At 46.7% G+C, this 57,671-nt stretch carries 57 protein-coding genes, 2 pseudogenes, 1 riboswitch and 1 other annotated feature (2 of these 61 cut by a window edge); of the genes and pseudogenes, 41 read left to right on the plus strand and 18 right to left on the minus strand.

Features of this window, described 5'->3' with window-relative positions; all coding sequences use genetic code 11:
* The 8 genes from ACWOEX_RS02765 to ACWOEX_RS02800 all read left to right on the plus strand — a co-directional run.
* A protein-coding gene (locus ACWOEX_RS02765) for a discoidin domain-containing protein (protein WP_455297798.1) crosses the window boundary here: on the plus strand, positions 1-3,668 show its 3' portion. The gene continues 730 nt to the left of window position 1, outside the view; the window shows 3,668 of its 4,398 coding nt (coding positions 731-4,398); its start codon lies beyond the left edge, outside the window; its stop codon occupies positions 3,666-3,668.
* A gap of 243 nt (positions 3,669-3,911) precedes the next feature.
* Positions 3,912-5,408, plus strand: coding sequence for a glycerol kinase GlpK (gene glpK, locus ACWOEX_RS02770; RefSeq protein ID WP_455297800.1), 1,497 nt, complete (start codon positions 3,912-3,914; stop codon positions 5,406-5,408).
* Between the two features lie 10 nt (positions 5,409-5,418).
* Positions 5,419-7,239 (plus strand): type 1 glycerol-3-phosphate oxidase, encoded by a 1,821-nt coding sequence (gene glpO / locus ACWOEX_RS02775; protein ID WP_455297801.1) that lies wholly within the window; start codon positions 5,419-5,421, stop codon positions 7,237-7,239.
* 19 nt (positions 7,240-7,258) lie between these two features.
* Positions 7,259-7,972 carry an MIP/aquaporin family protein gene (locus tag ACWOEX_RS02780; RefSeq protein ID WP_455297802.1) on the plus strand — a complete coding sequence of 238 codons (714 nt, stop codon included), beginning with the start codon at positions 7,259-7,261 and terminating at the stop codon, positions 7,970-7,972.
* 191 nt (positions 7,973-8,163) lie between these two features.
* Positions 8,164-8,577, plus strand: coding sequence for a hypothetical protein (locus ACWOEX_RS02785; protein WP_455297803.1), 414 nt, complete (start codon positions 8,164-8,166; stop codon positions 8,575-8,577).
* Between the two features lie 174 nt (positions 8,578-8,751).
* The gene (locus ACWOEX_RS02790) at positions 8,752-9,231 is read left to right on the plus strand and encodes a PTS sugar transporter subunit IIA (RefSeq protein WP_455297804.1); all 480 of its coding nucleotides are present in this window, start codon (positions 8,752-8,754) and stop codon (positions 9,229-9,231) included.
* A gap of 26 nt (positions 9,232-9,257) precedes the next feature.
* Positions 9,258-9,557, plus strand: coding sequence for a PTS sugar transporter subunit IIB (locus ACWOEX_RS02795; RefSeq protein ID WP_455297805.1), 300 nt, complete (start codon positions 9,258-9,260; stop codon positions 9,555-9,557).
* Positions 9,558-9,588: 31 nt separating this feature from the next.
* Positions 9,589-10,998, plus strand: a complete 1,410-nt coding sequence (locus tag ACWOEX_RS02800; RefSeq protein ID WP_455297806.1) for a PTS galactitol transporter subunit IIC — start codon at positions 9,589-9,591, stop codon at positions 10,996-10,998.
* A gap of 116 nt (positions 10,999-11,114) precedes the next feature.
* Here ACWOEX_RS02800 and ACWOEX_RS02805 read toward each other — a convergent pair.
* Both ACWOEX_RS02805 and ACWOEX_RS02810 read right to left on the minus strand, forming a co-directional pair.
* A pseudogene (locus ACWOEX_RS02805) lies at positions 11,115-11,501 on the minus strand (substrate-binding domain-containing protein); the annotation flags it as partial.
* Between the two features lie 58 nt (positions 11,502-11,559).
* A complete protein-coding gene (locus ACWOEX_RS02810) occupies positions 11,560-12,087 on the minus strand; it encodes a hypothetical protein (protein ID WP_455297807.1) in 528 nt (175 codons plus the stop codon).
* Between ACWOEX_RS02810 and ACWOEX_RS02815 the strand changes: the two genes are divergently transcribed.
* Positions 11,979-12,728 (plus strand): PTS transporter subunit EIIC, encoded by a 750-nt coding sequence (locus ACWOEX_RS02815; protein WP_455297808.1) that lies wholly within the window; start codon positions 11,979-11,981, stop codon positions 12,726-12,728. The two genes, ACWOEX_RS02810 and ACWOEX_RS02815, sit on opposite strands and share 109 nt — an antisense overlap.
* Before the next feature lie 83 nt (positions 12,729-12,811).
* Positions 12,812-13,206: pseudogene (locus tag ACWOEX_RS02820) on the plus strand (PTS sugar transporter subunit IIA).
* 148 nt (positions 13,207-13,354) lie between these two features.
* Here the strand turns inward: ACWOEX_RS02820 and ACWOEX_RS02825 are convergent.
* Both ACWOEX_RS02825 and ACWOEX_RS02830 read right to left on the minus strand, forming a co-directional pair.
* Positions 13,355-14,290, minus strand: coding sequence for a nitronate monooxygenase (locus tag ACWOEX_RS02825; protein ID WP_455297809.1), 936 nt, complete (start codon positions 14,288-14,290; stop codon positions 13,355-13,357).
* Between the two features lie 165 nt (positions 14,291-14,455).
* Positions 14,456-15,439 (minus strand): LacI family DNA-binding transcriptional regulator, encoded by a 984-nt coding sequence (locus tag ACWOEX_RS02830; protein WP_455297810.1) that lies wholly within the window; start codon positions 15,437-15,439, stop codon positions 14,456-14,458.
* A gap of 174 nt (positions 15,440-15,613) precedes the next feature.
* On the opposite strand from ACWOEX_RS02830, the gene ACWOEX_RS02835 reads away from it, so the two are divergent.
* The 9 genes from ACWOEX_RS02835 to ACWOEX_RS02875 all read left to right on the plus strand — a co-directional run bounded on the left by ACWOEX_RS02835 (position 15,614) and on the right by ACWOEX_RS02875 (position 25,089).
* A complete protein-coding gene (locus ACWOEX_RS02835; protein ID WP_455297811.1) occupies positions 15,614-16,438 on the plus strand; it encodes a PTS mannose/fructose/sorbose/N-acetylgalactosamine transporter subunit IIC in 825 nt (274 codons plus the stop codon).
* A complete protein-coding gene (locus ACWOEX_RS02840; RefSeq protein ID WP_455298162.1) occupies positions 16,425-17,255 on the plus strand; it encodes a PTS system mannose/fructose/sorbose family transporter subunit IID in 831 nt (276 codons plus the stop codon). The genes ACWOEX_RS02835 and ACWOEX_RS02840 overlap by 14 nt, the downstream gene beginning before the upstream one ends.
* Before the next feature lie 87 nt (positions 17,256-17,342).
* Entirely contained in the window at positions 17,343-18,803 is a 1,461-nt protein-coding gene (locus tag ACWOEX_RS02845) for an arylsulfatase (RefSeq protein WP_455297812.1), read from the plus strand.
* A complete protein-coding gene (locus ACWOEX_RS02850; RefSeq protein ID WP_455297813.1) occupies positions 18,803-19,648 on the plus strand; it encodes a formylglycine-generating enzyme family protein in 846 nt (281 codons plus the stop codon). The genes ACWOEX_RS02845 and ACWOEX_RS02850 overlap by 1 nt, the downstream gene beginning before the upstream one ends.
* A 51-nt stretch (positions 19,649-19,699) precedes the next feature.
* Positions 19,700-20,479, plus strand: a complete 780-nt coding sequence (locus tag ACWOEX_RS02855) for a sulfite exporter TauE/SafE family protein (RefSeq protein ID WP_455297814.1) — start codon at positions 19,700-19,702, stop codon at positions 20,477-20,479.
* 228 nt (positions 20,480-20,707) lie between these two features.
* Complete coding sequence (locus ACWOEX_RS02860) at positions 20,708-21,016, plus strand: hotdog domain-containing protein (protein WP_455297815.1); 309 nt, start codon at positions 20,708-20,710, stop codon at positions 21,014-21,016.
* A 9-nt stretch (positions 21,017-21,025) separates the two neighbouring features.
* The gene (fabD, locus tag ACWOEX_RS02865; protein WP_455297816.1) at positions 21,026-21,979 is read left to right on the plus strand and encodes an ACP S-malonyltransferase; all 954 of its coding nucleotides are present in this window, start codon (positions 21,026-21,028) and stop codon (positions 21,977-21,979) included.
* Between the two features lie 153 nt (positions 21,980-22,132).
* Entirely contained in the window at positions 22,133-23,869 is a 1,737-nt protein-coding gene (locus ACWOEX_RS02870) for an SDR family NAD(P)-dependent oxidoreductase (RefSeq protein ID WP_455297817.1), read from the plus strand.
* A gap of 32 nt (positions 23,870-23,901) precedes the next feature.
* Complete coding sequence (locus tag ACWOEX_RS02875) at positions 23,902-25,089, plus strand: oxidoreductase (protein ID WP_455297818.1); 1,188 nt, start codon at positions 23,902-23,904, stop codon at positions 25,087-25,089.
* Positions 25,090-25,186: 97 nt separating this feature from the next.
* Here the strand turns inward: ACWOEX_RS02875 and ACWOEX_RS02880 are convergent, their stop codons facing one another.
* From ACWOEX_RS02880 to lacA, 5 genes are all read right to left on the minus strand, one after another.
* Positions 25,187-25,531, minus strand: coding sequence for a hypothetical protein (locus ACWOEX_RS02880; RefSeq protein ID WP_455297820.1), 345 nt, complete (start codon positions 25,529-25,531; stop codon positions 25,187-25,189).
* 102 nt (positions 25,532-25,633) lie between these two features.
* Positions 25,634-26,413, minus strand: a complete 780-nt coding sequence (locus ACWOEX_RS02885; protein WP_455297822.1) for a DeoR/GlpR family DNA-binding transcription regulator — start codon at positions 26,411-26,413, stop codon at positions 25,634-25,636.
* A gap of 88 nt (positions 26,414-26,501) precedes the next feature.
* Positions 26,502-27,437: a hexose kinase gene (locus tag ACWOEX_RS02890; protein WP_455297824.1), complete on the minus strand. Its 936-nt coding sequence runs from the start codon at positions 27,435-27,437 to the stop codon at positions 26,502-26,504.
* Between the two features lie 76 nt (positions 27,438-27,513).
* Positions 27,514-28,029 (minus strand): galactose-6-phosphate isomerase subunit LacB, encoded by a 516-nt coding sequence (gene lacB, locus ACWOEX_RS02895; RefSeq protein WP_455297826.1) that lies wholly within the window; start codon positions 28,027-28,029, stop codon positions 27,514-27,516.
* Between the two features lie 28 nt (positions 28,030-28,057).
* Positions 28,058-28,486, minus strand: coding sequence for a galactose-6-phosphate isomerase subunit LacA (gene lacA, locus ACWOEX_RS02900; protein ID WP_455297828.1), 429 nt, complete (start codon positions 28,484-28,486; stop codon positions 28,058-28,060).
* Positions 28,487-28,803: 317 nt separating this feature from the next.
* Here lacA and ACWOEX_RS02905 point away from each other — a divergent pair, with 317 nt between their 5' ends.
* The 3 genes from ACWOEX_RS02905 (at position 28,804) to ACWOEX_RS02915 (ending at position 31,081) form a co-directional block, all read left to right on the plus strand.
* On the plus strand, positions 28,804-29,505 hold the full coding sequence (locus ACWOEX_RS02905; RefSeq protein WP_455297830.1) for a glucosamine-6-phosphate deaminase: 702 nt from the start codon (positions 28,804-28,806) through the stop codon (positions 29,503-29,505).
* Positions 29,506-29,521: 16 nt separating this feature from the next.
* Complete coding sequence (manA, locus tag ACWOEX_RS02910) at positions 29,522-30,490, plus strand: mannose-6-phosphate isomerase, class I (protein ID WP_455297831.1); 969 nt, start codon at positions 29,522-29,524, stop codon at positions 30,488-30,490.
* 72 nt (positions 30,491-30,562) lie between these two features.
* A complete protein-coding gene (locus ACWOEX_RS02915) occupies positions 30,563-31,081 on the plus strand; it encodes an ECF transporter S component (RefSeq protein WP_455297833.1) in 519 nt (172 codons plus the stop codon).
* Positions 31,082-31,122: 41 nt separating this feature from the next.
* On the opposite strand, the gene ACWOEX_RS02920 is transcribed toward ACWOEX_RS02915, so the two are convergent.
* From ACWOEX_RS02920 to ACWOEX_RS02935, 4 genes are read right to left on the minus strand one after another with little or no spacing between them, the layout of a single operon-like run.
* Complete coding sequence (locus tag ACWOEX_RS02920) at positions 31,123-31,494, minus strand: DUF956 family protein (protein WP_455297835.1); 372 nt, start codon at positions 31,492-31,494, stop codon at positions 31,123-31,125.
* 1 nt (position 31,495) lies between these two features.
* Positions 31,496-32,446, minus strand: a complete 951-nt coding sequence (locus tag ACWOEX_RS02925; protein ID WP_455297837.1) for a PTS system mannose/fructose/sorbose family transporter subunit IID — start codon at positions 32,444-32,446, stop codon at positions 31,496-31,498.
* A gap of 11 nt (positions 32,447-32,457) precedes the next feature.
* On the minus strand, positions 32,458-33,270 hold the full coding sequence (locus tag ACWOEX_RS02930; protein WP_455297838.1) for a PTS mannose/fructose/sorbose transporter subunit IIC: 813 nt from the start codon (positions 33,268-33,270) through the stop codon (positions 32,458-32,460).
* A 15-nt stretch (positions 33,271-33,285) separates the two neighbouring features.
* Positions 33,286-34,296 (minus strand): PTS sugar transporter subunit IIB, encoded by a 1,011-nt coding sequence (locus ACWOEX_RS02935; protein WP_455297840.1) that lies wholly within the window; start codon positions 34,294-34,296, stop codon positions 33,286-33,288.
* 184 nt (positions 34,297-34,480) lie between these two features.
* Between ACWOEX_RS02935 and ACWOEX_RS02940 the strand changes: the two genes are divergently transcribed.
* From ACWOEX_RS02940 to ACWOEX_RS02960, 5 genes are all read left to right on the plus strand, one after another.
* Positions 34,481-35,437 (plus strand): Gfo/Idh/MocA family protein, encoded by a 957-nt coding sequence (locus tag ACWOEX_RS02940; protein ID WP_455298164.1) that lies wholly within the window; start codon positions 34,481-34,483, stop codon positions 35,435-35,437.
* 75 nt (positions 35,438-35,512) lie between these two features.
* Positions 35,513-35,617, plus strand: a riboswitch (TPP riboswitch).
* A gap of 69 nt (positions 35,618-35,686) precedes the next feature.
* On the plus strand, positions 35,687-36,445 hold the full coding sequence (locus tag ACWOEX_RS02945; protein WP_455297842.1) for an ABC transporter permease: 759 nt from the start codon (positions 35,687-35,689) through the stop codon (positions 36,443-36,445).
* A 5-nt stretch (positions 36,446-36,450) separates the two neighbouring features.
* Entirely contained in the window at positions 36,451-37,473 is a 1,023-nt protein-coding gene (locus ACWOEX_RS02950; RefSeq protein ID WP_455297843.1) for an ABC transporter substrate-binding protein, read from the plus strand.
* 17 nt (positions 37,474-37,490) lie between these two features.
* Positions 37,491-38,231, plus strand: a complete 741-nt coding sequence (locus ACWOEX_RS02955) for an ABC transporter ATP-binding protein (protein ID WP_455297845.1) — start codon at positions 37,491-37,493, stop codon at positions 38,229-38,231.
* On the plus strand, positions 38,231-38,959 hold the full coding sequence (locus tag ACWOEX_RS02960) for a TatD family hydrolase (RefSeq protein ID WP_455297847.1): 729 nt from the start codon (positions 38,231-38,233) through the stop codon (positions 38,957-38,959). Before ACWOEX_RS02955 ends, ACWOEX_RS02960 begins: the two co-directional genes overlap by 1 nt.
* A gap of 46 nt (positions 38,960-39,005) precedes the next feature.
* On the opposite strand, the gene ACWOEX_RS02965 is transcribed toward ACWOEX_RS02960, so the two are convergent.
* Together ACWOEX_RS02965 and ACWOEX_RS02970 are read right to left on the minus strand one after the other, a co-directional pair.
* Positions 39,006-40,214, minus strand: a complete 1,209-nt coding sequence (locus ACWOEX_RS02965) for a M20 family metallopeptidase (protein WP_455297849.1) — start codon at positions 40,212-40,214, stop codon at positions 39,006-39,008.
* Between the two features lie 31 nt (positions 40,215-40,245).
* Positions 40,246-41,085, minus strand: a complete 840-nt coding sequence (locus ACWOEX_RS02970; protein ID WP_455297851.1) for a MetQ/NlpA family ABC transporter substrate-binding protein — start codon at positions 41,083-41,085, stop codon at positions 40,246-40,248.
* A gap of 68 nt (positions 41,086-41,153) precedes the next feature.
* Positions 41,154-41,392, minus strand: a binding site (T-box leader).
* 155 nt (positions 41,393-41,547) lie between these two features.
* Here ACWOEX_RS02970 and ACWOEX_RS02975 point away from each other — a divergent pair.
* Complete coding sequence (locus tag ACWOEX_RS02975) at positions 41,548-42,744, plus strand: MalY/PatB family protein (protein ID WP_455297853.1); 1,197 nt, start codon at positions 41,548-41,550, stop codon at positions 42,742-42,744.
* Between the two features lie 53 nt (positions 42,745-42,797).
* Here ACWOEX_RS02975 and ACWOEX_RS02980 read toward each other — a convergent pair whose 3' ends face one another.
* Entirely contained in the window at positions 42,798-43,436 is a 639-nt protein-coding gene (locus tag ACWOEX_RS02980) for a YigZ family protein (RefSeq protein WP_455297855.1), read from the minus strand.
* Positions 43,437-43,768: 332 nt separating this feature from the next.
* On the opposite strand from ACWOEX_RS02980, the gene ACWOEX_RS02985 reads away from it, so the two are divergent.
* The 4 genes from ACWOEX_RS02985 to hpf all read left to right on the plus strand — a co-directional run bounded on the left by ACWOEX_RS02985 (position 43,769) and on the right by hpf (position 46,145).
* A complete protein-coding gene (locus tag ACWOEX_RS02985) occupies positions 43,769-44,410 on the plus strand; it encodes a DEAD/DEAH box helicase family protein (protein WP_455297856.1) in 642 nt (213 codons plus the stop codon).
* The gene (locus tag ACWOEX_RS02990) at positions 44,389-44,802 is read left to right on the plus strand and encodes a helicase-related protein (RefSeq protein WP_455297857.1); all 414 of its coding nucleotides are present in this window, start codon (positions 44,389-44,391) and stop codon (positions 44,800-44,802) included. The genes ACWOEX_RS02985 and ACWOEX_RS02990 overlap by 22 nt, the downstream gene beginning before the upstream one ends.
* Entirely contained in the window at positions 44,799-45,470 is a 672-nt protein-coding gene (locus ACWOEX_RS02995; RefSeq protein ID WP_455297859.1) for a hypothetical protein, read from the plus strand. The genes ACWOEX_RS02990 and ACWOEX_RS02995 overlap by 4 nt, the downstream gene beginning before the upstream one ends.
* Positions 45,471-45,593: 123 nt before the next feature.
* Positions 45,594-46,145 carry a ribosome hibernation-promoting factor, HPF/YfiA family gene (gene hpf, locus ACWOEX_RS03000; protein WP_455297861.1) on the plus strand — a complete coding sequence of 184 codons (552 nt, stop codon included), beginning with the start codon at positions 45,594-45,596 and terminating at the stop codon, positions 46,143-46,145.
* 115 nt (positions 46,146-46,260) lie between these two features.
* Here hpf and ACWOEX_RS03005 read toward each other — a convergent pair whose 3' ends face one another.
* A complete protein-coding gene (locus tag ACWOEX_RS03005) occupies positions 46,261-46,911 on the minus strand; it encodes a nitroreductase family protein (protein WP_455297863.1) in 651 nt (216 codons plus the stop codon).
* Positions 46,912-47,122: 211 nt separating this feature from the next.
* Here ACWOEX_RS03005 and secA point away from each other — a divergent pair, with 211 nt between their 5' ends.
* The 8 genes from secA (at position 47,123) to pstB (ending at position 56,903) form a co-directional block, all read left to right on the plus strand.
* Positions 47,123-49,498, plus strand: a complete 2,376-nt coding sequence (gene secA / locus ACWOEX_RS03010; protein WP_455297865.1) for a preprotein translocase subunit SecA — start codon at positions 47,123-47,125, stop codon at positions 49,496-49,498.
* Between the two features lie 84 nt (positions 49,499-49,582).
* Positions 49,583-50,705, plus strand: a protein-coding gene (gene prfB / locus ACWOEX_RS03015) for a peptide chain release factor 2 (RefSeq protein ID WP_455298166.1) whose coding sequence is annotated in 2 segments (ribosomal slippage) — positions 49,583-49,642 and positions 49,644-50,705 — 1,122 coding nt in all. Because the reading frame shifts where the segments join, the coding sequence is not laid out codon by codon here.
* Positions 50,706-50,717: 12 nt separating this feature from the next.
* Positions 50,718-51,458 carry a response regulator transcription factor gene (locus ACWOEX_RS03020; RefSeq protein WP_455297867.1) on the plus strand — a complete coding sequence of 247 codons (741 nt, stop codon included), beginning with the start codon at positions 50,718-50,720 and terminating at the stop codon, positions 51,456-51,458.
* On the plus strand, positions 51,458-53,308 hold the full coding sequence (gene pnpS, locus ACWOEX_RS03025) for a two-component system histidine kinase PnpS (protein WP_455297869.1): 1,851 nt from the start codon (positions 51,458-51,460) through the stop codon (positions 53,306-53,308). The genes ACWOEX_RS03020 and pnpS overlap by 1 nt, the downstream gene beginning before the upstream one ends.
* Positions 53,309-53,465: 157 nt before the next feature.
* Positions 53,466-54,314 carry a substrate-binding domain-containing protein gene (locus tag ACWOEX_RS03030; protein ID WP_455297870.1) on the plus strand — a complete coding sequence of 283 codons (849 nt, stop codon included), beginning with the start codon at positions 53,466-53,468 and terminating at the stop codon, positions 54,312-54,314.
* 104 nt (positions 54,315-54,418) lie between these two features.
* Positions 54,419-55,291, plus strand: a complete 873-nt coding sequence (gene pstC, locus ACWOEX_RS03035) for a phosphate ABC transporter permease subunit PstC (protein WP_455297872.1) — start codon at positions 54,419-54,421, stop codon at positions 55,289-55,291.
* Entirely contained in the window at positions 55,288-56,109 is an 822-nt protein-coding gene (gene pstA, locus ACWOEX_RS03040; RefSeq protein WP_455297874.1) for a phosphate ABC transporter permease PstA, read from the plus strand. The genes pstC and pstA overlap by 4 nt, the downstream gene beginning before the upstream one ends.
* The gene (gene pstB, locus ACWOEX_RS03045) at positions 56,109-56,903 is read left to right on the plus strand and encodes a phosphate ABC transporter ATP-binding protein PstB (protein ID WP_455297875.1); all 795 of its coding nucleotides are present in this window, start codon (positions 56,109-56,111) and stop codon (positions 56,901-56,903) included. Before pstA ends, pstB begins: the two co-directional genes overlap by 1 nt.
* A gap of 65 nt (positions 56,904-56,968) precedes the next feature.
* On the opposite strand, the gene ACWOEX_RS03050 is transcribed toward pstB, so the two are convergent.
* Positions 56,969-57,259 (minus strand): hypothetical protein, encoded by a 291-nt coding sequence (locus ACWOEX_RS03050; protein ID WP_455297877.1) that lies wholly within the window; start codon positions 57,257-57,259, stop codon positions 56,969-56,971.
* 193 nt (positions 57,260-57,452) lie between these two features.
* On the opposite strand from ACWOEX_RS03050, the gene uvrA reads away from it, so the two are divergent.
* A protein-coding gene (gene uvrA, locus ACWOEX_RS03055) for an excinuclease ABC subunit UvrA (protein WP_455297879.1) crosses the window boundary here: on the plus strand, positions 57,453-57,671 show its start. It continues 2,601 nt past the right edge of the window; 219 of the gene's 2,820 nt are visible here — the first part of the coding sequence; it begins with the start codon at positions 57,453-57,455; its stop codon lies beyond the right edge, outside the window.

The following is a 57,671-nucleotide window of genomic DNA, read 5'->3' on the forward strand; positions in this document are numbered from 1 at the left end:
GCGATGTCCAGACGATCATGTACATCGGGCGTCAGGACGTGGGTGTCAACGGTTTGATCAAGGATTACGAGGTTGAAGTCCAAAAAGCGGGCAGCGATGAATTCACGAAGATCAAATCGGGCGTGTTAGAAAACACGAAGCAAATCCAATTTATCGACCTCGGTCAACAGGTGGATGTGAAATCATTGCGTTTGATCATCAAGTCTGACGTCAATAACTATGCCTTTGCCTCGGCTGCTGAGATCGATGTGAGCGATAAGGATGTTGCTGCGATCACCAAGCAACTCCAGGACTACGCACAGAACGTGGCAGCACCGCTCGCTGCTGAATTGCAGGCGCTCCAAGAAGAATATGCAAAAGCCCAAGAAAAAGAAGGCTTAGCCGATCCGAACCGTCAGATCAGTACTGATCGTTTGACTGTGAAGAAGGATGGCGTCCACCAAGAGACGCAGGACGGCATGACGCGCACGACATTTACGTTCAACCCGATTCAATACAACAACACAACGATTGAAATTCGCTACAACATCGTGAGCCACGAAGACGAAGATTTTGTACAGAAGTTTCTCGAATTCAAGACGCTCGACGGCAACCCGGCGGATGCGGTGATCGACTACATCGATTTGATGAGCTACAGCTTACCGGATGGCACGAAAGAGTGGCACTTGCCAGCACAGCAGAATATCAATGAGATGGCTGGCTTTAACGGCTATTACGCTGGTCTGGGGCAGCCAGTTTACCTTTCTAGTTTCTACACAGGATCGGAATTTCCGGCGACTGAGAACACCGTCAAGGATGGCGTGGCGTACGCCCGTTACTTCTCTGGAAAATCACTCGCACAGTGGGCAACGAATGACGACGGCTATGCGCAAGCGTGGAATACCGTTATCGGTGCGGCACACTCTGACCAGTACGAAGTCATTCAACAGGACTTCTATAATTATATTCGTCGTATTGGTACTGGTACGAAGTTCCGTAAACAGTACAATTCCTGGTTCGACCACATGACGAATATCAATGCCGACAATATCCAAGAGAGCTTCAACGAGATTGAGCGTGGCTTTACGGCTAATGGGGTGTCCCCGATCGATTCTTTCGTTGTCGACGATGGCTGGCAGGATATGAAGACGCTGTGGGACTTCAATGAGAAATTCCCGAATAAACTTTATGGTCCAAGTAAGCAGGTGCAGCGTTTAGGGTCTAATTTTGGACTTTGGATGGGGCCACAGGGTGGTTACAGTAATCCAGGAGCGATGGCTGATGCGCTGGTTGCACAGAACTTAGCCTCCAAGAATGCCGGTGTCATCTACATCGGTGACAAACGCTACACGGATGGCCTCCGCCAATTATTTGAGAATTACGATCAGGAATTCGACATTAATTATTGGAAGCTGGATGGCCTATTGTTGAACCCGCGTCCGGATACGGACAGTGATGGTAACTTTATCGGCGGTGGGTACCGCAATATGTATTCGATGACGGAAACGCACGAGCGATGGATCGGCCTCTACAACGCGATCCGCAACAGTGCCAAGGATCCGGACAATATGTGGATCAACTTGACCTCCTACATTATGCCGTCGCCGTGGTTCTTGCAGTGGGTGGATTCCGTCTGGATGCAGAATACGTCTGATGTCGGTTACGAAGATGGTGTGAAGGGTCAGGACCGCAAAGATCTCGACTTCGGTAACGATATGAACGAAACATTGACGTTCCGTGACCGCAGTTATGAGCAGTTGGTCAACACGCGTCAGTGGCAACTACCGTTCTCAAACATCTATAACCACGACCCGATTTACGGAATGATGGCAAACTCTGGTAAAGTTGTCGACAGCAGTGTACCGAGTGATCAACGTGAACCACGACCACAGATTAACTTCTCAACGGATGATATGCGCACATATCTATACTTCCTCGGCACGCGCGGTACCGGATTCTTTGAATACTATCTCTCCTACGATATGTTGACATCAGAGCACTGGCAAGTGATCGGCGAAGCGACGCGTTGGATGGAAGAGAACTTCGATATTCTGAGAAATGCGAAATTCCATGGTGGTCAGCCTGGCCAAGGTGAAGTCTACGGCTACTCGGCATGGGATGAACACAACGGCATCCTCTCGATGCGTAACCCGATTCAAAACAAACAGACGTACACGATTACGTTGGATGAAACGATCGGCGTACATCCGGGAACTGAGAACTTGACAGTGGAAACGGTGCTCGGTGACAAAGCGCATGACACGACGAAGACGTACAAATACGGTGATACGCTGACGATTGAATTGAACCCGTATGAAGCATTGATTTACCAATTCAGCGATCAGAAGGACGAAACCCCGGCGAATATCTACTACACGCAAGTGGTGGATGACCACACCATCAATATGACCTTCGATGAACACGTGGTTATCGATAACGCTACCTTTACTGTGAATGGTGAGAAGGTTGAAGCAACTCTGCAGCCGAATTTCCGCACGGTAACATTGAAGACAGCTAATGCACTCAAAGATGGTGAGAGCGTTGCGATTGCCTACAACGGCTTATTGGATAATGCTGCTGATGCGAATGAAGCCACTGGCGAAACAACGGTTGTCTTCCATACCGATCAGCGCGCCATTGCGTTACCTGAAGCTACAAACGGAATGCAGGCAACGGATGCGGGAATCGAAGGACGCGCACCGTTCACCGTTTCTGCCAAGGTTACGGTCGGCGCACACGGCGGGACGATTGCGAGCCAGGGCGATCAGTGGTCACTGAAACTCACTGATGATGGCAAGGTAGCCTTTACTGTTGGCGATACCACAGTTGAATCCGCACCGTTCGCTGAGCTACACGCTGATGATAAGGATCAACCGGATCAATTACTGAAAGCAGGCGATCAAGTCTTTGTATCCGCTGTCCGCAATCCGAACGGGTCATTGCGCCTCTTCATTAACGGCGAATTAGTAAATACGGCGTATAACGCAGAAGATATCAACAAAGATCTCGAACGCGACAGCATTCAATTCGGTACGGTAGGCTTCGATGGCAAGATCGAAAACTTCAGCATCGATCTATTTGCGCGCGACTTTGAAACGGCTGCTGATGATGCCCTCGTCAGAGGTGACATCACGGATAGTAGCGTTGCGCTCGAAGAGATTCCTGAACCGGAAGCACCTTCCGATGACGATAAAGAGGAGACGGATGATACGGTGGATGAGGGGGATAAAGATACCACCGATACAGACGATGGCAAAGACACCACAGATGACAGCGACAAATCGGATGAGGATACGGACAAAGATTCTGATACCACCGATGAAACTGATAAGGATGATGATGGTCAAGAATCAGAGGACGATCACGCACACGGCATCCTCCCTGGCGATGGGGACCACGACGATTCGGTAACTGATGAGACAGCGCCGGGACAGTCTGGGACATCTGGAACCTTGCCGAGCGATCAACAAGCAGGGACAACGGGTGCGATCACGACAACGACACCGGGGCAAGTTGTTGAAGCGGCTGGTATTGCGGTCGGTAATGCTAAGGTACCAGCCACAGCAGCGCCGGTTTCTGGCACAACAACTGATGCTCTCCCGCAGACAGGGATCGCAACAGTCGGTTTGGGGCTCGGCGGCTTATTGACCGTTATCGGATCAGCCCTCGGATTCCGTAAGAAACACTAATTTAGGACACTTTTAATACATCAGTAATCACAACTATAAGACGTCAGTGTTCGGAGGAATGCTGGCGTTTTTATGTGAAAAAAGAACAAGAATACTTAATTGTGAATGAGTTATCTTTTTTTAAATTTTAGATGATCACGCAACTATTGACTTTTGGAAACGTTTGCTGTTAAATATTACTGTAATCGTTCACAAGAGCAATCAAGTGAAAAATTAATAATAAAAATTGAGAGAAGGGTTAGTATGTCAGATACAGGGTACATTATGACAATTGACCAAGGGACGACCAGTTCACGTGCGGTTATTTTTGATCACAATGGGCATTCCCTTGCCGTTGCCCAAAAAGAATTTCATCAGTATTTTCCGAGTAATGGTGGTGTTGAGCATGATGCTTACGAAATCTGGACATCCGTACTGTCAGTGATTGCTGAATCCTTAATTAAATCCGGTGTTAAGCCGAGTGAGGTTAAAGGGATTGGGATCACTAACCAGCGTGAAACGACGGTCATTTGGGATAAAAAAACTGGCCGTCCAATCCACAACGCAGTAGTTTGGCAGTCGCGCCAATCAGAAGATATTGCCGATGAACTTCGCGATCAAGGGTATGAGGAGATGATCCATGAACATACCGGACTCCTCATTGACCCATATTTCTCCGCCACGAAGATTCGTTGGATCTTAGATCACGTTGAGGGTGCGCAAGAGCGTGCAGAAAATGGTGAATTGCTGTTTGGGACAATTGATACGTGGTTGCTCTGGAAGTTAACAGATGGTGAAAGCCATATGACTGACTACTCGAATGCTAGCCGTACCATGTTGTTCAATATCAATGATCTCGAATGGGATGATGAGATCTTAGATATTTTGAATATTCCAAAATCAATGTTGCCTGAGGTCAAATCAAATGCAGAGGTTTATGGTGAAACGCAACCTTACCACTTCTTCGGTAGTCGTGTGCCAATCTCCGGGATGGCCGGTGACCAACAAGCGGCACTGTTCGGACAGATGGCGTTTGAAAAAGGTATGATCAAGAACACGTATGGCACTGGGTCTTTTATCGTGATGAATACGGGTAAGGAGCCACAGCTTTCGAAGAACCAGCTATTAACGACGATCGCTTATGGTATTGATGGCGACATCAACTATGCACTCGAAGGGAGTATTTTTGTTGCTGGCTCATCCATACAGTGGTTACGCGATGGTTTGGAAATGATTGAAAGCGCCAGTGATTCTGAAGAAGCGGCGAAACGTTCCGATGACGAAGATGAAATCTATGTGGTCCCAGCTTTCGTTGGACTCGGCGCACCATACTGGGATTCTAAAGCACGTGGGGCAATGTTTGGACTGACGCGCGGTACAACAAAAGATGATGTCATTAAAGCCACCCTGCAGTCGATTGCTTACCAAGTACGTGATGTTGTTGATACAATGAAGGAAGATACCGGAATTGATATCCCAATGTTGCGTGTGGATGGGGGTGCCAGTGCCAATGATTATCTGATGCAATTCCAATCAGATATTTTGGATCTACCAATTCAACGTACCAAGGATCTCGAGACTACAGCATTAGGTGCGGCCTTCTTCGCAGGCCTCGGTGTCGGCTACTGGAAAGATATAGATGAAATTAAGGAATTATATGAATCCGGTAAGCTATTTGAGAGTAAAATGGATGAGGAAACACGTGAACACTTGTACTCACACTGGCAGAAGGCTGTCGAAGCGACACGTGTGTACGAATAGGAGGTAAATAATGTTTTCAATTGAAGAAAGACAAGCAAATATTGAGAAATTAGCAACTATCGATACGGATGTACTGATTATCGGTGGTGGGATTACGGGTGCTGGATTGGCTGTCCAATCGCAGGCCTCTGGCTTACAAACGACGCTTCTTGAGATGCAGGACTTTGGAGAAGGGACGTCTTCACGTTCGACAAAACTTGTTCATGGTGGGATTCGCTACCTTAAGAATTTCGATGTCGAAGTGGTATCCGATACCGTTAGTGAACGTGCTGTTGTACAGGGTATTGCACCGCACATTCCAAAACCAGATCCAATGCTTTTGCCGATTTATGACAATGAAGGGGAAAACACCTTTGATATGTTCTCTGTCAAGGTGGCCATGGACCTTTATGACCGTTTAGCGAATGTTACCGATGAACGGTATACTAACTACACCTTAACACCAGAAGAAGCATTGGAACGTGAACCATTATTACGTAAAGATGGTTTACAAGGCGCTGGAGTTTATCTCGACTTCAACAATAACGATGCGCGTTTGGTTATCGACAATATTAAGAAAGCTAACGAAGACGGGGCAATTTTATTGAGCCGTATGCAAGTGACCGGTTTCCTTTATGATGACCAGCATCAAATTATCGGTGTTAAAGCTAAAGATCGCGTCAATAATACAACGGTAGAGATTCATGCGCGGTTAATTGTTAATACGAGTGGCCCATGGGTAGATAAAATCCGTCATCTCAACATGGAACGTCCCGTACGTCAGATGATGCGCCCAACGAAAGGGGTACACCTTGTTATTGATTCCAAGAAGTTGCCAGTGCCACAGCCGACTTACTTTGATACAGGTAAGCACGATGGCCGTATGGTCTTTGTGATTCCACGTGAAGACAAGACATACTTCGGAACAACCGATACGGATTACACAGGCGACTTATCACACCCAACAGTGACACAAGAAGATGTTGACTACTTGTTAGAAGTTGTGAACTACCGTTATCCGGAAGCTAATATTACTCTAGATGATATTGAATCGAGCTGGGCTGGTTTGCGTCCATTATTGAACGACAATTCCGGCTCTGACTACAACGGTGGGGACAATGGGTCGCTGGCTGATGATAGCTTCGAGGCTGTGATTGATATTGTTTCCAAATACAACGCCAACAAAGCGTCACGTTATGATGTTGAAAAGGTTCTTGGTAATTTGGAGACAAACCGTGGTGAGAAATCGCCATCGAGCGTTTCACGTGGAAGCTCATTAGAACGTGAATCTGATGGTTTAATTACATTGTCTGGTGGTAAGATTACGGACTACCGTAAGATGGCTGCTGGTGCAATGAAATTAATTAAGCAAATCTTCAAAGACGAAGATAATCGTGAGATTGAACTGGTTGATTCTAAGCATTACCAGATTTCTGGTGGGGAATTTGATCCAACGACGCTTGAAGAGACGGTAGATGCTCTCACTAAAGAAGGAACCAGTCAAGGGGTTCCAGAAGAGGCTGCGCGTTATCTAGCTTCTTTCTACGGACTCAATGTGCGTAAAATTTACGACCGTTACGATGAACAGAATACTTTTGAAGGCCTCGATGCCGTCGAATCTGCACGGTTACGTTACGCTTTTGAAGAGGAAATGACGTTGACACCAGGCGACTACTTCATTCGTCGGACGAACCACTTATTGTTTGAACGTGAAATTGTTGATGACTTACGCGAGCCAGTAATCAACGCATTCGCTAAACAATACGATTGGGATGACACAGAGAAAGCTGAACAGACTACCGTGTTCGATCAATTGGTTCGTGAGTCTGATTTAGCTGATTTAAAAGGTTAATTAAAAGGAGTACATTACAATGATTGATTGGCGTGTAGTGCTCGGTGAATTTATCGGCACGGCGATCCTGATCCTCTTAGGGGACGGCGTCTGTGCAGCTGTCAACTTGAAGAAAAGTAAAGCCGAAGCATCCGGCTGGATCGTAATTGCGACCGGTTGGGCAATGGCCGTGATGATTGCGGCGTACATCTCAGGATTCATGAGTCCGGCACATCTGAATCCGGCAGTGACCTTTGCGATGGCCTTGCACGGCGGCATCGCTTGGAATATGGTTCTTCCTGTCATTATCGCCCAGACCCTCGGTGCGATTGTGGGCGCCGCGCTTGTCTGGCTCGCATACTTGCCGCATTGGGAACTCACGGAAGACCAAGGCCTCATCCTCGGCACATTTGCGACAGGTCCAGAAGTGAGACGTCCGGTAGCTAACCTGATGACTGAAATTATCGGGACTTTCGTTTTAGTGCTCGCACTGCTTTCGTTCGAGCAAGTCGAATTTGTCGGTGGACTCCAGAACTTCGCAGTGGCCGGCGTCATTATCGCGATCGGTCTCTCGCTCGGTGGGCCGACCGGTTATGCGATCAACCCGGCACGTGACCTCGGTCCACGCATTGCCCACGCTATCCTTCCTATCGCCAACAAAGGTGACTCCGACTGGGGATACGCCTGGGTACCGATCGCAGGTCCGATGATCGGTGGTGTCCTCGCTTGGGGACTCTACCTGTTGATGATTTAGAAAAATAACATATAAACCTCGGAAACACGCATTGTTTTCGAGGTTTTATTGTGCTTACTAAAAATTAGTTCATAAATGTTGACGGTTTCATTAATAGAAGAGTAGACTGATAATAGTGGATAAATGAGCGAAAATATATACAATTTAGGCAAAAATATACTAAAATTGAAGAAGTGGAAGATATTCCAGGCTTGACAGTTCCTGAGATACCATCAAGGACCGATGGTGATCAATCTAGCGCTTCGGCTGAGAATGGGCAGGCAAATGATGTAGAAATTCTACATGATATTGTTGATAATCAATGGATTGATGATATCGAAAAGGCTGATATTATCGAAGGGTCAAGAGAAGCGATTGAAGTTATCAAAGAAGCATCCTCAATAGATACGCATATGCCTGTAGTGATTGACCATGAGCCTAAAGAGTTGGTAAATTCTCATTCAGATGAAACGCACAACCAAGATATAGAAAATGATAAAACGACAGAAAGTGTATTATCTCAATCATATCTACTTCAAACGGGTGTGCTGACAGCTGGTGTAGGGATTGGATTATCTTTAGTAGTAGTGGGAAGTGTATTTACTCTTAGACATAAAAGGAATTGAAAGGAATAATATCAAGTAGCAAATGAGAAACCCTAGGAACGGTTAGAAGGATTGTTTCTGGGGTTTTGTTTATTTAAAATTGTTTAAAAATGTTTATTTTTAATGTTCGATGTTGACGGTTTCATTTTTAGAGTTTATAATAATTCATGCAAGATAAGCCAAAGGAGGATAGCAATGGCAACAGAACAACTCTTTTATCCAGAAACAGTATTCATTAGTCAAGCAAAGACGAAAGAAGAAATGTTTGAAACTGTCGGAAAGAAACTTCTCAAACAAGATTTAGTCACAGAAGATTTCTGTACAAAGGTTATCGAACGAGAGAATAATTATCCGACAGGTATGGATCTATCACCAATTAATCCAGATTATGAGGATATTGCAATTCCGCATACTGAAACAGATTATGTGAAGACAACGCGAATTGTGCCGATTAAGTTCGAACAACCGATCACTTTCCACAACATGATCACGCCAGATGACACCGTTGAAGCTCGCATGGCATTTATGATTTTGAATCAGGATCCTGAAGCACAGGTGAATATTCTAGCGCAGATTATGGACTTCATTAATCGCCTATCAGCCGAAGAAGTCAGCGAATTATTCGCAATGGAAGATACGGAAAAGATTTACCGATTTTTGAATGAGAAATTTTAGAAAGATATATATAGGAGGAACTCAAAATGATTAAGATTTTAGCTGCATGTGGTGCTGGTGTTAACTCAAGTCACCAAATCAAAAACGCAATCGAAGAAGAAATGAAGAACCGTGGTTACCAAGTGTCTGTGGATGCACACATGATCAAGGATGTTAACCAAGAAATGTTGGAGAAATACGATATCTTTGCTCAGATTGCCAAATCTGACTTCTCTTTTGAAGTGCCGATTCCAGTTGTTGATGCAGGGGCTATTCTCTACCGTGTACCAGCAATGGCAAAACCTGTTTACGATGAAGTTGAACGCATCATCAAAACGTTACAGTAGTCACTGAATAGACTAGAAAGGATGTGACATCGTGGACGCTTTTGTATCTTTTGCCAATAAGATATTGGATCCGCTAATCCAACTAGGTGCGGCACCGATGATGACGATTGTGCTGACGTTAATTGCTTGGGCATTCGGCGTGAAATTCAGTAAGGCACTCTCTGGTGGGTTGAAACTCGGTATCGCGATTACCGGGGTTGGGGCAATCATGAATATCTTGACCACCTCGTTCTCTAATGCTTTACAGGAATTCGTTGCGAATACTGGACTTAGTTTGAACGTTACTGACGTTGGATGGTCACCACTCGCAACAATCACTTGGGGTTCTCCATACACGCTATACTTCATGTTAGTACTGTTAATCGTGAATGCTGTAATGATCTTTACCAAACGTACCAATACGTTTGACGTCGATATCTTCGATATTTGGCACTTATCCATTACCGGTTTGTTTGCGATGTTCTTGGGAGCAAACTTATTCTGGACCACATTGTTGGTTGTATTCATCGGGGTATTGAAGATTATTAACTCCGACTTGATGAAACCAACCTTCAATGACTTGTTGGATGCGCCAGACGGCAACCCAATGACAACGACACACATGAACTATATGATGAACCCAATTGCCATGTTCTTGAATAAGATCTATGACAAGACGTTCTTCTGGCTTGACCGTTACGACTTCGACTCAGCAACCTTGAATAACAAAATCGGTTTCTGGGGTTCTAAGTTCGCTATCGGTATCTACCTCGGCTTCTTTGTTGGTATCCTTGCACGTATTCCAATCAAAGACATGTTAACGCTCGGATTTACAGCCGGTGTCTGCTTGGAGTTGTTCTCTGTTATCGGTCAATGGTTTATTGAATCTGTAGAACCACTCTCACAAGGGGTTACTAACTTCGCAACAAAACACTTTGAAGGTCGTCAATTCAACATCGGTTTGGACTGGCCGTTTATCGCTGGTCGTGCCGAAATCTGGGCAAGTGCTAACGTTTTAGCACCAATCATGTTGCTCGAAGCATTGATCTTGCCTAAGAATGGTATCTTGCCACTCGGTGGTATCATCGCCATGGGATTAACGCCAGCCTTGTTGGTCGTTACACGTGGTAAAATTATCCGCATGATTGTTATCGGTGCGGTATTATTACCAGCATTCCTTTACTCTGGTACATTGATTGCGCCAGCAGTTACAGAAATGGCAAAATCAGTCGGCGCCTTCCCAGAAAACTTGCCAGCAAGTTCATTGATTTCACACTCAACACTTGAAGGCCCGATCGAAAAATTCGTGGCTTACTTCTTCGGTAATGCGACAACAGGTGATATGAAGATGATCATTTACGCAGTTATTGCAATCGCAATCTACCTCGCATTGTTCATCTGGTACGCACGTGAAATGAAGAAACGTAACGCAGAATACGCTGCGAAGAAGCAAAACAACTAACAACTACGCTTACCAAATTGTTATTCCTTAAAAACTCGAAAGTCTCCTACCAGGCTTTCGAGTTTTTGTTTACACAAACAAACAGTCATGACGCATTCATGACTGTTTGTTAATTTTTAATTGAGTTCAGGATAATGCACTCTCACAGGCAAGACATACTTCTTATCCAGCGGCGCATCGACATCATTAATTCGTTTAATTAATAGATCGACGAGGATACTCGCGATATCTTTGATCGGTTGTTCGATGGTTGGGAAATAAGGGCAGAAGTCTTTGATGAAGGCTGTACCGTCGTAACCGATGAGTTTTAGATCGTCTGGGACGCTGATGTTGCGTTCTTTGCACAGATTATAAATCATCAACGCTGTGAGATCATCGGTGCAGAAGATACCATCGAGGTTTTCATGATCCAATAGTTTCTCTAATTCCATCCGTTTCAAGGTTAGGTTTTGAGAAATGGCACCGACCTTGAAGACGTGTGGTTCGAGTCCTCGAGTTTTTAGGTAATCGAGGTAGCAATCTAATCATCATTCGATGGTGAGTCGGAGTTCTGAGAACCGGTCACGATACCGATTTGTCTGGCCCCTTGTTGGTAGAGATATTCTGCCGCAAGATAGCCCCACCACGATAGTTGTCGCTGCTGACGATTGGAATGGTATCGGCAAGCGAACGATCGAATGAGATGATCGGCATGTTGAGCTTTTGATACTCATCAATTTCTAAGTTGTGTGCGCCGGCGATAATGCCGTTGGCTTTGTTGGCTGAAAGCATCGAGAGATAGTTTTTCTCTTTTTCACGGTCGCTCGCACTGTTACAGAGAATCGTTTTGTACTCCATGTTGAATAGTTTTTCTTCGAGCAAATTGATCAACTCACCGTAGAACGGATTTGCCACGGTTGGGAAGATTAAACCGATGAGTTGGTTTTTTTTTACCTTGCAGGGAACGTGCCATCGAATTTGGATAATAGTCGAGTTCGCGCATGGCTTTTTTGACTTTATTGATAGTTTTTTTGACCTGGAATATCTTCGGTCTTGAGATTTCGCAAGCTGGTTATCAGGGATCGGTGCTTCCGGTACTCGTGGTCGCATTCGTGCTCGCGAAACTGGAGAACTTCTTCCACAAGATTATGCCAAATGCGATAGACTTCATTTTGAGTCCGTTGCTTGCGATTATTATTTCCGGTTTCTTGACTTTCTCCGTGATCGGACCGGTTATGCAATGGGTAGGTAACGAGATTAATACAGGATTAGTTTGGGCGTACACGACATTTGGCGCAGTAGGTGTCGGAATTCCCGGTCTGTTCTATTCACCGATCGTTATTACCGGTCTACACCAAAGTTTCCCAGCTATCGAAATGAGTTTATTGTCGAACATCGCGCAAACGGGTGGTAGTTTTATCTTCCCAGTCGCAGCGATGGCGAACGTCGCGCAGGGTGGTGCCACACTTGCCATGTCACTACTCCAACGTGACAAGGAAGCGAAGAGTGTCTCCCTCTCTGCTGGTATTTCTGCTTTGCTCGGAATTACTGAACCTGCCATTTTCGGTGTTAACTTGCGCCACAAATTCCCATTCTTTATCGCGATGGTGGCGTCTGGGATTGCGTCAGTATTTATCGGCTACTTCCATGTTTTAGCGATCGCACTCGGTTCTGCCGGAGTGATCGGCTTCATTTCGATCGCACCACAGAGTATAGTTGCATTCTTATTCGGTGTCGTGATCAGTCAGTGATCAGTTTTATCGCGACATATGCGTACGGTTACATGCACATGTGTAAGACGAAAGGTGAAACGGTTAGCGATGATGCCAAAGCAATGACCGTTAGTGTACCGGTAGCTGGCGACGTCATTCCGCTGAAAGATGTCAATGATGAATTTTTCTCTAATGAATTAGTAGGTAAAGGTATGGCAATTCGTCCAAGCGATGGTACGATCTATGCGCCTGTCGATGGCACAGTTGAAGTCACTTATGCTTCCAATCACGCCTTCGGATTTAAATCAGATAGTGGGATGAAGTACTCATTCATATCGGTCTTGAAACAGTCGATATGAACGGAGAAGGTTTCAAAGCCTTCTGTGAACAAGGGGATCGCGTCAAACGTAACGACAAAATTTGCGAATTCGATCGTGATCTCATTAAATCAAAAGGTTACGATGATACCGTCATGGTTGTGATCACTAATACGGATACCTTTGCGGATGTTACTTGAGACAAAGCAGGAGAAATCACAGTAAATGAAGATTTGTTGAAGGTTGAATAATTGATTATAGATAGCGAAACGCTCAGAGTGATGAAGACTCTGGGCGTTCTTGTTCGCACAAAAAAAGACACCTCTTCAGGCGTCTCTTTCCTCACTACTAGTATGTAATCTTCAATCCTTCAGCGACTTTTTCAGCTTCCGCAAATAATTCTTCAATAATTTGTTTGGCAGGTCGGATTTGTTTCATCATTCCGGAAATTTCACCAGCCATGACAGAGCCGTTCATGGTATCACCTTCGAATACGGCGCGCGAGAGAGAACCTGCGGCGAATTCAGCCATCTCTTCTTTGGAAGCACCGGCCATTTCCTTATCGTAGTAGGCGAGCTGGAGGTTGTTCGAGATGGTGCGCACGGGATCGCGGTAGCGGCGCCCAGTGACGATTGTTGCGGTGTCGTTTGCGCCTAACACCATCTGCTTGTAGCTATCTGGGACGGGGCACTCCTCAGCGGTGAGGAAAATAGTACCGGCTTGAATCCCTTGTGCGCCCAACGCATACATGGCAGCGACAGAGCGCCCATCGCCTGTACCACCCGCGCCGAGGACTGGAATATCGACCGCATCGACAATCTGCGGAAGTAATGACATTGTGGACGTCTGACCAATATGTCCACCGGCTTCCTGTCCTTCGGCGATGACCGCATCGACATCGAGTTTTTCCATTTTAGTGGCATGTTTGACGGCAGCGATAACCGGGATGACTTTGACGCCGGCTTCTTTTAACTTCGGCAGATATTTTTCAGGGGAACCGGCACCGGTTGTGACGACCTGAACGCCTTCTTCGATAACGACATCAACGAGTTCAGGGATATTATCCATCTGAAGCATGAGGTTGACGCCGAACGGTTTGTCGGTCATTGCCTTGGTTTGGCGAATTTCATCGCGCAGCTGATCGGCACTCCAACCACCCGCACCGAGGATACCGAGACCGCCTGCTTCAGAGACGGCACCTGCGATTTCGTGTGTGGTGATGCGCGCCATGGCACCACAGATGATAGGGTATTTCGTTCCCAAAATTTCAGTAACTGTTGGCATAATATACGTACTCCTTTTCGTTAGGACGTGCGACACACATTAATGTGTGATTATCGGTACAATAAGTATTGAGATAGATAACTAAATCGTTATCTCACTACTAAAAGCGCTTTCTGTCTATTCTAGTTTACATTTTTACTTATAGTTTTGAATTGTTGAAAGCTATTAACTTTCACGAATGATCAAGTCTGTACTAGTTACAACATTAACTGGATAAAGTTGTGAACCTTTTATCATATTCTGCAAAACGAAAGATCCGCTACGTCCCATTTGTCCTGGATGTGGATCAATAGTAGATAGTTTAGGAGTCATATATTCTCCAATTTCAATATTACCAAAGCCGATAATACGAACATCTTTTGGAGAAGAGATATTGTGATCTTTGAGTGCTCGTAATGCTCCTATTGCCATGGTATCGCTAATACAGAAAAATGCAGAAGGTAATTTTTCTCCAAGATTTTCAATAGCTTCAGTCATAGCTTGGTAGCCACTTTGTATACTAAAATCCCCATGAAATATAAATTTTGGATCATAGATATCTTTTTCTTTTGCAATATCTATATAATGTGTAATACGCGGGTCTAGAATATTTTTGGATTGATAGAAGTTAGAGTTAGCAGCTATCAATCCGATATACTTATTACCTTCATTTAATAAATGATGCATGATTTTATTAACAGCATTTTTGAAGTCAATAGTGACACAACTTAGATCGCTATCGAGAGTATTACTATTGAGAAAGACTATTGGTATATCAGCAGATTTAAGTGAAAGAAGTGCTGACTCATCAAAATCACCTATAGCTAATATCCCATTGTACTCGCTATAATCTATACTTTTTGCTTCGAAAGTTATTTGATCAATTTGATATCCAGCATTACTTAATGAAGTTTCTACGCCCCACATTAGCGAACGATTAAATAAATCAGAAATTTCGATTTTTTTACGATGTGAAGTAATCGATAATACCTTCCCTAGAGTGTTCTCTGATTTTATCTTACGTCCCACATAATGCATCTCTTCAGCGATGCAGAGTACCTTTTTTCTCGTATCTGGACTTACTTTAAGATTGTGGTCATTACTCAAAATCCTAGAAACGGTTCCGCTTGAAACGCCAGCTTTATTGGCAATATCTTTTAATGTAACCATTAATTTTCTCCTATAACTTTAATATCTATTCTATTGTATCGAGTAAAAGGCCATCCTTCAAAAAAATATTTTTATATACTTTACTAAATTATATTGATTTTAGTAAAAAGAAAGCGTATTCTGTAAAAGAAGAGAAAATTATAAGTCGTAATGTATGCAAGGAGGCTTATCATAATGCAGGATATTACATATACTCAGATGATTCTATTAACACTGTTAGCAGTGCTTGGTGGAATTGACCCATATATTTCTGGATTACAATTTAGTAAACCAGCGATTGCTGGCTTTTTGGCCGGTATCATTATGGGGGATATTAGTACAGGGTTGGTTGTAGGATCAACACTCCAATTAATGGTTCTAGGTGTAGGAACATTTGGTGGTGCAACAATACCTGACTTCGGAACAGGAGCTATCATTGGAACTGCACTGGGAGTAGTTAGTGGTAAGGGAATTGAATTTGCGATAGGTCTATCGGTACCAGTTGGATTGCTCTTGGTTCAGCTTGATATTCTGGCACGTTTTTGTGGTGTTTATTTCTCACATCGTATCGACACTTACATTGATCGCGGTGAATTTAATAAAATCAATATTATATCTTGGTTAAGTCTACTTCCAATGGCTCTATCTCGTGCTATTCCAGTATTAATTAGTTTAATTTTTGGTAATAATGTGATTAACGTCGTTCTTAATTATGCACCAGACTGGTTAATGGGTGGATTAAAAGTTGCTGGGGCTGTATTACCTGTTGTTGGTATTGGTATTTTACTCCATTATTTACCAGTCAAACGTTTCTTTGGTTTCTTGTTAGTAGGTTACTTACTCGCTGCTTATCTCAATGTGCCGATGATGGGTGTTGCAGTTGCAGGAGCAGCAGCTGCTTTCATTCACTATAAACAACTACAGGAAAAACATGAATTAAAGACACAATTTGCAGATGTTGCAGCAGCAAATACTTCTGCTATGAGTGAGGAGGATGAGATTGATGATGATGAACTCTAATGAAGAAACAGTTAATAAATTAACTAAAAAAGATTTACGACAAATCAGCCTACGCTATATGTTTGGTGGACAACTAGGTTGGAACTATGAACGTATGATGAATGTAGCATACACACATGCAATTTATCCTGCTATAAAAAAATTATATTCAAATGATGATGAAAAAGTTAAAGGCATGTTGAAGACAGAAATGCAATTCTTCAATACAAGTCCGTTTATGAATGCACTAATCATGGGAATGGATTTAGCTTTACAAGAGAAGAATGGCTATGAGTCTAAGGAAGCTGTTGCTGCAGTTAAAACAAGTTTAATGGGGCCGTTTGCTGCGATTGGGGATTCTTTATTTGGTGCTGTAATTCCGGCCATATTTGGTGCATTAGCGGCTTATATGGGACAAGAAGGGAATCCAACAGGCGTTATTATTTGGTTAATTGTAGCGGTTGCAATTTTGATTATGAGATATTTCCAATTACCATTTGCATACAAACAAGGTGAGAAATTGGTTTCAAATATGACCGGATTGCTTCGAGATCTTACAGAGTCCGCGACCCTACTCGGTGTTTTTGTTGTTGGTGGCTTAGTACCATCTGTTGTAAATGTACAAGTGCCGTTTCAATTAACAATTGGGGAGAAAGTCATTGCTATTCAAGCTGATATGTTAGATCAGATTTTACCAGCGATGGTACCAATCGTATTAGTAGGATTAGCATATTGGTTGCTTGGTCGTAAAAGTTTAAATTCTACACGCGTTATTTGGATTTTCTTATTCTTATCCATTATTTTATACGCAACTGAACTTTTAGATGTCGCAGGATAATCAATTCGTTATATAATTAAATAGAGGAAAATAGCCTTTTGTTTAGATGGTGACAAAAGGTTATTCTTTTTATAGGGGGATTTGAATATGGATCAAGACAGACCAAATGTAGTGCTGATTGTAGTTGATCAGATGCGAGCAGATGCGCTGTCGATCAATAGCAAAGATAAATTCGTAAGCACACCAACATTAGATATGATGGCATCACAAGGCTATAACTTCGAAAATGCTTATTCACCAGTACCGAGTTGTGTTCCAGCGCGTGCAGCTCTGCTATCGGGATTGGATCAAGAGCATTCTAGACGTGTAGGTTATGAAGATGAAGTACCTTGGAATTTTACTCATACACTACCTAAAACCTTCAGTAATCTCGGTTATCAAACCGAGTGTATAGGGAAAATGCATGTATATCCGGCACGTAATCGTCTAGGATTTGATCATGTCGTGCTGCATGATGGCTATCTACATGTTGATCGTAAATATGATAAACCATACGGCTCACAATTCGAGTATTCAAGTGATTATTTACAATTTCTAAAAAATGAACTCGGTCATGAAGCGGACTCGATTGATGATGGTTTAAATTGTAATTCTTGGGAAGCGCGACCATGGCCATATGCAGAACGTCTGCATCCAACCAATTGGGTGGTGACCGAATCAATAAAATTTTTGCAGCGTCGTGATCCGACTTCACCATTTTTCCTAAAAATGTCGTTTGAAAAACCGCATGCGCCGTATGACCCTCCTGAATATTACTTCAATATGTATATGGATCGATTGCCAGATGAGTTTGACCTTCATATTGGAAATTGGGAAACTGTAGAAGATGTCATTCCTGATATAACAGCGAAGCGAGGAAAACTCAAATCGGATGACGAGAAGCGTATGCTAGCAGGATACTTCGGATTGATTAGTCATATTGATCATCAGATCAGTCGCTTTTTGATTGCATTAAAAGAATTTAGAATGGATAAGAATACCATCTTCTGGTTTGTTTCTGATCATGGTGATCAATTAGGAGAACATTATCTTCTGAGAAAAGGATACCCTTACCAAGGAAGCGTTCATATTCCATCTTTTATTTATGATCCAGGTAATCTTATTCCTGCTCAAAATCATAAAGTAAAACAGTTAATCAAAATTCAAGATATTTTCCCGTCACTTGTTGACTTGGCGACAGGTGAAAAGGTAAATACAGATGGTAAAAGCGTGAAACAGTTGTTATTTGGTGAATATGAGGGATGGCGTACATCTTTCCATGGTGAACACAGTCTCGGAGAAGATTCTAGTCAATATATCATGACAGATCGCTGGAAATTTATTTGGTTCCCAGTACGCGATGAATATCAGCTATTTGATATGGTTCGTGATCCAGATGAAATGGAGAATCTAATTGAGCAAAAGAAGTATGCGCCAGTAATCAAAGAATTAAAACAGAAATTGACAGAAATATTAACAGGACGCGAAGAAGGATTTGTTCATAATGGAGAATTAACACAAATTCCACTTGATCAAATTGTTGCAACACTTAAAAAGGATGATAATTAATGCATTTTATTCCAATGAGCGGTGGAACATTCAGGATGGGGACAGATGATGAGAAAGGTTTCGTTGAAGATTATGAAGGACCTAGTACAGAAGTAACAGTTGATGATTTTAAAATAGCAGATACCACGGTTACCAATGCCGAGTTCAAAGAGTTTGTGGAAGAAACTGGCTACATAAGTACAGCTGAAAAACTCGGCTATTCATTTGTCTTTCACAAGTTATTGTCAGAAAAACTTCAAGAGGTCTCTCCACATGTTCAAGGTACACCGTGGTGGCATGCAGTTAAGGATGCTAATTGGGCGCATCCATTTGGACCAGATAGTGATCTACATGGATTAGAGGAGCATCCAGTGGTTCATGTGTCATTGCGTGATGCATTGGCATTCTGTGATTGGGCGGGGGCAACATTGCCGAATGAAGCAGAGTGGGAATATGCTGCCCGGGCGAATACTAATACTGAATATCCTTGGGGAAATGAATTAACAGATGGAAATATTTATCATGCTAATACTTGGCAAGGCGATTTTCCGAAAGTTAACGAAGAATTAGACGGATTTCTAGGTACAGCACCAGTCAAACAATTTGAACCAAATAATTGGGGACTGTATCAGACAATCGGAAATGTTTGGGAATGGTGTCGTAATCCACGCTATACATTACTAGATGATTTTAATAACGATAAATTTTCTATTGAAGTAGAATCATTAAATGGTGAGTACGCAATTCGTGGTGGTTCTTTCCTTTGTCATGCTTCTTACTGTCATCGTTATCGTGTGGCTGGACGTAATGGTGTAGATCATATGTCGACAAGCAGTCATTTAGGTTTTAGATGTATTAAAAAATAAGTTAAGATAATCTTCAGAAGCTCTCTGAAGATTTTTTAACAAGGAGGATTTATGTATTTTCTAATTTACTTCGTCGTGATTGGTATTTCCGTCTTCTTCGGTGCACTCGCAGGCCTCGGTGGTGGTGTCATCATTAAACCGGTGCTCGATGCGATCGGTCATCACCCGCTATTCATGATCAACTTCTTCTCAAGTGTGGCGGTATTTTTGATGTCTGTGACCTCGATCGCCAAGCAACGTGAGCAACGTAAACACTTCCCTGTAAAACAGATGCTTTGGCTTGCGCTCGGCTGTGTGATCGGTGGGATCATCGGTAATCAGGTATTCAATGTGCTCGTCGCGTCGTTCGGCGATGAAGCAATGGTGAACCTCGTTCAAATTATCGTGACCGTGATTCTACTCAGTGCGGCGATTCTGTACTCCAATTTTGGGAATAAAACGCTCGATATGAGTGGGAACGTGCCGCTTCTCATCAGTGGTGTGATCCTTTCCGCACTCTCCGTCTTCCTCGGTATCGGCGGTGGTCCAATTAACGTGGCGTTCTTCCTGTTCGTGTTCGGCATGTCGATCAAGCAGGCCGCGTTCTCCTCAATTCTGACGATTTTCTTCGCACAGTTATCGAAACTCGTAACAATTGCGGTAACGACAGGATTTGGCGAATACGACCTCGTCTACATCATCCCGATTGCGATCGCGGCGATTCTCGGTAGTTATGTCGGATCGCTCACCCAAAACAAACTCACTGATAACCGCGTCCAAATGATTTACACCGTGATTACCGGCTTGATCTTACTTTTGAACATCTACAACGCCGTACAAATTTTAGTTTAATGAATAACGAAGCACATCAACGCGAATTGGTGTGCTTTTTTGTATTCGAGCTAAAAGTTGCTTTTAGGGAAATAGATAAAATAAACTAATATTGGAATTAATACAATGAATGATAAAGAAGGAGATTGTCATATGGACACGGAAGAATTTGTGACCTATCGTATGGTCATTCAGGAAGATCTAAATCATCATGGGACGCTGTTCGTAGGCCGTGCAGCTGAATGATTTGTGGCAACGTCTTTCTATATTCCGGGTAACGATGTAGTGATGGTAAACATCCACCAAATGACATTCGAAAAACCGATTGAACTCGGCAGTGTCGTGAAATGTACCGGGCGTGTCGTGTATGCGGGTCAAACGAGCGTGAGGGTGTACTTGAAGTTTGAAGTTGACGGTGAAATTCACGTCGAAGGATTTATTTCTTACGTGAATGTTGATGAGAATGGCGATGCGACATCGCATGGCATCGAAGTGTCATTAGACGATCCAGAAGTTGCAGTGTTGAATGAACGTGCAAAAGCATTTTTGAAGAAATAGGAGGAAACGATGAAAACAGCATTTGTATTTCCAGGTCAGGGCAGCCAATACCTCGGTATGGGACAATCCATTTACGATAATTTTGAAGTCGCGCGTGAAACCTTTGATAAGGCAGCTGAAGTGACGGGACGAGATATTGCCAAGCTTTGTTTTGAGGGTAGTGACGAGGAATTATTGAGTACGTTGAATCAGCAACCAACGATCCATACGGTTGAAATTGCGACTTTGCGTGCGATTGAAGAAGCTGGCATCAAACCGGACATGGCGGCAGGATTCAGTTTAGGTGAATATGGTGCATTAGTTGCCGCAAATATTATTGATTTTGAAGATACCGTGCAGCTTGTCGGCAAACGTGCGAAATTCATTCAGGACGTTGTCGCTCAGGGCGTCGGTAAAATGGTGGCAATCCTCGGTTTAGATCGCGATAAAGTTGAAGAAATCGCTAAAGAAGCTTCTAAAATTGATACGGTAGAATGCTCAAACTTCAATGCGCCAGGAAATATTGTAGTCTCCGGTTATAATGACGCTGTAGACAAAGCGGTTGAGCTCGCTATGGAAGCTGGTGCGAAGAAGGCATCGCCGTTAAAGGTGAGTGCGCCGTTCCACACCACCTTGATTAAGGACGCTGGTGCGAAAATGGCCGAAGAATTGAAAAAAGTTGATGTTCGTAACCCTGAAATTGCCTACTACACGAACCTTACGGGTAAGTCAGTTACTGTAGAAGATGACCAGATTGACATTCTCGATCGTCATATTTGGAATCCAGTACGTTGGGAAGAAACCATCCGTGAAATGGTTAAAGACGGTGTGGAATTAATCGTTGAAGTTGGCCCTAAAGGCGGTTTGGTTGAAAATAGCCGTCGTACCGTACGCAAAATCAAAGGCAAAAAAGTTAAATTTATGAATGTTGAAAATGCTGAAGATATCCAGAAACTAAAAGAATACATCGATAGCCAGGAATAATGAATGAGGTGGATGACGAATGAGTCGTTCACCTTTTTTATTTTTCTAAAAATTATCATGTGCATTTATGATCATATTATTTGAGTGAAACATATGTGATATGATACACTAACTATGTAAGCGGATAACATTTAAGAAGAAGGAGGTAATTTAATGAAGAAGTTTAATGATAAAGTGGCTTTAGTTACCGGTTCTGGTAATGGATTCGGGAAAGTATTTGCGATTGAAGCGGCACGTCGCGGGATGAAGGTTGCTTTAGTAGATATTGACCGCAGTGATATCGCAGGTGTGAAAATTTTATTAAGACAGCTCGGTGTTAATGATGTGATGACTATTCAAGCCGATGTATCCATCCAGGAAGAAACCAAACATGTGGTAGAAGAAGTCATGGCTCAGTTTGGGTCGATTGACATCCTGTTCGACAATGCTGGGGTGTCACCACTAGCAGACATCACCACATTACCAGTGAAAGATTTTGAATGGGGTATGACGACCAACCTTTATGCGCGTGCTTATATGTTGCATGAAGTGCTGCCAATTATGATTGAGCAGGGTACGCCAGCACACATTATCGAAGTATCATCGATTGCGGGGATCTTGCACGGTCTCGGTAACGGCGTGACATATTCAGCGTCGAAACATGCGAATGTGGCGCTCGCTGAAGATATTCGTAGTTACTGTAAAGCGAATGAGATCGGTAATATTGGTGTGTCGGTATTCTGTCCTGGATTTATTCAGACGGATCTTCACCACTGTGAACGTCATCGTCCGGAACGTTTCACTGACACCGAAAATCCATTCTACAGTTCAGAAATTTACAAACAACTTCAAGATTACTTGAGTATTTCAATTCAAACGGGTATACCGATCGATGAGATTGGTTTCCGTCTATTCAAAGCGATTGAGGATGAACAGATGTACATTCTCACGCATCCGAAATTCCTCGAAAAAATTGAAGCACGTCATCGTGCGATTGAAAAAGACTTCGAACCCAAAGATGCGCTCAGCGTAACCGTTGACTATACCGATAAAGTGGCATTCATTACTGGTGCAGCACACGGTTTTGGTTATGAATTCGCAAAAGAAGCGCAACGTCAACATATGAAATTGGCGTTGGTCGATATCGATACTGAAGCGTTGGAAAAAGTCGGAAAAGAACTTGAAGCGAAAGGTGCAGACGTATTAATTTTACCAACAGATACCTCAGTGTATGAAGAAGTTCAATCTAGCGTTCAAAAGACGATGGATACGTATGGGCAGATTGATGTGCTCTTCAACAATGCGGGGGTAGCTGCGACGGAAGACCTGATCAATCTCCACCCACAAGACTGGGATTGGGTACTTGGCGTTAACTTAATGGGTCAGACTTACGTCCTCAAAGAAGTCTTACCAATTATGATTAAACAAAAAACACAAGCGAACGTGATTACGACCGCATCGATTGCAGGATTGATTCCAGGCTTTGGCTTTAACCCAACGTACTCCTCCAGCAAGCATGGATCGGTAGCTGTGTCAGAAGCCATTAAGAATTCATTAGAGCTTCAGAATATTGACTACATCAAGATCCAATTGTTCTGTCCAGCGTTCATTCAGACGAATTTACATCACTCGGAAAGCTATCGTCCAGAACGCTTCAGCATTAATAATGCGCCAGAACATTACCAAACAGAAGGCTACAAAGAATCACAGAAACGTCTGGAACACAATATTACGACAGGTATTCCGATCGATGGGATTTCTGAACGTCTCTTCCAAGCAATGGAAGCTGACGAGACGTATATCATCACGCATCCAGAGAACTTACCATATGTTGAAGCACGTCACCGCGAAATCGAAGCCGACTGCAAGCGTGAGCTGACATTATGGGATATTTACGACAAAATGTATTAAGAATGAACGAGTTATAGAAAGGAAACTAACGCATGAAAAAATTAACAGATACAGTGACTTTCCGCCACGGCGCAACGGTTGAAACGCGTATTGTGCAACCACCAATGACGACATTCAGTGGGGACTCAGAAGGTCGTCCGACACAGGCGACATTTGACTACTACGACGCACGTTCAGAATCTGCGGGTATGGTGATTGTGGAGTTCAGTTACGTCCACGAAACGGGTGGCTCCAGTAACCCGGTCGGGCTCGGTAATCAGCTCGCATTCTACAATGACTCCTACTTGGAAGATATGAAACGTATTGCGACATCCATTAAACGCAACGGCAACAAAGCTGTGCTCCAAATTCACCACGGTGGTCGTGAAGCGCGTAAACGTGCGCAGGAAGGTAAGGAAGTGCTCGCACCATCTGCGATCGACTACAGCTTCCTACCGTACAAAGTGCGCGAAATGACGAACGAAGAGATTCTAGACATCATCAAGAGCTTCGGTGCCGCAACGAAACGTGCGATCGATGCCGGTTTCGATGGGGTTGAAATCCACGGTGCCAACCACTATGGTATTCAACAGTTCTTCTCCAAGATTTCAAACCACCGTACCGACAACTGGGGTGGCTCACTCGAAAAACGTATGGCGTTCCCACTCGCCATCGTGAAGGAAGTGACACGTGTCGCGCGTGAATACGGTCCAAAAGACTTCATCGTCGGTTACCGTATCAGTCCGGAAGAAATTCACGGCGAAGACATCGGTTACGACTACAAGGAAGCGCAGGAACTCATCAAGGAAGTCGACAAGTTCGAACCGGACTATATCCACATTTCCTTGTTCGGGGGTTACAGCTCCGGTCCTGCCAATGTGGATCGCTCCTATGCGGAATTGTTCCGTGATGTATTGAGCGAAGATACGAAGCTGATCATCGTGAACGGTATTTTCAGTGAAGAAGCAGCGGCGGACGCCTTGCAGTACACGGACTTCATCGCAGTTGGTCGTGGAACATTGATCGACCCAGAATTCGGTAAGAAAATCAAAGAAGGCAGAGGCAACACCATCGTCCACGAAATCACGCCTGAACAACTTCAGGAACGTTCCCACTGGACACCAGGATTACTCGAAGTCTTCGCTGACCCTGACCACCACGTAGGCCTTCCTTACATGCCAGGTTGGGAATCCATCACCCAATTCTACGAAGGCTGGTCACAACCGGACGAAAATGGTTGAAAATGCATAAAGATGAAAAATAATCGATAGATAAGTCGACATAAACAAAAGCTGGTGACGACCTACGCATGTAGGCTCACCAGCTTTTTTGTGTGGGTTAAATCAACCCCAATAGCTTCAACACCGAAACTTCCAACAACGGTAAGCTGTATGGCTCACTCTGATCATTGAAGACGCTGTTGATAATTTCCCAGCAGTCCATTTCATCCGCCGTGAAGTCGATATCGTCGTCTTCCGCGTAATTGGGTAGCGTCATGGCGAAATAATGCAGTTTACTGAGAAAGATGAAGTCATTGATATCCTTGTTTTTCTTGAGAATAGGCAGATATTCATTTACATAGGCGGTCGTTCTTGCGTTCGGATTGGTTCGGTTCAAAAGTTGTTGAAGCTTGATAACAGCAGCGAATAATTCGTCAATCGATGGTGTTTCCTGTGATTTCATCTCTTCCGCCTCCCATTTCTTAAATCGCTATCATCGTATTCCTATCATGGCTAAAAGTAAAGCAAACAAAAACCGGACGCATGGTGACGTCCGGGCGATTGATTAGTATAGCGGTTCCTCTGGCATGTCCGCCAAGATACGCTTGTCTTCGTGTCCGAGGATCTGCAGGGCATCATCGTTTGGATTGATGATGTAGTGAGAGATGTCGTTCATTGCGTAGAAGGCGTAGAAGTCCTTCTTGCCGACTTTGGAGTCGTCGATGAGGAGGAAACGCTCGGCCGCATTGTTTAGGGCGATTTTCTGTGAGACGCCTTCCTCGAAGGTGGCCGTCATGATCTGATCGTTAGAGACGGCGTTGGCACTGCAGAACGTTTTGTCGAAATACATGCTCTCCAACGTCTGGCAGGCGATGTCGCCGTGGAAGGACTGCGTGATTTTACGGATAGCACCGCCGATCAAGTAGAGAGAGAGGTCGTTATCCGAATGATTCAAGGTCTGGAAGACGGGCAGGCAGTTCGTGATCACACGAATGTTGTCCTGTTGAATGAATCCCGCCAGCATTTCGATGGTCGTCCCAGGCCCTAAGAAAATCGTGTCGCCTTCTTCGATGAAAGACGCGGCTTTCTTCGCGACGGCCGTTTTTTCGTCAATATTTAGGATCTGTTTGTCTTTGTGTGAGAGTTCGTGGCGCAGGAAATTATTTTCGGTCGCAATCGCACCGCCTCTGACACGGACGAGTTTGCCGGACGCTTCTAATTCGTCGAAGTCACGCCTCACCGTCATGTCGGAGACGTCCAGACTGTCGACAATGTCGTTCACGCTCACCGTGCCCTGGGTGTTCAGGCGTTTGAGGATTTCCAGTTGCCGTTCTTCTTTGAGCATAGGTTGCCTTTCTACTGTAATAAAATAGGAACATCCAACGTGAATGTTCCCAGTGTGATGTCATGTGTTTTGTGTTGTTGTGTTTAGATTAGATTTCTTCGATCTCAATCTGATCGTGTAATTGTGGGAAGTTGGCTTTGTTGATGTAGCCCGTTTTTTCTTCTTGGGCGTTCAACATCCCGCATGTCATGCCGTATTTGAGGATTTCCTCAGCGCTCAATCCACGCGCGATCGCTACCGCAAAACCAGCGATGGTTGAGTCACCGGAACCGACCGGGTTAACGACGTGGTCTAGGGTAGGGATGTTGGCTTTGTAGCATTTGTCGCCGATACGTCCGATTGCGCCGTCCTTACCGAGAGAGACGATCACGCATTCGATGCCTTTGAGTTCGTCGGAGAGAAGCACGTCTTTGAGTTCGTCCGTGCTGTTGATCTCGCGTCCGAGCAACGCAGCGAGTTCCGCATCGTTCGGTTTGATCAAGACCGGTTTGTGTTCGGCTTTGATAGATGCTTCGAGCGCCTGGTTTGACGTGTCGAGTAGGACTTTCACGTGACAGTCATCGCACATTTCAATCAACTGACTATAGAATTCCGGATCCAATCCCTGTGGCAGACTGCCGGACAAAGTCACAACGTCCGCGTCGTCTAAAAGTTGTTCAAAGTGCTTGATGAAGGCGCGTTTTTCGTCGTCTGAGATGGTTGGGCCAGCTTCCAAGATTTCCGTTTGGTTACCGCCATCGTGCAAGAGTGCGATCGATTCACGCGTGCTGCCAGCGATTTCTGTAAATGCGCTCGTAATGCCGTCGTTTTCAGCGAGGACGATTAATTCCTTACCGTAGTTACCGCCAACGAAGCCGGTCGCAGTGACGTCTTCGCCGAGTGCCTGAGCGACACGGGAAACGTTGAGTCCTTTACCCCCAGCGGTACGGCTGACGGTTTTGACACGGTTCACGTTATCGACGTCCAAGTGTTCCAATGGATAGGAAATGTCGATCGATGGATTCAAGGTCACGGTTAATATCATGGGTTAGCCTCCTAAAATGTTTTGTATCCCAAGTTTACCATAAAAACAATGAAAAACCGCGCGCGTTTCAAAAGATTTAGTCGTGGTAGACGCCAGCGTCCCATTTTCTGAGCTCTTCCGCGAAGAAGTCTGGGTCGTGTTTGGCTGGATCGTGGCTCTCCAAGTCAGCGATCTTTTGGATCAGTTTCTGGTTTTCTGGGGTTGGGTTGTACGGCTCGTTCACGAACGCTTCGATGATGTCTTCCATCAAGAACTGACCGGAGATCGTACCACCGAATGCGATCACGTTGGCATCGAGTTCGCGGCGTGCGTAGAGAGCGGAAGTCATGTCACGCACTAAAGCTGCACGGACGCCTTCGACTTTGTTGGCGCTGTTTGAGATCCCAACACCCGTCCCACATAAAACGACACCGAAGTCCACATCGCCGTTGTAGACGAGTTCGCCGACCTGTTTACCGTAGATTGGGTAGTGAGTACGTACGAAGCCGTGTGTGCCAACGTCGATCACTTCGTGGCCTTTTTCGCGTAAGGTGTCCGCAACTTTAATCTTCATGTCTGTCACAATATGATCATTTCCGATAGCGATTTTCATAAGTGATGTTCCTCCTTAATCTCTTGTCCTAGCACAATGCATTCATCATGTCGACGCGCACTTGGTGACGGCCACCGTCGTAGTCGGCTGATGTGAATTCTTTGACGATATTTTTGGCGAGTTCGGTACCGACAATTTCCTGTCCCATCGTGATGAGGCGGGCGTTGTTGTGGCGGCGTGTCATGTAGGCGGTACGTTCATCGGAGAGTTCAGCTGCCACGATGCCTTGATGTTTGGAAGCTGCCATGAAGCTACCAACGCCATATTTATCGATAGCGATGGCGATCGCTTTTTCATCTGCGTTCAATGCGTCAACAATCGCATTGGTCGATTCTACAAAATCTTCTGCGGGTGTTTCGGTCACATCTATCACGTCGTGTCCTTCTGCTTTCAAGTAATCGATCAACTGCGCCTTGAGCGTTTCGCCGTCGCGGTCACAACCAATAATGACTTTCATACTAAATACTCCTTTTCTAAACAATAGTTAACGTTTAATTTGTTTATTTATGTTTGTTTATAGTTTAATATTTGTTTGAAAGTGTGTCAAATAGAAATTCAAAAAGTTTATAGATGTTTGGATAACAGCGCTCGAATCTGATCAAGAAAGCGGATTTTTGATTGTGGTAATAGGGAACGCAGCTGAGCGTTTAAATTTGAGCGTTTGGGCGTTATATCCTATAGTAGATGTATCGTGATATTTTTCATTTATTAAGCGCCGAAAACAGTGAAATTGTGCTACACTGAAAACACGAACACTGAATTGGAGGATTGACAATGGAAATTAAGACTTTCAACACTGCAGCAGAAGCTTCACGCGAAGCCTTTATTCAATATCGTGATTTATTAGAGGAAGGCCCAAGTGTCTTCGGGTTAGCGACAGGTTCCACACCAACTGAACTCTACCGCTTGCTTCGTGAGTCCGACTTAGACTTTTCACGTTCCATCTCATTCAACTTGGATGAATACCTCGGTTTGCCTGCGGATCACCCACAGAGCTACCAATACTTCATGCATGAACAGTTGATGGACGCGAAACCATTCCAACATTCCTACTTCTTGAACGGAATGAACACCGACGAACAGGAAGAAACATCTCACTACGAAGACTTGTTGGAAAAACACCCAATCGAATTACAGTTATTGGGTCTCGGTCGCAACGGCCACATCGGTTTTAACGAACCGGGCAGTTCTTTTGAATCGAAGACGCGCAAAGTTGGCTTGACGGAATCAACGATCGATGCCAACAAACGTTTCTTCGAACGTGAAGAAGACGTGCCACGTTACGCGTACAGTATGGGTATCGGCTCCATCATGAAGGCTGAAAAGATTATTTTGATGGCTTTCGGTGAAGATAAAGCAGAGGCTGTCCGTGCGATGGTGAACGATGAACCGTCCGAAGACGTACCCGCAACTGCACTGCAGAACCACGACAACGTGTTAATTCTTTTAGATAAGGACGCTGCGAAATTATTGTAGAAAGCAGGTGACTGGGATGGCGTACAACCGTCCAATCTATCTCTCTCCCGCCTTCCGTGAAAAAGTATGGGGTGGGAATTATATCAAGGAAGCATTCGGTTTCGACACACCGAGCGATCACACGGGTGAAGCGTGGCTGATCAGTGCCTACAAGGATGATCAGAGTCTCGTTCTCGAGCCTTCGCCGTATGCGGGAATGGGACTTCGTGACCTTTACGATGCACACCCAGAGCTGTTCGGCGAGCCGCATCCGGAACGCTTTCCACTGCTCGTGAAATTACTCGATGCGAAGGATGATCTCTCCGTTCAGGTGCATCCAGGCGACGACTACGCGCTCGAACACGAGGATGACCTCGGCAAGACCGAATCCTGGTACATTATGGATACGAAACCGGGCACGACGTTAGTTTACGGACACAATGCGGAGACGAAGGCACAGTTCGATCAGATGGTGGATGATGGCGCATGGGATAAGTTGTTGCGCCACGTCCCTGTTCAAAAGGACGACTTCTACTACGTACCGAGTGGGACGATTCATGCGTTAGAAGCCGGCACTGCCGTGATCGAAACGCAGCAGAGTTCTGACGTGACGTACCGTGTCTATGACTACGATCGCCCGGACACTTCCGGACAGTTGCGCGAGCTTCACTTGGACGATGCCAAGGCTGTGACTAACGTCCCAGATCAACTAGAAAAACAAGAGCCGATCACGACACAGATCGGTGATAGCGAATTGACACAGTTTGTCGATGCGACTTACTTCAGCGTCTACAGAGCGGAAATTCACAGTGAAGCAACTTACGACTTACCTGAGAATTACTACTTACTGACAGTGATTGAAGGTGAAGGGGAGCTTGTGATCGACGGTGAGAGTACACCTTTGAAACTATCTGATTCGTTGATTTTGCCGACGGATGTTACTGAGGCGACGATTACGGGTAACCTCACTATCATCGCGTCGCATCCGAATTTCAAAGCGGAATAGTTAATGTTTGCGCTTACCTCCTACGTTTGCATGATAGGCATATCACGGACTATCGTTAGGAGGTGAACGCTCATGAATCTGAAACGCGCCATGATCTTAGCGATGATTGTCGCCCTCAACGTTGCGATGGCATTCTTTATTTTGATTCCTGTTCCTGCAACGAACGGTAATATTAATCTATGCGATGCGGGAATTATTTTCGCGGCGTTGTTGTACGGCAAGCGAGAAGGTGCCATTGTCGGCGGTTTGAGTGGCTTGTTGCTCGATCTCGTTTCGGGCTATGCGATTTTCATGCCATTCTCACTCGTCGTCCACGGTCTCGAAGGTTTTGCGGTCGGTGCGATTGCCAAGCGCGACGATAATAAATCCAAAGCGCTCGCAATTGTGGTCGGCGCCATTATCGTCGTATCACTAATACCATTCGCTACGGTGTCACGGCTGGGATTCCGGGATTATTCACCGATACCATTCAAGCCGTTGTCGGTAGCGTGGTCGGTCTCGTACTGTACCATATCTTGCACCGTGTACCGCAAGTACAGAACAGTTAAACAGCAGCATAGCAATAGAAAAAGCGTTTTGAGCACTCGTTGACTCAAAACGCTTTTTTGGTTGCAAGTAATTAATGATTGTCGTTATTTCTTCTTGAAGAGATGGCGGAAGTTCTCACGCTGACGACTAAACGTTTCGCGTGGGAGATGTTTCCGCATGACTTTCAAGGTTTCCTTGGCATCCTTCACGATAAATTCAAAGGACGACGTGGTATTATCTTCGGTCGTTTGAATGGTGAAACCGCGGACGTAGCGGTCGAAGAACATGAACTGTACCTGAACCGCTGAGATGGATTGCCACGGAATTTGAATATAACCGCGCGATTTTTCACTCTGGAATTCAACCCCCTTGTTCCCGATCAGTAAGACGCCGGATTGTGGATTCATGGGTTGATAATTCGAGTTGGCGCGAGTTGCGTAGTCGATCTCATCATTCAGTGGGCGATAGTCGACCATCTTAGGACATGATTCCTAGTGCGTTGAAGATGATACCAAGCAAGAAGATCAAGAGAATGATCTTGATTGGGCTGACGTTCTTACGTAACAACCAGATACAGAAGAAGGTCAACGCGAGTGGCATCATTCCTGGCAAGATTTGTTGGAAGATGTCGCCTAAGGTCTGAACTGTCGTCGGGTTGACATTCAAGCCGTCGTTCATCTGGTTAATGACGTTTCGAATGGCGTCAGGACTCAGGATATTTTGGTTCACTTGTTGAACGAGTTCGTTGAAGTTCACCATTGAGTCCGCGGAGTTTTCGATCTCAGAAATCTTCATGGAGAAGTTCATCGTGGTCCAACGTGGCACGAGCACACCCATAACGAACATCCCTAAGATAGATGAACCGAGCGTGATTTTCTTGAGTAAACCACCGCTCAAGTCTTCGGTAATGCTTTCCCCTTGGCGGTACGCGAATTCCTGCGTGTACCACATGAAGCTGATACGGATCAGGTTCCAGAGCACAAAGAATAATAATGGCCCGAGCATACTCTGCGAGAGTGCGAGTGATGCGGCAAAGGCACCGATAACCGGACGGATCGTTCCCCAGAAGATTGGATCACCGACACCGGCTAACGGTCCCATCATACCGACCTTCACACTGTTGATCGTTGCATCGTCGATCGGGGTACCGTTCGCTTTTTCTTCTTCGAATGCCATCACGACACCGAGGATCGGTGCTTCAAGGTATGGATGACAGTTGAAGAACTCCAAGTGACGTTGGAGTGATTGTTTGTATTCTTCAGGATCTTTGTAGAGTTTCTTGAGTAAAGGCAACATCACGTAGGCCATACCAACGTTGTGCATACGTTCGAAGTTCCAGCAAGCCTGGATAAAGGTGAGTCGCCAGCTAATGTATAAGCGATCGCGTTTTGAGATTGTTACGCGTGGTTCTGCAGTTTGTTCACTCATCGCTGTACCTCCTATTCGTAGTCTTCGAGAATGGCATCGAGCGCGTCATCGACGGTTCCACCGCCGCCACCTGAGCCACCGTTTTGGTTATTTTTGTTGAATTGTGGAGCGAGCTGGATGTAGACGATCGCGAGGACCAACCCGATAATACCCATCGCTACCAAGTTCAAGGATGAAATGGCAGAAAGCGCAAAACCGAGGAAGAAGAACGGCCAGTTTTCACGGGTCGCCATCATGTTGATGACCATCGCGTAACCGACTGCAACGATCATCCCACCACCGACGTTCAATCCACCAGTCAACCATTCTGGAATGGATTGGAGGGCGTTAGTGACGACGTCAGTTGGTACGGCCAATACCGCAAGTGCTGGCAAGGCGATACGCATTCCTTGCATGAACAGTCCGGTGTAAGTTGCGACAACGACCCCGCGTGCGGAACCTGATTCAGCGGATTTGTCGGCGTAGTGACCGAGACCCACTGTTAAGGTACGAACGAAGATCGTCAACAACTGTCCGGCAATCGCTAATGGAATCGCGAGCGCAATCCCTTCGCTGATGTCGGCACCTTTGATGGTTACCAAGATGGAAGAAACGACACCGGCTAAGGCGGTATCTGGTGATGCAGCAGCACCGATATTCATCCATCCTAAAACGATCAGCTGCATTTGCCCACCGAGGAGTAATCCTTCAACGGGGTGTCCAGTCACGATACCGATCAAGGTACAAGTGATGATCGGTTGGTGAAGCTGGAACTGGTCGAGGATACTTCCGAAACCGGCAAAGAGGGCAACAATGAAAACAAGTAAATAACTAATAGCTGTCATGAGTTTTCCCTTTCCCTATGATTTCATTTCGTCGAGTATCTTTTTGAAGTCGCGCGGTTTGTCGTTCGGCACGGGTTGTGCGTAGAATTCGACACCATACTCATTCATCATGGTGCGGAAATCTTCGACATCCTGAGCATCGACAGAGACCGTGTTCGTGAGCATTGTTTTCCCGTTCGAGTGCGCCATCGAACCGACGTTCACACGTTTCAGTTCCACGCCGGCTTTCAAGGCAGCGAGCACGTCTTGCGGGGTTTCGAACAACAGCAAGGCGCGGGTGGTTCCGAAACGAGGATCCTTGTCGATTTCTGCAAATTTGCTGATCGGGATCACGTTTGAATACATCCCAGCCGGTGCCGCCTGACTGATCAAGGCTTTACGCATCTTGTCGTGTGCGACACTGTCGGAAACCACGATGATACGGTTCGGATTAGTGGCTTTCGCCCACCCAGTAGCGACCTGACCGTGCAAGAGACGCGTATCGATACGTGCGAGGACGTATTCGATCTTCCCGTCGCCGAGAACCGTGCCTTCTGGGATCATCCCGTTTGAAGCTACGGCTTTCGCATCAGTCGCATGTTCATCCGTTTTTTCTTCTGAAGCTACTGGTGCGGTATCCTTCTGCAGTGCTTCTGGGCGGACTTTGACACCTTCAGCAGCTGGTTTCAGGATGTTTTCTGCGATCTCATGTGCCGATTCACTCGCAAAACGTTGACCGAGTGCTTCGACCAACATCGGGAGGTTTAACCCCGTCACCATTGCGAAATTGTCCGGATGTTCCTCGAATAGGAGGTTCGCCTGATTGAACGGTGAGCCACCCCACAAATCGATCAAAAACAAAATCTCTTGGGTATCGCCGCCAAGTTTGTCGATAGCTTCCAAGAGATGCGCCCGCAAGTCTTCCGGACCTTCGTCGGGCTGGAAGGTAACTGCCTCCAATTGTTCTTGCGCTCCGAAGATCATTTCACCCGACTGTTTGATGCCGGCTGCGAAATCCCCGTGACTAGCAAGAATAATGCCTACCATAATATTCCCTCCTTGTAATTTTTTTTGACGCTCACAGGCTTGGGTAGTCCTGTAGAACGACTACACATTCACTATAGCAGACCGAGTTTCATCAGGGTGAGACTATGAAAATGAGTAATACCATATTATAATGGAAACGGTTGTTTGAAGAAAGGGGACGATTAAAATTTTAAAATTAGGAACTATCGGCACGAGCTGGATCACGGAATCCTTCATTAATGCCGCACTCGAAACAGGCCACTATGAACTGACATGGGTCTACAGCCGTCATGCGGATCATGCCGAACCGCTTGCAGCTCTCGGTGAAAATGCTAAAGTGACGACGGACCGCGAAGCCTTTTACAATGTAGATGATATCGATGTGATTTACGTCGCTGGACCGAACGCCTTGCACTTTCAACAGGCAAAACAGGCGCTCGAACACGGCAAGTCCGTCATCGTCGAAAAACCGATCGTGCAGTCTGCTGAGGAACTCAAAGAATTAGAAGCTATCGCAGCGGATAAAGGGCTCATTGTGGTTGAAGCCGCACGCCACGTCTTCGAACCGAATTTCAAGACAGTTAGAGAATACATCCACAAACATCGCGCGGACTTATCCGGGGCGGAACTCCACTACGGACAGTACTCGTCCAAATTCGACAGCTACTTGAACGGAGACAATCCGAACGTCTTTACTAAAGAATTCGCGGGTGGTGCGTTGAACGACCTCGGTGTCTACCTCGTCTATGCAGCGATCGCCTGGTTTGGTGAACCGACCGACGCGCACTACTTCCCACAGAAATTGGCGAGTGGTGTCGACGGCTCGGGAATGATCGTTTTAGGCTACGGCGATTTCAGCGTCTACCTACACGTCTCAAAACAGTACAACGATGAACAGCCGAGCGAGATCTACTTTGGCAAGCACACGCTGTCGTTGGACGGTATTCAGATGATTTCACGTGCGGAGCTGTTGGACGATGAAGCGGATGCGATCAGTGTCGAACCTGTCGATCAGGCGGCGTTATCCTTTGAAGCAGAAGAATTCGCACACTACATCATGCACGAAGACGACTACAAGACCGCGCACTGCGAACATCACCAGTTGATGCAGGCGGTTGTTCGCGTGATGGATCAGTTGCGTCCGGCTGTGTTTGGTGAGTAGTCGCAGACATAAAAATTGAGGATATTAACCAAAAGTGCTAGACTTTCAGTGAAAGTGTAACGCTTTCGTCATATGTGAATATGCAAGGGGAGTTCGTTCGGCGAACTGAGAGTGGATAGGATCCTGACCCTCGAACCTGATTTGGGTGATACCAACGTAGGAATGCACAAAGGCGATAATGGCGCAGTGGGGCTTCCTGCTGCGCTTTTTTATATGCTTTTGGAAATATAGACGAAAGGAGGCGGTTCAATGCGCAAAGCTTACTATCCGATCATTAGTTTTCTCATCGTGATCATTATTTGGCAGGTGGCGGTGACCGTATTCGGGACACCGAGTTATATCCTGCCGAGTCCACTCGCCGTCATTCGCGTCTGGTTCAATGAAATGCCGACGCTCGTTCCACATATGCTCGTGACGTTAATGGAATCGGTGATCGGTTTAGTGCTCGCAGCGACCTTTGCGTTCGTGATCGCGTTGTTGATGGATTACTGGCAGTTAATTTACCGCTCGGTCTATACGATGTTAGTGATCTCTCAGACCCTACCGATGATGGTTATCGGGCCACTGCTCACGCTCTGGTTCGGCTTCGGGTGGACACCGAAGATCATCCTCGTGATTTTGATGAGTTTCTTCTCCATCGTCGTGAACTTCACGCAGGGACTCAAAAGTGTGCCTGACGAACAGATGACGTTGATGCGGACGATGGGGGCGAGTGAGCGTCAGATCTATCGACTGATCAAGATTCCGATGGCGATGGATAATTTCTTCGCCGGACTGCAGATTGCGGCGACCTATGCGGCGGGTGGTGCGATCATCGGGGAATGGTTGAACGCCAAATCTGGTCTCGGTTACTACATGATCCGCGCGAACAGCGGGTACCAGATCAGCCGTGTCTTTGCGGCAATCATCTGGGTGGTGATCCTGAGTCTCAGTCTCACCGGCGTCACGATCCTTTTGCGAAAAATGTACCACCATTATTTATACAGACGAAACAGCACGAAAGGATGATATTCATGCATTTCTGGCAAAAAGCGAAGCGCCTCATGTTGGTACTCGGGGCGATGATCCTACTCGTTGCCTGTGGAAATCAACAGGCGGGCGATACGGAGAGTGCGCAATCCGACAACAATGATGCAGCAGAGGAAATCACCGTGATTTTGGATTACGTGCCGAATACGAACCACACGGGCCTCTACGTAGCGATGGACAAAGGCTATTTTGATGACGTAGGCATTAAGGTGAACGTGATCGAGCCGGGCGATGGTCAGACGAGTACCGGGATTGTCGGTGCGGGCCGTGCGCAATTCGGCTACAGTATCCAGGAAGATGTGACGTATGCCCACCAAGGCGATGATCAGATTCCAGTCACTGCACTCGCAGCGATTATCGAACACAACACGTCTGGTTTCTACTCCTTAGCGAGCGAAAACATCACCTCACCGAAAGACTTCGAAGGTAAAGTTTACGGTGGTTGGCAGGCGCCGACTGAGGAAGCGATTATCAGAGCTGTGATGACAGAAGCAGGTGCCAACTTCGACAAGCTCACCATGGTCGGCGATACCGGTAACGGCGCTGAAGATCTCGGTCAGGACATCGACATTAAATGGTTCTTCCAAGGTTGGGATGGCGTCTTTGCGGAACAGCAGGGGATTGACTTAAACGCCATTATGGTGCGTGAGTTGAACGAAAACTTGGACTACTACACACCGTTGATTATCGGTAATGACGCATTTGTTCAGGATAACCCCAAACTCACCAAGAACTTTATCCAAGCCTTAAAACACGGGTACCAAGACGCGATAGCTAATCCTGAAGAAGCGACTGATATCTTGATCAATTACACGGAAGGGATGGAAAGAGACGACCTCCTCGCTTCGCAGGAATACTTGAGCAATGTCTATGCGTCCGATCCTGAACAGTGGGGGCACATGGAAGCTGACAGATGGGATAACTACACCAAGTTTATGCTGGAACATGATTTGATCGACCGCGACATCCCATCTGATGAAATGTTTACTAACGAATACGTTGATTAATTAAAGGAGCGAATGTGATGAGCATTCAAATTGAGCATCTGACGCTCGGATTCGATGAATTGCGCGTGTTGGACGACGTTACGCTGACGGTCGAAGCCGGTGAATTCGTCTCTTTGATTGCGCCGAGTGGGGCGGGAAAATCGACCTTGATCAAGGCGCTGTCCGGTATTTTGACACCGGATCAGGGCAAGATTACGGTCGACGGTCAGGCGAACGACGGCCTTTCCACAGCGTTCAGCTACATGCCACAGGATCATCTGTTGTTGCCGTGGCTGACGTTGCGTGAAAATGCAGTGCTCTGGCATCGGATCAATAAGCAACCGATCGACGAACAACAACTCGAGGAGCGCCTCAAGGTATTTGGCCTCTGGGATTATCGCGACTTTATCCCGGAAGAATTATCCGGTGGGTTACGACAGCGCGCCGCTCTGCTTCGAAGCGTCAATAATCCCGCCAAGTATCTCCTGCTCGACGAACCGTTCGGCGCTCTGGACTCGATGACGCGCACGATCATGCAGGACTGGTTTCTTCATTTGTCATCGGATATTAAGCGGACGACCCTGCTCGTCACGCACGATATCGAGGAAGCCATCTATCTCAGCTCCAAAGTCATCGTGCTCTCGAAGCGACCGATGCACGTAAAGGAAATCTTCGACATTACAGCGCCGTTTGAATCGCGCGATCGGCAATGGCTCGCCAGTCAGGAACCGCTTCGTTCGAAGATTTTTGATGGGTTGCATGCGAGTGGGGATGCCTAATGTGGAGCGATGCGCATACGCACCTCGAACAGTATCAACCGTACGCGGATTACCTGAAAAGGATGGACATACGTGCAATCGTTAATAGCCAAACACCGACTGAATGGCAGTGGAATCAGCGGGCACTTGCGGAAGCTCATCATGTGACGACCAGTTATGGCGTCCACCCGTGGGATAGCGACCGCGGCGTGACGGCTGATGATCTTAATTGCTTGCGAGCAGCACCAGTGATCGGTGAAATCGGGCTCGATCAGGAGTGGACAGCTATTCCGTTGACGGTACAACAATTGGTTTTTGAGAAACAGCTCGCACTAGCGACCGCATGGCAAAAACCCGTCATTCTCCACACCAAAGCCGCGGAACGGGAAGTGTTAGAAACGATTCAACACTATCCCACCCGCTACCTCATTCACTGGTACGACTGCCCGGATTATATTGAAGACTTTATCCAATGCGACTGCTGGTTTTCGATCGGTCCAGATGTCGATTGTGCACCACATGTTCAACGTCTCGCCAGACGTGTCCCAACGGATAAACTCTTACTTGAAACGGACGGGTTGCGTTCTGTCGACTGGGCATATGGGATTGAACGTGAAGGGCTGCCAGCACCAGAACGTTGGGTAGCGGCACTCGAAGCGAGCGCTTGGGTCATTGCTGAACTGCGTGGGACAACGGTTGAAGCGATCCTTACTCGAAGTGCACAGAATTTAGAGAAATTTTTACAGTAAAAAAAAGGGAAGCTGCGTTGCTTTGGCAGTTTCCCTTTTTTGTTGGTTAGTGTTTTTCTTGTAAGCGTAGGTTTTCAGCGTGTTGTGCTTTGATGCGTTCGAGAAGTTGTTCGTCTTCGTAGAGATCCAAAGCGGTGAGGGCGAGCAGTTTGGCAGCGATCGGAATGGAATTCATCCCGCGTTCGCTAAGTGCTGCGGCTTTGAAGGCTTCGGAATGCCCTGGAATATCGACATCTGAAATCAACGTGTAAGGTTCGATCGTTGGGACAACGTGACTGACGTTCCCAACGTCGGAGGAACCGGAGGACATGGACGTGGTCTCGATTTCAGATTCAGGAATATGCAGATCCTTGTAGTGGGCGGCGTAGACCTCTTCGAAGAGTGGCGTTAAGACCATATCGTCGACTGCGTTTTGGAAGAGTCCAAATTCGTAGGTGGTCCCTGTGGTTAGGGCGGCACCGGCGACGACTTTTTCGACTTTATCGTAGACATCCTGGGCGGTGAATTTCGAGTTGGCACGCAAGTAGAAGCGTGCCGACGCATAATCTGGAATCACGTTCGGCGCCTCACCACCGTTCGTGATCACGCCGTGGATATTGACGTCTTCTGGCAGATAGAGACGGAGCGCGTTAATGCCGTTATACGTTTGGATCAGGGCTTCGAGGGCACTGCGACCATCTTCTGGATTTCCGGCAGCATGCGCCGACTTGCCGTGGAAGACGATATCGACTGGTTTGACCGCTTTGAGTCGGGCAGTCGGACGATATTTGACACCGGGATGCGTGGATAGCGCTGCATCGACATCATCGAAGTAGCCGTACTTGACGAAACTACCTTTCGCAGAGCCGTTTTCGCCGCCTTCTTCCCCGGGTGTCCCGTAGACGCGGATCTCACCACCGACGTCATCGATGACTTGCTTCAAAGCGGCGGCCGCAAGAATCGAATAGTTACCGTAGAGGTTGTGTCCACAGGCGTGGCCGATACCGGGTAGGGCGTCGTATTCAGCGAGTAGGACGATGGTTGCACCAGGTTTTGACGCTTTGTAGCGTGCGTCAAAGGCAGTCGGATGACCGGCGACATTCTTCTCCACATGGAATCCATAAGACGTCAACTGTCCAGAGAGTAAGTCAGAACTGTAATATTCGTGGTTGCTGACTTCTGGATGTGCATGGATCGCTTTAGCGAGTTCCTGATTCGTGTGGTAGTTGTCGTCGATATATTTTTTGATGGTGAGTTGATGGTCTTTGGTGCCCATAACGCACACCCCTTTCAAACGTTAAATATAATTATTTGCGACCGTAATCTTCCCAGGCCGCGATGCTTGCGCCTTTATCGCGTTCTTTAATCGCTTTTTTGGTTTCTTCAGTCTGATAGTAGTCTACCACCTTTTTGAAGGTTGGATTATCTTCATCTTCTTTGCGAGCGGCGATCACGTTAACGAATGGTTTGGAGTTTTCATCTACCGGTTCGAGATAGATCGGATCGTTGACCGGATCGAATCCGGAATCGTCAGCCACACCACTATTAATCACGGCCGCATCGACATCGCTCAGTGAACGCGCAATCTGTGCGGCGTCGAGTTCGGTAATTTTGAAGTTGTGTGGATTTTCCGCAATGTCGCCGACAGTTGGTGATGCCGGTGCATCGTCAGCTAGCGTGATGAGGTTTGCGGATTCTAAGAGATGCAGTGCACGTCCACCGTTCGTGACGTCATTCGGGATGGCAATTTCACTGCCGTCTTGAATGTCTTCAACATTTTCGACACGGTCGGAGTAGAGTCCCATCGGCGCGATGACGGTGTTTCCGATACTGACGATATCGGTACCGAATTCCTTATTGTAGTTGGTGAGGAAGTCGATATGTTGGAAGGCGTTCAGATCGATTTCACCATCTGCAAGCGCGCGGTTTGGTTGCGAGTAGTCCGTGAAGTTGACGTACTCGAGGTCGATCCCTTCGTTTTCTGCTAAGCGCTCTTTGACACTATCCCAAACGTCCGTGTCCGCACCCATGACGCCGAGTTTGACGGTTTCTTCGGATGCTTGCTTGCCACACGCAACGACAAAAACAAGTGCGAGCGCGAGTACCGTTAATTGCGTGAACCATTTCTTGAATTTCTGTGACTTCATTTCCAATACCTCCATATCTGTACGAAACAAAAAAACGTCCTTTTACCCATCACTCAGCCTGTGACAGATAAAAGGACGCTTAAGACAACGTGTTACCACCTTTATTCAGAGGATTCCTCCTCCCTCAGTCCGACGATGCGCAGTGGCATGATCGGCTTTCCAGTTATCGGTGGAACAACCGTAACAGTCTACTTATCGACCGTTAGCCCTCAGAGACCATGGTTCAATGCCGTTCCCAAGAATCTCGCACCAACCGATTCCTCTCTGCATGGGTCAAACATTTACTGCTTCTCCTCAACGGGAATTATTCAACTGAACAGCATTAAGTATAAACGGTCGCACCAAAAATTCTGATGTTAAAATATATCACTATTGATCGCTCGAGTCGATCATCTTGACGCTAGTATGACAGAGGGTATCATTAATAGTGACACTGTAGATCACGTGAAAGGGGTCGTTTATATGACATATTCATTCGACAAAGCGCCGGATCGACAGCACACCGGCAGCAAAAAATGGGAAAAGATGTATGATTTAAAACCAGCCGCTGAGATTCATCCGGGGATCGTGCCGATGTCAACGGCGGATATGGAGTTTGAGAATGCGCCGGAAATTTACGAAGGCATGATTGACTACCTGAAGACCAAACCGGTACTCGGCTACAATGGGCCGACTGCATCGACCGCTGAAGCCACTGTGACCTGGCAGAAAACCCACCACAATATTGATATTTCGCCGGATTGGCTCATGTATACGCACGGCGTTGTCGATGTACTCAACGCGAGCGTCAAAGCCTTCACCGAGCCGGGCGACGGCGTGATGATCTTTAGTTTGGTGTATCATCCGTTCAGAGCGGTGATTGAAAATAATCAGCGTCAAATTGTGAATATCCCATTGATTGATAATGATGGCCATTACGAAATTGATTTTGAGGCGTTCGAACAGGCGGCCAAGCAATCCGAAAATAAACTATTACTATTCTGTAGCCCGCACAATCCGAACGGTCGCGTCTGGCTACCGGAAGAACTCAGACGCCTCGCCGATATTGCGGTCGCCAATGACCTCTACGTCGTTTCTGACGAAATTTGGGGTGACTTTACGCGCGAAGATAAAACCCACACCTCACTCGCAACGTTCGATGAAGCGTTGGATAAACGCCTGGTTGTAGCGACTTCTTCATCGAAGACGTTTAACCTCGCGGGTGCGAAATGTGCGATTAGTATTATTTCCGACAAATCAGTTCACGAGCGTCTCCACGAAGCAGCGATGGCGGATCGCTCGACCAGTGTGAACGGCTTTGGCCCGAAAGCGCTGGAGATTGCGTATACCAAGGGTGAAGCCTGGTACGAAGAAATGCTTGACGTCGTGCATGCGAACCAGCAGTATGTCGCTGATACTTTCGAAAAGGAATTTCCAATCGTCAAGGCGCCGGTCAGCGAAGGAACTTACTGTGCGTGGGTCGATTGTCGCGGCCTCGATGTTGACGATGAAACGCTCAAGGCGTGGTGTATTGAAGCCGATTGTTTCCCATCATTTGGGACAGAATTCGGTGAAACGGGGACCGGCTTTATCCGTTTGAACCTCGCCTGCCCGCGCAGTGCCGTTGAAATTGTGATCCATCAGTTGATTGATGTCTTCAAAGCGCACAAGAATGCTTAATGAAACCAAACGAAAAGCGTTACCTCAAACTTGTGGGGTAACGCTTTTTTGAATTAGTCGATGCTTACCGGAATATCGACATATTTCGGATCGCCGACGTTGAAAGTAACATTGTCGTTCGTAAAGTTGACGAGTTCTGCCTTGAAGTCATCGACATCGTTCACATCGACGCCCAGTGTATAGGTGACATTTTCCATATATTCGGTGTCGATCAGTGGATAGTCGTTCGATTCGATCCAGTGTTCGAGCTGTCCGGTCAGTGGGTATTCGATCGTGACGTCGACCGGGCACTGCACTTCGCGGCTCACGATACCGATGTGGTGGCTCGCTTCGCTGACGGCGTTACTGTATGCGCGGATCAGGCCACCTGCACCGAGTTTTTTACCGCCGAAGTAACGCGTCACGACGGCAACGACATTCTTCAAGTCCATATTCTTCAGCGCCTCGAGCATGGGTACGCCGGCTGTGCCGCTCGGTTCGCCATCATCCGACATGCGCTGTATTTCGTTCTTCTCACCGATCATATAAGCGAACGTGTTGTGCGTCGCCTTGTAGTGTTCGGATTTAATCTCCTGAATAAATTGTTCCGCCATCTCCTCGTCTATCACGCGCGCCATATTACAGATGAAGATGGATTTTTTGATTTCGATTTGGAATTTACCCGTTTCTTTGATTGTGCGATAAGGAATCATCCATTGCGCCTCCTTTGTATCCCATTCATTTTACGAAAAATCGACGAAATTGCCAAAGTCACACGAAAAAGGTGTTTTGCAGGCGTATTTAACAGGTGAGAGGAGGCAAGAAAATGTCTGATGAAACGCTAATTTGGGGACGGCGGGTAACCGAGCGAGAATTGACGCGTGCTGGCGTGGCCGTACCGACAGACTGGCAGGGGGTACCCGCGATTATCGAAACAAAGACTGGCTATCAGTGCCAGCGTTGTGGAAATACGGCGCACTTCTATCCGAATGAGTGTCTATGCGCGTTAGATTGCGTTTACTGCCTCGATTGTCTCGCGTTCGGCGTGCTCAGGCGCTGCGATCAGTTGTACGAATGTCCAGCACCGAGTGTGAATTCATGGGCGCGTTCGAGCAGTTATCTCACGTTTGACGGCGCGCTATCCACTGCCCAGCAGGAAGTCTCCGATACGCTCGTCGCTGCTTTTCAATCGCATCAGGATCATCTCGTTTGGGCGGTCACCGGTGCGGGCAAGACGGAAATGCTGTTTCGAGTGGTCGATACTGCGCTTTGTCAAGGTCAGCGGGTGGCGATTGCGACGCCTAGAATCGATGTCGCCAATGAATTGGTACTGCGGTTTGCGGGCGCTTTTCCAGAGATGGATGCCTTGTTGCTTCACGGAAAATCGGCACAAAGCTACCGTTATACGCCACTCGTCATCTGCTCCACGCATCAGCTCGTGCGCTTTCATCAGGCGTTCGATCTGTTAGTGATCGACGAAACAGACGCCTTTCCGTTCAATGGCGATCCGATGCTGGAACGTGCGGTGCGTACCGCTTTGCGAACAGAAAGCACGCTGGTCTATCTAACAGCGACGCCTGATCGTAAACTGCGACGTCAAGTCAAACAGGGTAAACTGACACAATCACTCGTCCCCGCACGCTACTACAGGCCGAGCGACGCTTTTTGGTCTTTCTGCCGACCGTGAAACGCATGGTACAGTTGGAGAACATCGTACGTAATGTCTTTCCAAATGCGCATTTCAAAGCGGTACATGCGTCAGATGATGAACGTTTAGGCAAGGTGCAGGCGATGCGCGATACTGCTGTACAGTTCCTACTGACTACCACGATCTTGGAGCGTGGGGTAACGTTTGAAGCGATCGACGTGATCGTACTTGGGAGCGAACATCGTGCCTTTACCACGTCGGCATTGGTACAGATCGCAGGGCGTGTCGGACGCAAGGCGTGGGCACCGAATGGCGAGGTGATTTTTATCCATGCGGGACGCACTAAGGCGAGTGTCGATGCGGTCAGAGAAATTCAACGCATGAATCGTCTGGGACGGCTGCGCGGTTTACTCGATGAGGTGACGCCATGAATTGTTTACTCTGCGGCGAAATCATCATCCCTAAAATAACCTTACGTGAGCTTTGTTTCTGGACAGTGCCAATGAACCAGCCGATATGCGAAGAGTGCCTCAAACGCATCACGCCAATCACAGGACTACAATGCCCGCAGTGTGCGAGACCGCAAGAAACGGTCACATTATGTTCAGACTGCGAACAGTGGCGGACTCGGTACGATTGGCAGATCGCCCATCACGCCTTCTATCACTATCAGTCCGGCTATCGCGAGTGGTTACTCCTATTGAAAGGACAACGCGAACAGCGGCTAGCGGGTCTATTCAAAAAAGAACTCCTCAACATCAAAAGGCAATACCCCCATCACGTCTGGGTGCCGTTGCCTTCGCAGGAAGCGCGTGCCAAACAGCGCGGTTTTCATCAGACGAGTGTGATTTTGAAGGCATCAGGTATTCCATATCAGGAGTTCTTGGTCGATACCACCTCGAAGAAAATGGCGGGAAGCAGTCGCTCAACACGTCTCCAGCAATTAAATAAGTTTCAGTTAAGAAATACGGATTCGTTTCCCAAACAGATCATTTTGTTCGATGATGTCTATACCACCGGAGCGACACTGTATAGCGCCTATCATGTCCTTGAAAACGCCGGGGTGACGAATATTCGTAGCGCAACGCTTGCTAGGTAATTCACATTATAAAAAAAGAAAACGCTTGCTAAATGTTGGAATTTTCGATACAATACAGGTGTAGAAGAGATAGAAGCCAGAAAGCTTCTCCCCGGTAGCTACGGGGCAGAAAGGATGAATAGTATGTTTAAGTACAATATTCGCGGTGAGAACATTGAGATCACACCAGCTATTAGACAGTATGCTGAAGACAAGATCAGCAAAATCGAACAGTACTTCCACAATGACGAAGAAACGACCGTTTACGTGAACGCTAAAGTTTACCGTAACGGTGACGCAAAAGCGGAAGTAACGATCCTACTGCCACGTTTGACGCTTCGCGCTGAAGAAACGTCTCAAGATCTCTACGGTAGTATCGACCTCGTTGTTGATAAATTGAAACGTCAGGTCGGTAAATACAAAACGAAAGTTAACCGTAAATCCCGTGAAAAAGGCTTCCCAGAATTGATCGGTGCCGTTGACGTGCCGGTTGAAGAGGAAACTGAAGAAGACTTCACGATTGCGCGTCGTAAAGTTGTCGGCGCTAAACCAATGTCTCCAGAAGAAGCCATCTTGCAGATGGAAATGTTGGGACACAGCTTCTTCGTCTTCCGTGACGCTGAAACGGACAAGATCGAAATCGTCTACGAACGTAAAGCCGGTCAGTACGGTTTGATCGATATCGACGAACAATAATTCACACTGAAACGCTATTAACCATCGCGGACGCCTGAGTTTGGGCGTCCGCTTTTTGCATGCAAACAAAAAACGGCTTCGCGTTGAAGTCGTCCGCTTGTTAACTGCTGAGGGATTACAAGAATTTCGTGACGCGATCCACCGAGTAGCGATTGCTGTGGTCGGATTCCTGATCGGCTTTTGACATGTCCTGTTTACCAAATGTCACCGCACAGAATGGAATGTAGCGTTCTTCATCTTCGTCGAGCGCAGCGACCACTTTGTCCATGTCGTAACCGTACCAGGCAATCGATTCATAGCCGTGGTTACGGATGTTCAACAGTATGGACATCATGAGGAGTGACGCACCGGTAACGGCAGTCATATCACGCAGTTCCTGGGTACCGTTGTCGTAGAACGGCAAGAGCGGTAAGCCCATCAGACGGTTATATTCGGCCTGATCGATTTCGCCGTTTTCCAAGCGTTCAGCGTGAAATTCGCGGAAGACGTTGTGCGCTTCGGGATCCGCAAAGAGGAAGAGCGTTACCGGCGCTTCTTCGAAGAAACCTTTGTTAGGTATCCAAACGAATTCTTCAACTTTCGCGCGTCCTTCTGGTGTCTGCAATGCGATGATGCGCCACGGTTGCAAGTTAAACGCGGAGGGAGCGTTGGTTGATTCTTCGATGATTTCTCGAACTTCCTCTTCAGAAATCTTTACTTCAGGGTCGAAGTGGTGGATCGTACGGCGGTTTTGAAAAATTTCAGTAAATGAGTGTGACTCAGACATACAAAGCTTCCTTTCATGTGCATTTTTTCACTTTTACGTGAATATTTTACGGATTGTATGCACACCTGTCAAAAGAAACGGGCTACTGGTAATAGACCCATCAACGGTTTGTATGTATAATAAATACTGAGTTAGTGGATACTTTTGACTAACAGCGATTATTGAGAATAATCAACGAAAAAAGATAAAGATATGAGATGAGGAGATTGTTATGGCAAACGCTTTAAAGAAAATATTTGATAACGATAAAGCCGATTTGCGCCGTTTTGATCGTCAAGCGAAGAAAGTCGAAGAACTGGCGGATAAATATGCTGGCTACACCGATGAACAGCTGAGAGATCAGACTGAGGCATTTAAGGAGCGACTGGCATACGGTGAAACGTTGGAGGATATTATCTACGAAGCTTTTGCGACCGTTCGTGAAGCCGCACGCCGTGTTTTGGGACTTTTTCCTTTCCACGTGCAGATCATGGGTGGTTTCGCACTCCACTATGGTAACATCGCCGAAATGAAAACTGGTGAAGGTAAGACATTGACGGAAACGATGCCGATCTACACCAACGCTCTCGAAGGTAAAGGCGCACACGTGGTGACCGTCAACGAATACTTGGCAAAGCGTGACTCCGAAGACATGGGGGAAGTGTACCGCTTCTTGGGATTGACGGTCGGTTTGAACACGAACGACATGTCCGCCGAAGAAAAACGTGCCGCTTATAATTGCGACATCACCTACTCCACCAACAACGAGCTAGGGTTCGACTACTTGCGCGACAACATGGTCGTTTATAAGGAACAGATGGTACAGCGTGAACTGCATTACGCGGTTGTCGATGAGGTCGACTCTATCCTAATTGATGAAGCGCGTACGCCATTGATCATTTCCGGACAGGCCGAACAGTCAACCGAACTCTACACGCAGACCGATCGTTTCGTGAAGAAATTGGTTGAGGGTGACGACTACACGATCGACGCACCATCCAAAACGATCAGCTTGACCGAAGAAGGGGTCGACAAAGCGGAAGACGCCTTCCATTTGGAAAACCTCTACGACGTCAACAACGGTGCGCTGATCCACCATTTGGATACCGCCTTGCGTGCCAACTACATCATGCTTCGCGATATCGACTACGTGGTTCAAGATGACGAAGTGAAGATCGTTGATGGCTTTACCGGACGTATTATGGATGGACGTCGTTATTCTGACGGTCTCCACCAAGGGATCGAAGCTAAGGAAGGTGTGCCGATTCAAAACGAATCGAAGACTATGGCGACGATCACATTCCAGAACTTCTTCCGTATGTATGACAAATTGGCGGGGATGACGGGTACCGCGAAAACGGAAGAAACCGAATTCCGTGAGATTTACGACATGGACGTGATTCAGGTGCCGACTAACCGTCCCGTACAGCGTGAGGACGCGTCGGATGTTATCTACCCGAACTTGAAATCCAAATTTAACGCGGTCGCTAAAGAGATCGAAGAGCGCCACAGTAAAGGTCAGCCGGTCTTGGTCGGTACAGTGGCAGTTGAAACGTCTGAGTATCTTTCAGAATTATTAACGAAGAAAGGTATCGCCCACAACGTTTTGAATGCAAAGAATAACGCGAAAGAAGCCGAAATTATCGCGCAGGCGGGACAGCCAGGTGCGGTAACGATCGCCACCAACATGGCTGGACGTGGGACCGACATCAAGCTCGGTATGGGCGTCAAAGAAATGGGCGGACTCGCCGTACTCGGTACCGAACGTCACGAATCTCGCCGTATCGATGACCAGTTGCGCGGACGTTCCGGCCGTCAGGGAGATAACGGCTACAGTCGTTTCTACTTGAGTTTGGAAGACGACTTGATGAAACGTTTCGGTTCCGACCGTGTGAAAGCACTCTGGGAACGCCTCGACGATGGTGAGGGTGACGACTTAGCGATCGAAAGTAAGATGTTGACGCGCCAGGTCGAAGCTGCACAGAAACGTGTTGAAGGGAACAACTACGATACGCGTAAAAACGTGTTGGAATACGACGAAGTCATGCGTGAACAGCGTGAGATCATCTATGCACAGCGCCAACAGATCATCAACGAGGAAGATTCACTCGACCAGATTATGTGGGGGATGATTTCACGTACCATTTCACGTATCGTCGATGCCTACACCGTCCGCGAGCGCAAGGAATGGAACTTGGAAGGATTGTATCAGGAAGTTATCAACGTTCTCTTGAAACCGGACACGATTTCCGAAGACGATCTCAAAGACAAGACAAACGCGCAGTTGAAACACGTGATCGAAGAAAAAGCGCGCGAACGCTTTGAAGAGAAGGTCGACGGCATCAACAACGCCCGTCTCTCGCTCGAATTTGAAAAAGTTGTCATCCTTCGTGCGGTCGATGCGCGTTGGACAGATCACATCGACTCAATGGATCAGTTGCGTCAAGGGATCGGCCTGCGTGCCTACGCGCAGAATAACCCGCTCGTTGAATACCAAACGGAAGGTTACGACCGTTTCAACGCGATGATCGGCGGGATCGAATATGATGCGACCCGCATCTTTATGAATTCTGAAATCCGTCAAAACTTACAACGTCAGGCGGTATAATCAATCAGGAACAGGCATACTTGAAAGCCAATAGGTCGGCTTTTTAAGTGTGTCTTTTCGTATAGCAATAGGAGGCAAAGTATGATGGAATTAGGCGAAATTCGTCACAGTTTAGATGACAAGAAACAGGCAATCGACACGCTAAGGGGGTCTCTTTGACTTAGAAGAGCTCGAAACCACGATTGCAGAAAATGAAGGGAAGATGGCAGATCCCTCGTTCTGGGACGATAATGAACAGGCACGCTCGGTGATCGATGAGACCAACGCTGCCAAGGAAAAATACGAAACGTTCCACGCCTTAACCGCGAAATGGGAAGATTTAGAAGCGATGTTGGAACTGATTCAGGAGGATCCAGAAGAGAATGGCCTTTTCATGGAAGAATTAGAGCGTGATCTCGAAGCCTTCAATCAAGACATTGCGAATTACGAACGCAATCTGTTGCTTTCCGGCCCACACGATAAAGCAACGGCGCTGGTAGAAATCCACGCTGGGGCTGGTGGAACTGAAGCGCAGGATTGGGCAGAAATGCTTTTGCGCATGTATGAACGTTGGAGCGAACAGCACGGCTTCAAAGTCACTGTTTTGGATTATCAAGCGGGCGATGAAGCGGGTGTGAAGAGTGTCTCCTTAGAAATCAAAGGCCAGCATGCGTACGGCTTACTGAAATCAGAGCACGGTATTCACCGTCTCGTCCGTATCTCGCCATTCGACAGCAATAACCGCCGACACACCTCATTCGCGTCGGTCGAAGTGTTGCCTGAAGTCGATCAGCAGACGGAAATTGATATTAACCCGGACGACATTACGATGTCCGTCTTTCGTTCGAGCGGTGCGGGTGGTCAGCACATTAACAAGACCAGTTCGGCCGTGCGTTTAGTGCACGAACCGACCGGCATCGTCGTCTCCTCGCAGAGTCAACGTTCACAATTCCAGAACCGCGAAACGGCGATGAAGATGTTGCAGGCGAAATTGGCACGCCTACTCGAAGAAAAGAACGCCAAAGAAATCGACGAACTGCGCGGTGAAAAAGCTGAAATCGCGTGGGGTTCGCAGATTCGTTCCTATGTCTTCCATCCGTATCAGATGGTCAAAGATCACCGCACCAACTACGAAACCGGTGATACCGACGCCGTGATGGATGGTGACTTAGACAACTTTATGGACAGTTATTTGAAGTGGTTACTCGGACAGGATGACGCTGAATAGGGGAGAATCACCGTGAAAAAAGTACTCGTCGTTGATGATGAACAGTCGATTGTTAAATTACTCGAATTTAATCTGAACAAAGAAGGCTTCGCTGTTGAAACCGCCATGGACGGACTCACCGCTTACGAGATGACGAAGACAGACGCCTACGACATGATTATTTTGGATCTGATGTTGCCGGAGATGGACGGGATGGAAGTTTGCCGACGTTTGCGCATGGAACAGGTCGAAACACCGATCCTCATGCTGACGGCGAAAGATGCCGAAATCGAAAAAATTCTCGGACTTGAACTCGGTGCTGATGACTATATGACGAAACCGTTCAGCCCACGCGAAGTTGTCGCACGCATTCGGGCGATTTTACGCCGCGCCAAAGCGACGCACGGTTCCGAAAGTAAAGCCGTGAGCGATGATTCGCTCGTGGTCAGTCCGATTCATAAACGGAAACGTTATATTGAAGCTGGACCGATTGCGATCGATACCGAGACGTTTACCGTCAAAGTCAACGGTAAGTCGATTGAAATGACACCGAAAGAATACGAGCTATTGAAATATATGGTGGGACATAAGAATCGTACCGTGGCACGCGATCGCCTACTGCAGCAGATTTGGTCGTTCGATTATCGCGGGGGCACGCGCATTGTTGACGTGCACATCAGTCACCTGCGCGAAAAAATCGAAGAAGATCCAAAAAATCCTGATTATATCAAGACGGTACGCGGCTTCGGCTATCGCTTTGAGGTTCCAGAATAATGAAGAAGTTAATGATCAAGGTCGCGACCGCCTTCGCGCTCCTTTTTGTGATCTTCACTTTGCTGTTCACCTACACTGTGACCTCGCTCTCCGAAAATGCCCTAAAGCAGGAGACGCGCGATGGGCTCGAACTGATGGTGAATAATGTCCATGATGTCCTTCAGGATGTGAGTGGCGACGATATCATCAATAATCAACGCAGCTGGGTCGACGCGCAACAAAATTTGCGTGAAGCATTGAACCCTGCCGATCGCGTCAGTATTTTCGATGTGAACGGGCGTGAAATTTTTTCGTACGGGAATGGCGCGTTAGCAACGACATTGATGGAGGGAATCGATGGGACAATGCCGCGTCAAGTCCACTATCAATTTCGCCCGGAAGCACTGAATGGTACGGACGGTTATCAGTTCAAGGGACCGCTCTACAACAAGGATCAAAATATTACCGGTTATTTGACGATTGTCAGTGAAATGCGACGTTCGGTGCCATCGTCCGATCATTTGATCGGTCTCTCATTTGTCGGTTCTATCGCCGTTTCGCTCGGCATCATTATTATCAGTCTCTGGTTCTTCGATCGCATCCGTCGCTCGGTAAATGCGACGACCGCGTTATTGAACAACGTATCATCCAGCGGGGACCAACAGCCATATCAGAAACAGGGGATCGAGGAAATCGACGAAATCGGTTTTGCGATCAACGATATGATGTCGCGCCTCAACCATCAGACCATCAGACTCAACAGTCAGAAGAAACGGATGAGTTTGTTGTTGGATCATCTGGTTGTCGGCGTCGTGCTGATTGATGAAGAGGGCGTTATCCGTATCGCCAACGATGCCCTGATGCATATCCTCGATCTCGATGAGAGTGTCGAAGGTCAGTGCTACGCGGATGTATTGCCGGGTTACCGCCTCACCCAGATGATTGCATTGAGTCTGCAGGAAAAACAGGCGATCAGCGACGAAATCTACTATTACTATCCAAAAGAAGTCATTTTAGATGTGAATGTCGTCTTCGTCGATCCGAATGATACGCCGGATGCCGCGTCGGATCAGATTATTGTTTTGCTCTATGACATTACCGAAATCCGTCAGCTCGAAAAGGTACGCTCCGACTTCATTGCGAACGCATCGCACGAGTTGAAGACACCGATCACTGCTATCAAGGGGTTTGCGGAAACGTTACTGAACGGTGCGCTGGAAGATACCGAGACAGCCGAGGAATTTGTCGGCATCATCGATAAGGAAAGTCTGCGTATCGAGTCTTTGATCAGCGATATTCTCGACCTCTCGAAGATTGAACAGCATCAGATTACCCATGACTACACGCCGATCAATATGGCAAAGCTCTTGGAAAACACCGAAGAACAGCTCGTTTCCATGGCTGAGAAGCATGACATTACGCTCTCGACTGCCATCTCGGATCCGACACTCGAATTTATCGGTGAGGCGGGACGTCTCAACCAAATTTTGACGAATCTGGGTACGAATGCGATCAAATACAATCATCCGGGCGGTCATGTGCAGTTAACTGGTGGCATCACGGAGGATCAGCAGTACGTCGTCTTCACCGTCTCGGATGATGGTGACGGCATTCCAGAAGAGGATCTTCCGCGTATTTTTGAGCGCTTCTACCGCGTCGACAAAAACCGTTCGACCGCAACAGGCGGTACGGGACTCGGTTTATCTATCGTTCGCAACCTCATTGAAACGATGGGCGGAACGATCGACGTCACGAGCCAACTCGGTGAAGGATCGACGTTCAAAGTCTACCTGCCAAGACAAAATCCGGCCTTTGTGGACAGCGAATTCGCAGATGATATGGCTGAACTCGATGACGATTACGAAGTTTAAATCAAATCTTTACAAAAAATTTACAAAACTCACGAAAATTAATTTATAAATTTACATTAAATTTACATTCGCCTGATAAAATAACTAATGAGTTCACGCGAAAGAGCGGAACGGTGTAATATTGTGAGTTATTTTATGGAAGGATGGCTATTATACGATGAAGAAGTTTACCAAAATGTTTATGGCGTTGGGTGTCAGTGCCGTACTCGCTGCATGTGGTAACGGTTCTAGCAGCATGATTAATGTGATTACACGTGAAGAAGGTTCTGGTACGCGTGATGCCTTTACCGAAATTACGGGTGTAGCTGATGGTGACGAAGATTATACTGTACAGACAGCTGACGTTCAAAATGGTACTGACCAGGTATTGTCAAACGTTGCTAGCAACCCAGCAGCAATTGGTTATATTTCTTTAGGTTCTCTCAACGATACCGTGAAGGCTGTTAAGATTGATGACGTCGAAGCGACTGAAGAAAATGTGTCAAACGGTGATTACCCAGTACAACGTCCGTTCAATGTGGTGACGAAGAAGGACGGCGAACTTTCTGATGTCGCACAGGACTTCATGGACTTCATTCTATCCAAACAGGGGCAAGAAATCGTCTTAGACCACGATTACGTACCTTTGGATACAGATACGGATTATGAAGCAAGTGGCCAAACAGGTACCATTAAAGTATCCGGTTCTACGTCAGTTGGCCCATTGATGGAATCTTTGGCTGAAGAATACAAGAAATTAAATTCTGGTGTTGAAATCGAAATTACACAGAACGGATCCAGTGCGGGGGTTGAGGCAGCAGGTAACGGCAGCTCCGATCTCGGTATGGCTTCTCGTGAATTGAAAGCTGAAGAAACAGACGTTGAGTCCACCGTTATTGCCAAAGACGGTATCGCAGTCATCGTTAATAAAGAAAACACAGTGGATAATTTAACATTGGATGATTTGAAGGCGATCTTCACTGGTGAATCAGTAGACTGGACCGAATTCCAATCAGATGCCCAATAGTTAAGTTTTTTCTGATAAAATAGCTACTGTAAATCAATATGTTATAGTGGCTATTTTTATTTATAAACGTCAATTAGATGATGTGCACTATTGAGGAGAGTTTTATGGAGAAGAATAAGCTCGAAGTCATTATGAAGTGGGTGTTTTTCGCCTGTGCCATGATTTCGATTTTAGCGCTACTTTCAATTTGTTACTTTATCTTTGCAAATGCTGTGCCGTTCCTATCTAAATATGGGATTGGTGATTTCCTAAGTGGTTCACTGTGGAAGCCTCGAAAAGAAATCTTTGGTATCGCACCGATGTTAGTGGGTTCACTCTGCGTGACCTTGCTTGCCATGGCGATTGCAATTCCAGCTGGTGTATTTACCGCCGTATATATGGCGTATTACTGCCCACCGAAGTTACACCGATTCTTGAAGCCAGCCGTTAACTTGATGGCCGGGATTCCATCGATCGTTTACGGTTACTTTGGATTACTCGTATTAGTACCAGCTATTCGTAGCTTTGCACATTCGATCGGTATACCAAGCTCAGGATTGAGTATCTTTACGGCGGGATTGGTGTTATCCATTATGGTTATTCCAACGATTATTACGACCTCAGAGTCCTCCCTCCGTGCCGTGCCGCGTTCCTATTACGAAGCATCAATCGGACTCGGCGCCACACATGATCGTACGTCTTACTTGATTATGGTTCCGGCTGCTAAATCCGGGATTATCGCATCGATCATTTTAGGACTCGGACGTGCCGTTGGGGAAACGATGGCCGTGATCATGGTTGCTGGTAACCAACCGATTTTCCCACGTGGATTATTCCAAGGGACGCGTACGATGACCACAAACATTATGTTGGAAATGGCATACGCTTCTGGGACACACCGTGACGCTTTGATTGCGACTGGTGCGGTATTGTTCGTGATCGTCTTGCTGATCAATGCAGCATTGGCTTACGTGAATAGAGGGAGGAAAACCGCATGATGAATAAAGTCTTAAAAGGATTAACCTACTTCTTCGCAGCGTTTACATTCGCGTGGTTGATCTTTATTATTGCGTATGTGGTGATCAAAGGGGTACCTTACCTCTCTATGGATCTGTTCGCTTGGACCTACACGACAGACAACGTGTCCATGATGCCTGCGTTAATCTCGACCTTGTTCCTCGTGCTCGGTGCTTTGGTCATCGCTGTACCGCTCGGTGTTTTCGCCGGGTTCTACCTCGTCGAATACGCGCAAAAAGATAGTTTCTGGGTCTCCGCTATCCGTATCGCTGCCGATACGTTGTCCGGGGTACCATCGATTGTTTATGGTTTGTTTGGTATGTTGGCATTCGTTATCGCAGCCAACTTCCAATATTCGATGATCGCCGGGATTTTGACGATGGTCATCATGGTGTTGCCACTGATTATCCGTAATACCGAAGAAGGGTTGATGTCCGTTAACGACTCACTCCGCAATGCCAGCTTCGGACTCGGTGCTGGTAAATTGCGTACCATCTTCAAGATCGTTTTGCCAGTTGCGATGCCAGGGATTCTCTCCGGTATCATCTTGGCAGTCGGACGTATCGTCGGTGAAACGGCCGCATTGATGTACACCTTGGGAACATCAACCGGTATGCCAACCAGCCTCTTCGATTCAGGTCGTACCTTAGCCCTTCATATGTACGTCCTTTCCGGTGAAGGTTTCCACCGTGACCAGGCAATGGCGACCGGGGTTGTGTTATTATTAATGGTGCTTGTCATCAATGGTTTATCCACATGGCTATCTAACCGTTTGAGTGCAAAAGGAGGACAACGGTAATGGCAGAGCAAAACTTAAGAACAAAATTCGCAGTAAAGGATATGGATCTTTACTACGGAAAATTTAAAGCTTTAGAAGAAATTAACGTCGACTTCTACGAAAACAACGTGACCGCATTGATCGGTCCATCCGGTTCAGGTAAATCAACGTTATTGAAATCGTTGAACCGTATGAACGACTTAGTGTCAGGCTGCCGCATTGAAGGTCGCGTTGAACTCGAAGGTAAAAACATCTTTGACAAAGACGTTAACGTCAATGATTTACGTCGTGACGTCGGGATGGTATTCCAGCAGGCAAACCCATTCCCAATGAGCATCTACGATAACGTCGCGTACGGCCCACGTACACACGGCATCAAGGATAAGACTAAACTCGACGAACTCGTTGAGGAATCATTGAAAGGTGCAGCAATCTGGAACGAAGTGAAGGACGACCTCAACAAGAGCGCCATGGCGGTTTCTGGTGGTCAGCAACAACGTATCTGTATCGCCCGTGCCTTAGCGGTTAAACCGGATGTCCTCTTGATGGACGAATCTACTTCCGCATTGGACCCAATCTCCACCTTGAAGGTTGAAGACTTGATCCACGAATTGAAGAAAGACTACACGATCATCATCGTGACCCACAACATGCAGCAGGCAGCACGTGTGGCAGATTACACCGCCTTCCTTTACGCCGATCCAGAACTCGGTGGCGGCCACTCCCGCTTGATCGAGTACGGCGAAACGGAACAGATCTTCAACAATCCAAAAGAAGAACAAACTGCCGACTACGTTTCTGGACGTTTCGGTTAATCATCATAACAGCTATCCAAACACAAAACGAGCACCCAGTTGTCGGATGCTCGTTTTTTATATATTTATACGTTCAACGTCCAACCCCAATTACCGAGTTGGTTCATGTCTTTAATCTGCGACCAGTACTCGCGCTCTTCAGGCGTCCATTCCAGTTGTTCGGAGGATTTGACAACCGGCAGTTGATTGATCAAGTATTGCCAGCGCGCTGGGAAAGCTGTCCCTTCAACCGTTTGCAGTTCACGCAATCGTTCGGATAGAAAACGGGTGGTTTCGGAATCGGGGTGGTTGGTTTCTACCGTCTGCGTGAAAGCTTGTAAGGTGTTTAAGTAATCATCGTGTCCGTATGTTGCCATAGCTATCGTCCTTTCTGGTTTGGAGGAACTCATTATATTATAAACCGTTTTCTTAATCTGTGGACCACTGTTCCTCAAATAACATGAAAGTGTGCATGAATGCGAGTCACAGTCAAAAAGAGAACGTTTGTTTGCTTTTTAGTGATGAAGTGCTATAGAATAATAAGGATCAACAGAGAGAAAAGAGGGTACTATGAGGGAAGAAATCATCGTTCGTGGGGCGCGTTCCCACAACTTACAAGACATTGATGTGACCATTCCGCGTAACGAGATGGTCGTCATTACGGGACTCTCCGGTTCCGGCAAGAGTTCGCTCGCCTTCGATACGCTCTATGCGGAGGGACAGCGTCGGTATGTGGAGAGTCTATCGGCGTTCGCGCGCCAGTTCCTCGGTAATATTAAGAAATCAGAC

The sequence above is a fragment of the Aerococcus vaginalis genome (genome assembly GCF_053762225.1).

Bases quoted from the DNA above. Each gene is read 5' to 3' on its own strand.
- lacA (WP_455297828.1), bottom strand. From the start codon at position 28,486: ATGAAAGTCATTATTGGTTGTGACCGCGACGGCGAAACGCTCAAGGCG.
- ACWOEX_RS02925 (WP_455297837.1), bottom strand. From the start codon at position 32,446: ATGAGTGAACAAACTGCAGAACCACGCGTAACAATCTCAAAACGCGAT.
- ACWOEX_RS02780 (WP_455297802.1), top strand. From the start codon at position 7,259: ATGATTGATTGGCGTGTAGTGCTCGGTGAATTTATCGGCACGGCGATC.
- ACWOEX_RS03050 (WP_455297877.1), bottom strand. From the start codon at position 57,259: ATGGCAACATACGGACACGATGATTACTTAAACACCTTACAAGCTTTC.
- ACWOEX_RS02840 (WP_455298162.1), top strand. From the start codon at position 16,425: ATGATGAACTCTAATGAAGAAACAGTTAATAAATTAACTAAAAAAGAT.
- ACWOEX_RS02885 (WP_455297822.1), bottom strand. From the start codon at position 26,413: ATGCTCAAAGAAGAACGGCAACTGGAAATCCTCAAACGCCTGAACACC.
- ACWOEX_RS02795 (WP_455297805.1), top strand. From the start codon at position 9,258: ATGATTAAGATTTTAGCTGCATGTGGTGCTGGTGTTAACTCAAGTCAC.
- pnpS (WP_455297869.1), top strand. From the start codon at position 51,458: ATGAAGAAGTTAATGATCAAGGTCGCGACCGCCTTCGCGCTCCTTTTT.
- pstB (WP_455297875.1), top strand. From the start codon at position 56,109: ATGGCAGAGCAAAACTTAAGAACAAAATTCGCAGTAAAGGATATGGAT.
- ACWOEX_RS02955 (WP_455297845.1), top strand. From the start codon at position 37,491: ATGAGCATTCAAATTGAGCATCTGACGCTCGGATTCGATGAATTGCGC.
- manA (WP_455297831.1), top strand. From the start codon at position 29,522: ATGGCGTACAACCGTCCAATCTATCTCTCTCCCGCCTTCCGTGAAAAA.
- ACWOEX_RS02905 (WP_455297830.1), top strand. From the start codon at position 28,804: ATGGAAATTAAGACTTTCAACACTGCAGCAGAAGCTTCACGCGAAGCC.
- ACWOEX_RS02970 (WP_455297851.1), bottom strand. From the start codon at position 41,085: ATGAAGTCACAGAAATTCAAGAAATGGTTCACGCAATTAACGGTACTC.
- ACWOEX_RS02995 (WP_455297859.1), top strand. From the start codon at position 44,799: ATGAATTGTTTACTCTGCGGCGAAATCATCATCCCTAAAATAACCTTA.
- glpK (WP_455297800.1), top strand. From the start codon at position 3,912: ATGTCAGATACAGGGTACATTATGACAATTGACCAAGGGACGACCAGT.
- pstC (WP_455297872.1), top strand. From the start codon at position 54,419: ATGGAGAAGAATAAGCTCGAAGTCATTATGAAGTGGGTGTTTTTCGCC.
- ACWOEX_RS02945 (WP_455297842.1), top strand. From the start codon at position 35,687: ATGCGCAAAGCTTACTATCCGATCATTAGTTTTCTCATCGTGATCATT.
- ACWOEX_RS02960 (WP_455297847.1), top strand. From the start codon at position 38,231: ATGTGGAGCGATGCGCATACGCACCTCGAACAGTATCAACCGTACGCG.
- lacB (WP_455297826.1), bottom strand. From the start codon at position 28,029: ATGAAAATCGCTATCGGAAATGATCATATTGTGACAGACATGAAGATT.
- glpO (WP_455297801.1), top strand. From the start codon at position 5,419: ATGTTTTCAATTGAAGAAAGACAAGCAAATATTGAGAAATTAGCAACT.
- ACWOEX_RS02845 (WP_455297812.1), top strand. From the start codon at position 17,343: ATGGATCAAGACAGACCAAATGTAGTGCTGATTGTAGTTGATCAGATG.
- ACWOEX_RS03005 (WP_455297863.1), bottom strand. From the start codon at position 46,911: ATGTCTGAGTCACACTCATTTACTGAAATTTTTCAAAACCGCCGTACG.
- ACWOEX_RS02980 (WP_455297855.1), bottom strand. From the start codon at position 43,436: ATGATTCCTTATCGCACAATCAAAGAAACGGGTAAATTCCAAATCGAA.
- ACWOEX_RS02890 (WP_455297824.1), bottom strand. From the start codon at position 27,437: ATGATATTAACCGTGACCTTGAATCCATCGATCGACATTTCCTATCCA.
- ACWOEX_RS02830 (WP_455297810.1), bottom strand. From the start codon at position 15,439: ATGGTTACATTAAAAGATATTGCCAATAAAGCTGGCGTTTCAAGCGGA.
- ACWOEX_RS02965 (WP_455297849.1), bottom strand. From the start codon at position 40,214: ATGGGCACCAAAGACCATCAACTCACCATCAAAAAATATATCGACGAC.
- ACWOEX_RS02810 (WP_455297807.1), bottom strand. From the start codon at position 12,087: ATGCGACCACGAGTACCGGAAGCACCGATCCCTGATAACCAGCTTGCG.
- ACWOEX_RS02835 (WP_455297811.1), top strand. From the start codon at position 15,614: ATGCAGGATATTACATATACTCAGATGATTCTATTAACACTGTTAGCA.
- secA (WP_455297865.1), top strand. From the start codon at position 47,123: ATGGCAAACGCTTTAAAGAAAATATTTGATAACGATAAAGCCGATTTG.
- ACWOEX_RS02875 (WP_455297818.1), top strand. From the start codon at position 23,902: ATGAAAAAATTAACAGATACAGTGACTTTCCGCCACGGCGCAACGGTT.
- ACWOEX_RS02815 (WP_455297808.1), top strand. From the start codon at position 11,979: ATGGCTTTTTTGACTTTATTGATAGTTTTTTTGACCTGGAATATCTTC.
- ACWOEX_RS02870 (WP_455297817.1), top strand. From the start codon at position 22,133: ATGAAGAAGTTTAATGATAAAGTGGCTTTAGTTACCGGTTCTGGTAAT.
- ACWOEX_RS02790 (WP_455297804.1), top strand. From the start codon at position 8,752: ATGGCAACAGAACAACTCTTTTATCCAGAAACAGTATTCATTAGTCAA.
- hpf (WP_455297861.1), top strand. From the start codon at position 45,594: ATGTTTAAGTACAATATTCGCGGTGAGAACATTGAGATCACACCAGCT.
- ACWOEX_RS02920 (WP_455297835.1), bottom strand. From the start codon at position 31,494: ATGGTCGACTATCGCCCACTGAATGATGAGATCGACTACGCAACTCGC.
- ACWOEX_RS02930 (WP_455297838.1), bottom strand. From the start codon at position 33,270: ATGACAGCTATTAGTTATTTACTTGTTTTCATTGTTGCCCTCTTTGCC.
- fabD (WP_455297816.1), top strand. From the start codon at position 21,026: ATGAAAACAGCATTTGTATTTCCAGGTCAGGGCAGCCAATACCTCGGT.
- ACWOEX_RS03030 (WP_455297870.1), top strand. From the start codon at position 53,466: ATGAAGAAGTTTACCAAAATGTTTATGGCGTTGGGTGTCAGTGCCGTA.
- ACWOEX_RS02850 (WP_455297813.1), top strand. From the start codon at position 18,803: ATGCATTTTATTCCAATGAGCGGTGGAACATTCAGGATGGGGACAGAT.
- ACWOEX_RS02915 (WP_455297833.1), top strand. From the start codon at position 30,563: ATGAATCTGAAACGCGCCATGATCTTAGCGATGATTGTCGCCCTCAAC.
- ACWOEX_RS02880 (WP_455297820.1), bottom strand. From the start codon at position 25,531: ATGAAATCACAGGAAACACCATCGATTGACGAATTATTCGCTGCTGTT.
- ACWOEX_RS02975 (WP_455297853.1), top strand. From the start codon at position 41,548: ATGACATATTCATTCGACAAAGCGCCGGATCGACAGCACACCGGCAGC.
- ACWOEX_RS02825 (WP_455297809.1), bottom strand. From the start codon at position 14,290: ATGCCAACAGTTACTGAAATTTTGGGAACGAAATACCCTATCATCTGT.
- pstA (WP_455297874.1), top strand. From the start codon at position 55,288: ATGATGAATAAAGTCTTAAAAGGATTAACCTACTTCTTCGCAGCGTTT.
- ACWOEX_RS02950 (WP_455297843.1), top strand. From the start codon at position 36,451: ATGCATTTCTGGCAAAAAGCGAAGCGCCTCATGTTGGTACTCGGGGCG.
- ACWOEX_RS02935 (WP_455297840.1), bottom strand. From the start codon at position 34,296: ATGGTAGGCATTATTCTTGCTAGTCACGGGGATTTCGCAGCCGGCATC.
- ACWOEX_RS02855 (WP_455297814.1), top strand. From the start codon at position 19,700: ATGTATTTTCTAATTTACTTCGTCGTGATTGGTATTTCCGTCTTCTTC.